Origin of the sequence: Pseudomonas extremorientalis, assembly GCF_024584605.1 — a bacterium.
GTDB classification, from domain to species: domain Bacteria; phylum Pseudomonadota; class Gammaproteobacteria; order Pseudomonadales; family Pseudomonadaceae; genus Aquipseudomonas; species Aquipseudomonas extremorientalis.
Genome location: NZ_CP089519.1, coordinates 2,643,201 through 2,700,871, shown reverse-complemented (window position 1 = coordinate 2,700,871; position 57,671 = coordinate 2,643,201). Strand labels below are relative to the sequence as shown.

Sequence of the window (57,671 nt, the reverse complement as noted above, 5' to 3'; positions counted from 1 at the left end):
TGCTGGCGGATGACGACGGCGTACGCGCAAACATGTCTGCGTCCTGGCTGGCCCAACTGGGCTGGGAAGTGCATGTGCTGGATGACCTGCAAGCGGAGCACTTCAGCGAGCAAGGTACCTGGGTCGCGCCGGTGCCGGCGCCGCCCCAGGCCGAACCGATCAGCCCCTCTACCCTCGCCGACTGGCTGGCCCATGGCGACACGGCGGTACTGGATTTCACCGCCAGCGCCAACTACGTGAAGCGCCATATCCCCGGAGCCTGGTGGGTACTGCGTGCGCAACTGCCCCAGGCCCTGGCCAAGGTGCCCGCCGCCCAGCGCTACGTGCTGACCTGCGGCAGCAGCCAACTGGCGCGCCTGGCGGTGGCTGAAGTCGAGGCCCTTACCGGCAAGCCAGTGTTCCTGCTGCAGGACGGCACCGCCGGCTGGATCAACGCGCAACTGCCGCTGGAAGAAGGCGAAACCCACTTGGCCTCGCCGCGTATCGACCGCTACCGCCGCCCGTACGAAGGCACCGACAACCCCAGGGAAGCCATGCAGGCCTATCTTGACTGGGAATTCGGCCTCGTCGACCAGTTGGCGCGCGACGGCACCCACGGTTTCCATGTGATCTGACCCACCCCGTACATGTAATGGAATCCGACCCCTTCTCCAGGCGGAGGTATCCCTTGAAACACCACAAACGCCTGGAGTTTGCCCCATGCTCTACACCACCCCTTTCAAACGCGTGCTCCTGGGCACCGCCCTCGCCCTTGGCCTGATCGGCAGCGCCGCTGCCGCTGACCTGCAACCGCTGCGGGTGGCCAACCAGAAATCGACGATCAAGGCGCTGCTGGAAGCCTCCGGCGAAACCCGGAACGTGCCTTACACAATCCAGTGGTCGGAATTCCCGTCTGCCTCACCGTTGGGCGAAGCACTCAACGCCGGTGCCGTGGACATCGGCGCCCTCGGTGATGCGCCGTACGTGTTCGCCCTCGGTGCCGGTGCGTCTCTCAAGGTGGTCAGCATCATCCACTCCGAAGGGCGCAACACCACCGCCCTGGTCGTGCCCAAGGACTCACCGATCAAGACCGTTGCCGACCTCAAGGGCAAGAAGATCGTCACCGGGCGTGGTTCCATCGGCCATTACCTGGCGATCAAGGCCCTGGCCACCGCCGGCCTGACCACCCGGGACGTGCAGTTCATTTTCCTGCTGCCCAGCGAATCACGCCTGGTGCTGGATAACGGCACCGCCGACGCCTGGGCCACCTGGGACCCGTACACCACCGTAGTGACCTCGCAAAGCCAGGCACGCGTGCTGGTCAGTGGCAATAAACTGCTGAGCAACCACCTGTACCTTGCCGCCACCAGCCAGGCCATCGCCGACAAGCGCCCGCAGCTCGACGACTTTGTCGCCCGCGTTGACCGCGCCTATGCCTGGGCCAATACCCACCCCGATGAATACGCCGCCGCCCAGGCCAGGATCACCGGCCTGCCGCTGGACGTGCATGTGACGGTGGCCAAGGACACCCGCCTGAACCCGGTCACGATCGACGACGCAGTGATCAGCGGCCTGCAAGCGACCGCCGACACTTATCAACAGGAAGGCCTGCTGCTCAAGCACATCGACGTGTCGCAGGGCTTCGACAAGAGCTTCAACGCCAAGCGTGTCCCCTTCAACCAAGCCTCGCGCTAAAAGGAGCAGCACATGAGCAAGCCACGTCATTTGAAACTGGGAGCCATGGTCCATGGCGTCGGTCACGGCTGGGGCGAATGGCGCCACCCGCAGGCCCAACCAAATGCCAGCACCAGCTTCGGCTTCTACAAGCAGCAGACTGAATTGGCCGAAGCCGCCAAGTTCGACTTCGTGTTCATCGCCGACAGCCTGCATATCCACGCCAAGTCCAGCCCGCATTACCTCAATCGCTTCGAACCACTGACGATCCTGTCGGCACTCGCCGCAATCACCACACATATCGGCCTCGTCGCCACGGTGACCGTCAGCTACACCGAGCCCTACCAGGTGGCGCGCCAGTTCGCGTCCCTGGACCATATCAGCGGCGGTCGAGCCGGTTGGAACGTGGTCACCTCGTGGCTCAGCGGCACCGCCGACAACTTCGGCAAGGCCGAGCACCCGCCCCACGCCGTGCGGTACCGCATCGCCAAGGAGCACCTGGATACCGTCAAGGGCCTGTGGGACTCCTGGGAAGACGACGCCTTCACCTACAACAAACAGTCCGGCGAATTTTTCGCCCCAGGCAAGCTGCATGCACTCAACCACAAGGGCGATTTCTTCTCGGTGAAAGGCCCGCTGAACATCGCGCGTTCGCGCCAGGGCCAGCCGGTGATTTTCCAGGCCGGCACCTCGGAAGACGGGCGCAACTTCGCGGCGCAGAACGCCGATGCGATCTTTGTGCACGTGGACAGCATCGAAGAAGGCCTGGCCTATTCCCAAGACCTGAAACGCCGCGCCAAGGGCTTTGGCCGCGATCCGCAAAGCCTGTCGATCCTGCCGGGCATCCGCCCGATTGTCGGCCGCGACGAGGCCGAAGTGGAAAGCCGCTACCAGCAGGCCGTGGAGCTGGTCACCGTGGAAGATGCCATCGTCGCCCTCGGCCGCCCGTTCAATGACCACGATTTCAGCCAATACCCGCTGGACGCGCCGTTCCCGGAACTGGGGGACCTGGGGTCCAACAGCCAGAAAGGCGGCTCCGACCGCATCAAGCAACTGGCCAGGGACGAAGGCTTGACCCTGCGCGAAGTGGCCCTGCGTTTCTCGCGGCCCAAACGTGATTTTGTCGGCACCCCGGAACAGGTCGCCGATGCGATCCAGACCTGGTTCGAGCGCGGCGCCAGTGACGGTTTCATCATCAACTCGGTGCTGCCGGATGGCTTGCAGTACTTCACCGAACTGGTGGCGCCGGTGTTGCAACAACGCGGCCTGCTGCGCAGCGAATACAGCGGCCAGACCCTGCGCGACAACCTGGGCCTGGAGGTGCCGGTGAACCGCTACAGCGTCGCCGCCGAGGTTGAAGCGCAGCAAGAGGCGCTGGCATGAGCCAATCCTCGCAGCCCTCCTTGCGCTCCGTGGAAGTCGCCCACTTCGACGCCTTGCTCGAACGCCTCACCACCGAGCTGGCCAGCACCGCCCATCTCTACGACGAGAGCGGCGCTTTCCCTCACGCCAACTTCAAGTTGCTGCACGAACACGGCCTGCTCGCCCTCACCGTGCCCAAGACCCTGGGCGGCGGCGGGGCCAGCCTGTCCCAGGCACGCAAGGCGATCAGTGCGATTGCCAAAGGCGAGCCGTCCACTGCGCTGATCCTGGTGATGCAATACCTGCAACACACCCGCCTGCAAGACAGCAAGACCTGGCCCGTGCACCTGCGCAGGCAAGTGGCCGTAGACGCGGTGCGCAATGGCGCCTTGATCAACGCCCTGCGCGTCGAACCCGACCTCGGCACCCCGGCCCGTGGCGGGCTGCCGGCGACCACCGCCGTGCGCACCGCCGAGGGCTGGCGCATCAGCGGGCGCAAGATCTACTCCACCGGCAGCCACGGCCTGAGCTGGTTCAGCGTGTGGGCCCGCAGTGACGACGCCGACCCGCTGGTGGGCGCCTGGCTGGTGCCCAAGGACAGCCCCGGCGTGAGCATCATCGACACCTGGGACCACCTGGGCATGCGCGCCACCTGTAGCCATGAAGTGGTGCTCGACAACGTGCTGGTGCCGCTGGACCACGCTGTCAGCGTCAGCCCCTGGAGTGCGCCGGCGCCAGAGTTGGACCCCGAGGGCTTCCTGTGGATGTCAGTGTTGTTGTCCTCGGTGTACGACGCCGTGGCCCAGGCCGCCCGGGAATGGCTGGTGAACTGGCTGGAGGAGCGCCAACCGTCCAACCTCGGTGCGGCGCTGTCGACCCTGCCACGCTTCCAGGAAACCGTTGGCCATATCGACACCCTGCTGTTTGCCAATCGCAGCCTGCTCGACGCTGCTGCCGAGGGCCACACCCCGGCCGCCAACGCCGCGCAATTGAAGTACCTGGTAACGAACAACGCGATCCGCGCCGTGGAGCTGGCCATCGAAGCCTCGGGCAACCCGGGCCTGTCGCGCCATAGCCCTCTGCAACGGCACTACCGCGACGTGTTGTGCAGCCGCGTGCATACCCCACAGAACGACGCTGTATTACAAGGTGTCGGCAAGGCCGCCTTCGCCCAACGCCACAAGGAGCGCACATGAGCCAGGTGATTATCGCCAGCCAGCTGGACGAGGATTACAACGAGGTGATCCGCCAGCGCCTGGCGTCGATCCATCCCGAAGCCCAGGTGATCGGGGTGCCCGTCGGGGTGCCCAGCGACCTGCCGCCCCAGGCGAATATCCTGCTGCTGCGCCCGATCAACGTGCGCGGCTACACCGCCCCGGACACTCCGCCACCCGGTTGGCCCTACGGCGCACAGTGGGTGCACCTGGTGTCGTCGGGCATCGACTTCTACCCGCAGTGGCTGTTCAACGGCCCTCCGGTGACGACATCGCGTGGCAGCGCCGCCGACAACCTGGCCGAATTCGCCCTGGCGGCGATCTTTGCCGCGTCCAAGCACCTGCCGGCCATCTGGGTCAAGGATGACCAGTGGCACTTCACCCCGCTGCGCCCGCTCAAGGGCACCACACTGGGCATCCTGGGGTTTGGAGCGATTGGCGAACGCCTGGCGCAGAAGGCCCTGGCCCTGGGCATCAGGGTGGTGGCGCTGCGTCAAAGCCCGGCGCCGTTCAGCGCAGGCGTGGAAGCTGCCAGGGACATCCACGACCTGTTCGCCCGCGCCGATCACCTGGTGGTGGCGGCGCCGCTGACCGAGGCCACGCGGCATATCATCAACCGCGACGTCCTCGCCAGCGCCAGGCCGGGGTTGCACCTGATCAACATCGCACGGGGTGGGTTGCTGGATCAGGAGGCGTTGCTGCAAGCGCTGGACAATGGGCAGGTTGGTTTGGCATCGCTGGACGTGACCGAGCCGGAGCCGTTGCCGCTGGGGCATCCGTTGTACACCCATCCGCGGGTAAGGCTGTCGCCGCACACCTCGGCGATTTCCACCCGCAGCAAGGAGGAAATCGCCGATACGTTCCTGGCGAACCTGGCGCGGTATGCTGCCAATGTTGAGCTGTACAACCGTGCCAATTGATCGCCGCTTACTTGATGCGGTAATGAAAGGTATTGCGCACCGCCGGCACCGCAACAGCCTTGCCATCGACGATCCTCGGCTGGTAACGGAAGGTATTCGCCGCCGCCAGTGATGGCCGCATGAACAGCGGGTGGCAGCCGTCCAGCACCCTGGGGTTTTCCACGCGGCCCTGGGTGTTGACGGTGTACTCCACCGAACAATCGCCTTCGATGTTTTTGTCCAGGGCACGCTCGGGGTAGTCCGGCGCTTCCTTGCTCAAGGGCTGGTACTGGCGGCTGTCGAACGCCGGTGCCGCAGCCGGTGTCGCGGCCGGTGTCGCGGCCCGCGCTGTTTCAGCGGCCAGGCGCTGCTGGTCAGCACGCTGTTGTGCCTGCTCACGGTTGTGCTGTTCAGTGGCCCGCCGTTGCTGCTCCTGCTGCTTTTCTTCGACGCGTTTGCGCGCCAGGGCGGCCTTTTCGAGTTTGCGCGCCTGGATCTGCGGATCGAGCGTGGGCTTTACCGGTACGGGAACCGCGACGGGCTCCGGGGGTGTGACGGCCACCGGTTCAGGCGCTGGAGCTGGAGCTGGAGCTGTCGCCGCCGGCAGCATCACCAGTTGGGTATGCATCACCCTGGGGGCCTCCACTGGCGGTACTTCCGTGGACCAGCCAAGCATCAATGCGGCCAACACCCCCACATGCAGCGCCACCGCCAGGCTGGCCGCCAAACTGTTTCGCCAGAATCCGGAAGGCCTCCGGGAAGGCATCGTCAGCATCGGACTGTGCATGATCATCGCCGTCATTGCGGGGCCTCGGTCACCAGCCCCAGGTTGCTCACCCCACCCTTCTGCAACACCGCCATGGCCGCGACCACACGGCCGTAACCGGCGTTATCGTCGGCGCGGATGTACACCTGGGTGTCGCTGCGCGCCGCCACCACCTGCATGACCTTGGCGCCCATTTCGTCGAGGGTCACCGCGCTGTCGGTCCGGTGCCGGGTGTCGAGTTCACCGCCGAGGTTCCAGTAGTAGCCGCCATCGGCCTTCACCGACAGCGTGAGGATCTGCTGGCGGGTGTCGGTGGCCAGTGCCTCGGCGGCGACCTTGGGCAGCTCGATCTTCACGCCCTGGGTGAGCATCGGTGCGGTGACCATGAAGATCACCAGCAGCACCAGCATCACGTCGATATAGGGCACCACGTTCATCTCGGCCTTGGGCCCGTGCTTGCGTTGCGGCCTTGCTAACATGAAATCGCTCCTGTTCAGGCGGCCACGGCCAGGTGGCTCGACGTGCCGCGCAGCGTGCGGTGCAGGCGTACTTGCAGTTCGTTGCCGAAGGCGTAGTAACGGGTGAGCAAGGTCTGGCCGCGTGCCGCAAAGCGGTTGTAGGCGATCACCGCCGGGATGGCCGCGAACAGGCCGATAGCCGTGGCGATCAGCGCTTCGGCGATGCCCGGCGCGACCGTCGACAGCGTGGCCTGCTGCACCTGGGACAGGCCGATGAACGAATTCATGATGCCCCATACGGTGCCGAACAGCCCGATGTAGGGGCTGACCGAACCCACCGTCGCAAGGAATTGCAGACCTTTTTCCAACTCGATTTCCTGCTCGGTGATCGCCACCTGCACGGCGCGCTCGACACCGTCCAGCACCGCCGGATCATGGCTGTGCAGGTGCTGGTATTCCTGAATGCCGGCGATAAAGATCGGCGCAATACCGCCCTCGCCCGCCTGCACGGTGTCGCGGTACAGCGGTTGCAAGTCCGGCGCAGCACGAAAGCGCTGCACAAAGCCATTCAACTGGCGCTCCAGGCGCCGCAGCACACTGCCGCGCTGGATGATCAGGTACCAACTGAGCAAGGAGGCCAGCAGCAAGGTGATCATCACCGCCTTGACCAACAGGCTGGCGTCGCTGATCAAGCCCCAGATCGTCATATGTTCCATCGTCGCGTGCATGGTGAAGCTCCTATTCGATAAAAAAGTGATGACCGGGTGATGACGGCTCAGGGCAACTTCAGCGCGCGAGTCACCTCGGCCCACGGCACCAACTTGAAGTTCTGGGTCTGCTCGGGCATGCGCTTGCGCCCGTCCTGCACCACCAGCATGCCTTGGCTCCACGGCCCGCCGAGGTTGAGGGCGGTGACTTCCAGGCCATCGGTTTCCGAGGCTCCATCGATCCCGGCCGGCGCATTCAGGCCGACGCGGAAGGCACCGTGGGTCGCGAACGGCGGCTCGGCATCCAGCACCAGGTAGCTGTCATTGCCCTGGCTGGAGATCACCAGGTAGTCGCGCTTGTCGCTCTGGTACAACGCCAGGCCCTCGACATCGGCGTGCAGCTGCGGGCCGACCTTGATCACGCTGGTGAGGGTGGCCGGCTGGTCGGCACGGGCATCCACCGCCCAGACACCGACGTCTTCTTCCCCGATAAACAGGCGCTGGCGCTGGTCATCGGCCACGCAACCCTCGGGCTGGCTGTCGACCTTGAACTGGCGCACCAACTCGCCCTGCACACGACCATCCGGTGCGCTGAGGCGGTATTGCAGGAAGGTGCCGTCCTTGCCGTTGGCGATCGCGTAGATCTCGCCACTGGCGGGCTGGTACAGGCAGATACCGTAGATCTCCTTGAGCGGTGTCGGCACTTCACCGGCTTCGCGCAGTTCGCCGCTCTGGCGGTCAATGCTGAACAGGCTCAGGCTGTTGTGATCGCGATTGCTCGCCACGGCCAGGTCGACAGTCTGCGCGCCGAGCTTGAAGTCGGGGCGTACGTCGACATTGTTGAGACGGCCCACCGCCAGCTCCTGCAACAGCTTGCCGTCAAGGTCGTAGGCCAGCAGGCCCTGCTTCTTGTTGGTGCCGAGTACGCGGCTTTTTTCCGGTTGCGCGGGGTGAACCCAGATCGCCGGGTCATCCGCCGCGTCGCCCTGGCGACCGACCGGGTCGGTCTGGCGTACGGCGGCGACTTCCGGCAGTACCGGTCCAGCCGTCACGGGTCTGGCTTTCCAGTCGAGCCTGCCCTGGTAAAGCTTGCCATTGTCGTCATCGCGCACCAGCAGTTGCTGACCGTTGACGCTGAGTTGTTCCGGCTCCTTGAGGCCTGGCAGCGTCAGGCTCGATTGTTCGACCCAGCGCTTGCCGGTGTGCTGGAACAGGTGCAACTGGGCCGTCTTCGGATCGAGGGCGACCATCCCGCCCGGCACCAGCGCCATGGCGCCCGCTTCACGCTTGGGGTTGTCGAACAGCGCTACCGGCGTGCGCTTGACCTCGGCTTCCGGGTGCGCCGGGTAGGCCCACCAGCCGACGTTTTGTTCATTCACCACCAACTGATGGGTTGTGTCATCCACCTGGCAGAACTGCGCCGACGGCGGCAACGGCAGACCGCGTACGCGCTGGGGTTCGCTGAGCAGTGTGGCGCCATTGCCCACCAGCCATTGCTCGCCCTTGCCCTCTTCACCCACCAGGAACACAAACAGGTGGGCGGCGCCGTCGCGGTACAGACACAGGCCGTTCACCGGGTAGTCGCGAGTGGGCAGGTACAGCGGTATGCCAAAGGTTTTGGCGGACGCGTCAAGGTTGATCAGCACGGCTTGCTGGCGGTCGTTGTCGAGGCTGGCGACCAGTACCTGGGTGCCGGCAGCGCGGGTGTCGAGGCTGCTGAAGTTGCCGTTGAAACGGGCGAGTTCGGTACCTTTGGCGTCGAGCAGTTGCAGGCCGTTGCGGGTGCTGGCGGTGAGGCGCTCGGTGCTGCTCAGCACGGCCATGGCCTCGGCATTGAGGCTGGGTGCCCAAGGGGTCAGGGCCAGGTCTGTGGCCATTGCCGGCGCACAGAGGGTCAATGCCATTAGCAGGTACAGCCTGGAAATCTTCATGTACGGCTCAATCCGTCAAAACAATGGAGATCCAATGTGGGAGGGGGCTTGCCCCCCGATAGCAGTGTGTCAGTCAACACAGATGCCAGCTGGGCCACAGCCATCGGGGGCAAGCCCCCTCCCACATTGGAATGGAGGTGTGGGTTAGAAGTGGGTGAAGGTCAGGCCCAGCTTGTAGGTCGGGCCGTACTCTTCGTATTGGCCGTTGTAGCTGCGGTGGCCGGTGTAGACGAAGTACGACTCATCGGTGAGGTTCTGCGCTTCGAAGCTGACTTGCAGGTTCTTGGTCAGCGAGTAGCGCGCGCTGAAGTCGACAAAGGTCTGCGCGTCCACATGCAGGTCGTGGGCCTTGTCGTTGATCGACGCCAGCTCAAAGAGGTAGGCCGATTTGTAGTTGGCCGACAGGCGCAGACTGAGCGTGTCGTCTTCCCAACCGAGCATCAGGTTGCCGACAGTGTCGGACTGGTTGGGCAGGCTGATGTGGCGCTTGCGGTTCGTACCACTGGCACTGTCGAAACCTTCGATGTCGGCGCTGGAGCGGCTGAACGTAGTGTTGGCGCCGATCAACAGGCCGTTCCACGGCGCGGGCAGCCAGTCGAACTTCTGTGAGTAGGCCAGCTCCAGGCCGTAGAGCCTGGCGCTGTCGCCGTTGGCGTAGGTGTGGGCCTCGGCGAAGTTGGTCCAGGCGCCGGTGCCGGCCAGATCGGTGTTGTAGACGAAGTTCTTGATGTCCTTGTAGAACACGAACGCCGAGACGGTGCCGGCGCGGCCCATGAAGTGCTCGATGCCCAGGTCCAGGTTGCTCGATTCCAGGGGCTTGAGGTCCGGGTTGCCGAAGGTGGCTTCGTCATCATCGATCACAAAACCCGGCGCCAACTGGCCAAAGGTCGGGCGGACCACGGACTTGGTCCAGGCCGCGCGCACCTGGGTGTTCTTGTCGATCTGGTAGCGCGCATGCAGGCCCGGCAGCCAATGGTGATAGCGGCGCTGGGTGTCGGTCGGGGTGAACACGCCATCGGTGGCGCCGGTGCCCTTGGCTTCGAACTCGGTGCCTTCGTAGCGCAGGCCAGCGATGAAGCGCCAGTCGTCGATGTCGACGGTGTTCATCAGGTAGCCGGCGTTGATGTCTTCGCGAATGGTGAAGTCGTTGACCCGGGATTCGGTCTCGTCGTAGAAGTCCGCCGGGTTGAGGCCGCCTATCAGCTGCTTGATCGCGCTGGGGCTGATGCCGGGGCCGTAGCTGCCCAGGCGGTAGTCGACAGTGCCCTTCTGGAACTGGCTGAGATTGAGCTGGTCGGCAGTGAAGCCGAGGGTGTCGAAGTCTTTGTAGACCCAGGCCTCCAGGTCGTTGTCCTTGTTGCGGCGGCTGACCTTGCCGCCAAATTTGACCTGGGACGCATAGCCGCTCAGGTCGTAGTCGCGGGCCAGGTCCAGGCGCAGGTTTTTCTCGGTGTCCTGGGTGTTCTGTTTTTCCCAGTCGACTTTGTCGAGGCTGAAGTTGCGCGCGTCGTAGAAGGCGCTGCCGATGATCGGGCGTGGCTTGTCCTTGTCATGGAAACCACTGTTGGCAAAGTCGCCGCCGTCAAAGGTGGCACCAGCGATGTGCGCCGGGCTGTCTTCGCTGGATTGGCTGTAGCCGGCCTGGCCGCTCAGGGTCCACAGGCCGAGCATGCGTTCGCCGCCGAATACGTAGGACTGGATTTCCTGGGTCTCTTCGCGGTTCTTCAGCTTGCGCTTGCCCTCGGCATCGCCCAGTTGGCCGGGGGCCTGCGGGTCGGCGAATTCGAGGCTGGTGGAGTTGCGGGTTTCGGTGTCTTTGTAGCGGCTGTAGAGAGTGCGCAGGTAGTAGCTGCTGAAGTCGTCGGGCTTGTAATCGAAGTTCAGGCCGCCACCGGCCCGTTCGCGGCTGATGTCGTAGTCACGCTGTTCGAACTCGTTGAGCCGGGCGCCGTCGGTGAAGTCCCAGGCGCCGCCGGTCTCGACGTTGTCCGAGCCGAAGTCGCGCTTCTGCCAGCTCAGCGCGGCGGCGACGCCGAAGTTGTCGACGCCGTCGCCGAGGCTGAAACGGTTGCTGGCCGCGCCGGAGAATTTGGGGCTGGTCTGGCTCGTGTTCTTGTCGTAGCTGGCCTCGGTGCTGCCGGTGTAGAACAGGCCCTTGTGGTCGAAGGCCGACAGGCTTTGCACATCGACGGTGCCGCCAAGGGAGTTGGCGTCCATGTCCGGGGTGAGGGTCTTGATCACCGACAGTGACTGCACCAGTTCGGAGGGCAGCACATCGAGGGCCACGGCGCGGCGGGCGCTCTCCGGGGCAGGCACCAGGGTGCCGTTGATGGTCACGCTGTTAAGGTCCGGGCCCAGGCCACGCACGCTGACGAAGCGCCCTTCGCCCTGGTCGCGCTCCACGCTGATACCCGGTAAGCGCTGCGCCGCTTCGGCGACGTTTTCATCCGGTAGCTGGGCCACGCCGTCGGCATGCACCACGCTCTTGATGCTGTCGGAATTGCGTTGCTCCTTGAGCGCCTGGTCGATGGCCGCTGCCTGGCCGACCACTTCGACGTGCTCGGTGTTGGCCGCCTCGGCCGCATTGAGCCGCTCACTGGCAATCGCCAGGGCCAAGGCAGTAAGCGTAAAGCTGACGAGCCCGGTGCGCTTGTACATGCAATCCTCCCCAAGAGTCCGTTGGCGCCAGGCAAGAGGCCCGGCAACTGGGAGGGCACGCTAGGGGTGGGGGATGACGGTTCTGTGACAGGGTGTGGTGGGAAGGCCCGTAAACCGGGGGTTTGAGCAGGATCCTAGGTTGGAATGAGCTGAAATGACCTGTGAAGATCAACTGTGGGAGGGGGCTTGCCCCCGATAGCGGTGGGTCAGCCCCTGGTTTCTCACTGACGCACCGCTATCGGGGGCAAGCCCCCTCCCACATTTTCTGCTTTTCATTGTCGACGGGATGAGCTGATTCGACCCTCCCCCACCGTCATGCAACCGTCACATCCATCTGCTGTGCTGGCGCCCACGACTGAACCTTGCAAGGACTCGCGGCCATGTTTTCCGTGCTCAAACCCCACCGCTGGAAACTCTCCCTGCTGCTGATCGCGGCCAACCTGGGGCTGATCCTGCACCTGGCCTGCGGCGAGTTGAAAAGCGTCAGCGAGTGGGTGTGGCTGGATATCTTCGGTGAAGGCGGCTCCGCCCTGCTCGCCCTGGTCTGGCTGGGGCTGGTGCTGAAAAGCCGTCCGGCCGGGCGCGTGACCAACTACCTGGCGCTGGGCCTGTCATGCATCTTCTTCTCCTGGTGGATCGACAGCCTCGACGAATTCATCCGCCTGCCCGACAGCATCACCTGGGACCACTGGCTGGAGTCCGGGCCGATGCCGGTGGGCATGATCCTGCTGACCATCGGCATCTACCACTGGCACCGCGAACAACTGGCGATCAGCGCACAGATGGAGAAACGCGAACGGTTGTTCCGCGAGCATCGGCTGTTCGACAAACTCACACCCCTGGCCGGCGCCGAATACCTCAAGCGCCAGTTGGCCGACAGCCTGCAAGACAGCCAGACCCAGCAGCAACCACTGTCCCTGCTGGCCCTGGACCTGGACCACTTCGCCGCCATCAACCAGGCCTACGGGCATGCCGAAGGCGATGCGGTGTTGCAGGCCCTCAGCCATTTGCTGTTGCTCAACCTGCGTCGCCAGGACCTGCTGTGCCGCCTGGCCGGCGACCGTTTTGTGGTGCTGCTGCCCAACACCGGTGAGCGCCAGGCCAAGGAGCTGGCGCTGGAGTTGCAGCAGGCGGTGCACGGCCTCGCACACAAGACCCGGCTGCACGGGGAACGCCTGCAACTGGTAGCGACCACCGCCGTGGTCATGGCCTTGGACGAGCCGCCCCAGGACTTGCTCAAACGCCTCAACCTGGCCCTGGCCAGGGCCAAGCAACCCCTGGCGAAAAGCGCCTGAGATGGCCGTGAAAACCAGCTGGTATGAAGCCGACAGCCGCTTCATACCAGGGCACTACCAACCCGCCACGCTGATCGACCTGGCCTTGTCCCGGGACATCGACAGCCATCGCCTGCTGCGCGGCACGGGACTGTTTCACGAGGACATCCTGGCCGGCACGGCGCGGTTGAGCCCGCAGCAGTTTTTCGGGTTGATCGGCAACAGTCGCAAATTGCTCGACGCCGACGACAGCAGCTTTCTGTTCGGCCAGCGACTCCTGCCCGGTTATTACGGCGCGGCCAGCCATGCCCTGGGCCATGCGCAGAACCTGCACCAGGCCCTGGAGATCCTGATCCAGCAACAGGTGCTGCTCAGCCCGCTGGTCACCTTGCACCTGGAACTGGATGCGCACCATGCCTACCTGTACTGGCGGGACAGTTGCGGCGCCGGCGAGCATTGGCGGTTTTTACTGGAAGCCGGCATGACCTCGCTGGTTGCCATGAGCCAGTGGCTCAGTGGCGAGCGCTTGCCGTGGGTGTGCTGTTTCAGTCATGCCGAACCGCGCTACATCGAGCAGTATTGGGTGCACCTGGGCGAAGAGACGCGCTTCGAACGGCCGCTGGATATGCTGAGCATCCCCCGCGAGTACCTCACCCGCGCGTGGCCGGGCGCCTCGGCCACCGCCGGCCAGGTCGCACGCCAGCAGGCCCGCGAACAGATCGAACAGCTGGGCTTTGCCAGCAGCTTTCTCGACTGCCTCTACGACTACCTGCGCGAACAGGTGCGGCAACCGCCCAGCCTGGAACAGGCCGCGCAGGCCTTCGCCATGAGCCCGGCGACCCTCAAGCGCAAGTTGCACAAGCATGACACCGGCTTTCAGCAGCAGGTGGACCGCGTGCGCAAGCAGGTGGCGCTGCACCTGTACCAGGTCAAGGGCTACAGCAATGATGAAGTGGCGGCGTACCTGAACTTCAACGATGCGGCGAACTTTCGCCGTTCGTTCAAGCGCTGGACCGGCAGTACGCCCAACCTGATCCGCCAGCTGTTCAACAGCCGCTAGCCAGGCGTTCGCGCAGGAACTCCACCAGCGCCTGCACCGGCCGCGAGCTTTGCCGGTGCTGGGGGTACACCGCCGACAGTGTCAGGTCTTCGGGGGCGAACTCATCCAGCACCGTGACCAGGCGGCCATCCTTCAACGCCTCGCCGACGATAAAGGTCGGCAGGTAGGTCACGCCCAGGCCGGCGATGGCGGTATCGCGCAGCAAGTCGCCATTGTTCACGCGCATGCGCCCACTCACGCTCAGCGCCTGCAACTTGCCGTTGAAGCGCCACTGCACCTGGCGGCCATGGCCGTAGGGCAGGCAATCGTGGTCGGCGAGGTCATCGGGTTTCTGCGGGGTGCCGCGCAAGGCCAGGTAGTCGGGGCTGGCGCAATACACCCGGGGGATGCTGGCGATACGCCGAGCGATCAGGGTGGAATCTTCCAGGGTGCCGATGCGCAAGACCAGGTCGTAGCCTTCGCCGATCAGGTCCACGGGGCGGTCGCTCAAGTCGACCTCCACCGCCACCTGGGGATGACGCTGCAGGAACAACGGCAACAGGCAACCCAGATGGGCCATGGCAAACGACAACGGCGCGCTGAGGCGAATGGTGCCGCGCGGTTCGCTGTTCTGGCCGGCGATGCCCTGCTCCACTTGCTCGACTTCACTGAGCAGGCGCAAGGCGGATTCGTAGTAACTCTGGCCGAGTGGCGTGACATCCAGGCGGCGGGTGGAGCGATTGAGCAGGCGTACGCCGAGGCGATCTTCCAGCTGGATCAGGCGGCGGCTGACGAATTGCTTGGACAGGCCCAACTGTTCGGCGGCGGCGGTGAAGCTGCCGGATTCCATGACTTGGCAGAACAGGCGCATGTCTTCGAAGGGGTTCATTGTCGCTTCTCGGTGGACATTTGGTGTTTTTTATAACGGGTATGTCGCCACACCACAAATCAAATGTGGGAGGGGCGGTGCGACGATTCGACTTGCCCCCGATGGCAGTGTGACTGACACACCGCTATCGGGGGCAAGTCGAATCGTCGCACCGCCCCTCCCACAGGGATCACCTACAGACTTGAGAGGCAGTTACTTGGTAAACGCCGAGTAGCTGTTCATCAGGTTGCGGTAGTTGGGGATGCGTGGCGACAGCAGGTTGGCCAGGCCTTCCATGTCGTTGCGCCAGTCGCGCTGCAGTTCGCAAGCCACGGCGAACCAGTTCACCAGTTGCGCACCGGCGGCGGTCATGCGCGCCCAGGCGGCTTGTTGCACGGTTTCGTTGAAGGTGCCCGACGCATCAGTGACCACGAACACCTCAAAGCCTTCCTCCAGGGCGCACAAGGTCGGGAACGCGACGCACACGTCCGTCACCACGCCGGCAATGATGATCTGCTTGCGGCCAGTCGCCTTGACGGCCTTCACGAAATCTTCGTTGTCCCAGGCATTGATCTGGCCAGGGCGGGCGATGTACGGCGCGTCCGGGAACAGGGCTTTGAGCTCTGGCACCAGCGGGCCGTTGGGACCGCTTTCGAAGCTGGTGGTGAGGATGGTCGGCAGGTTGAAGAACTTCGCCACATCGGCCAAGGCCAGGACGTTGTTCTTGAATTCGTTGGGGGAGAAATCCTGCACCAGGGAAATCAGGCCAGTCTGGTGGTCGACCAACAGTACAACGGCGTCATCTTTGTTCAAACGAGGGCTAGCCATGGTTCAACTCCTTACGGGGGGATGGGTAATCAAAACGCAAAACACGAGCAGCCGAATGCACCCCAGAAACCCTGGAAGTCGCTGACCGGCACGCTGGAATGGCGGGCTTTTTCGTGGCTGTGGGCATGCACGCCGCACGGGCCGCTGCACTGGTGCACCTGCGCCTGCAACGGCGAGCCTGGGCGCCAGTGCCCTGGCACCTTGACCACCGGCGACCAATCCGGCAGTACCGGCACGCGCGGGGGTGCGAAGTCTTCGAAGTCACCGGCACCGTAGACCACCTTGCCGCCGACCACGGTCAGGACCGACTCGATCCACTTGATGGCTTCCTCATCAACACTGAAGAAGTCCGCCGACAGCGCCGCCACGTCCGCCAACTGCCCGACCTTGATCTGGCCCTTCTTGCCCTGCTCGGACGAGAACCAGGCGCTGCCGTGGGTGAACAATTCCAGCGCGGTCAGGCGCGACAGGCCTTCGGCATGCAGTTCCAGGCCACCGACGGTGCGGCCGCTGACCATCCAGTACAGCGAGGTCCACGGGTTGTAGCTCGACACCCGCGTCGCATCGGTGCCCGCGCCCACCGGCACGCCTTCGGCCAGCATGCGCTTGATCGGTGGCGTGGCTTCGGCGGCTTTGGCGCCGTAGCGCTCGACAAAATATTCGCCCTGGAACGCCATGCGGTCCTGGATCGCAATACCGCCACCCAGGGCACGTACACGCTCGATATTTCTCGGGGTAATGGTTTCGGCGTGGTCAAAAAACCACGGCAGGCCATTGAACGGAATGTCGCGGTTGACCTTCTCGAACACGTCTAGCATGCGCGAGATGGACTCGTCATAGGTGGCGTGCAAACGGAACGGCCAGCGCTGTTCAACCAGGTGGCGCACCACCGGCTCCAGTTCCTGCTCCATGGTCAGCGGCAGGTCGGGACGCGGTTCGAGGAAATCTTCGAAGTCGGCGGCCGAGAACACCAGCATTTCGCCAGCGCCGTTGTGGCGCAGGTAATCGTCGCCCTGGTGCAGGGTGACGCTGCCGGTCCAGTTCTTGAAGTCGCTGAGTTCTTCCTTGGGCTTCTGGGTGAAGAGGTTGTAGGCGATACGCACCGTCAACTGTTGGTCCTTGGCCAGTTGCTCGATCACTGCGTAGTCATCGGGGTAGTTCTGGAAGCCGCCGCCGGCGTCGATGGCACTGGTGAGGCCCAGGCGATTGAGTTCACGCATGAACTGGCGGGTGGAGTTGACCTGGTATTCCAACGGCAGTTTCGGGCCCTTGGCCAGGGTCGAGTACAGAATCATCGCGTTCGGCCGCGCCACCAGCATGCCGGTGGGGTTGCCGTTGCTGTCACGCACGATCTCGCCACCCGGCGGGTTCGGCGTGTCCTTGGTATAGCCGGCCACACGCAGCGCTGCGCGGTTGAGCAAGGCGCGGTCGTACAAGTGCAGCACGAACACCGGCGTATCGGGCGCGGCCTGGTTCAACTCTTCCAGGGTCGGCATGCGTTTTTCGGCGAACTGGAATTCGTTCCAGCCCCCCACCACGCGCACCCATTGCGGGGTCGGCGTGCGGTCGGCCTGGTCCTTGAGCATGCGCAGGGCATCGGCCAGGGACGGCACGCCTTCCCAGCGCAGCTCGAGGTTGTAGTTCAAGCCGCCACGGATCAGGTGCAGGTGCGAGTCATTGAGGCCGGGGATGACGGTGCGGCCCTTGAGGTCGATGACCTGGGTAGCACTGCCGCGCAGGGCCATGGCTTCACCGTCGGTGCCCACGGCGACAAACCGCCCCTCACGGATGGCGACGGCCGTGGCGCGCGGGTTTTCACGGTCCACGGTGTGGAACTGGCCATTGAACAGAATCAGGTCGGCGTTCATAGGGTTTCCTTTACAGAGGCTTCGAGCCAGGGAGCGAACAGGCGGGTGGCCGCCGGCATCAGCAGGTAGACCACCAGCACGACGATGGTCACGGTTACCAGAAACGTGGCGACCACGTAGTTGGAGAGAAACGGGTGCAGGCGCAGCACCGGGCCCCACACGATCGGCACCAGCAGGGTCAGCGGCAGGATCACGCACAGGGTGACCACCGCCTGCTTCCAGCGCGGCGGCTTGGCGGCGTTCGGGGTTTCGGGGTTGAACCAGAACTCGTTCACCGCGCCGATTTCGGTGTTGTCACCGTCGGCAAGCATGGGCGCGGCTTCGGCGATCAGGGTTTTGCGCTCGGGGGAGTCGAGCCAGGTTTGCAGGTCATCGGTGGAACGGTAGCGCAACACACAGGTAAACAGCGCCAGGTTGCCCTGTTTGCCGCGTACCACGTCGACACCGAGGTGGCCAGGGCGGTCGCCGGCGATGCGGACGATGCGGCGCAGCCAGGCTTCGTAGTCAGCCTCCAGGCCGGGTTTGATGAGGTGCTTGACCACCAGGGTGACGACTTCGTCGGGGCCTGGTTTTGTGGTTGGGTCCATGGGGTGTCCCTCTGCCGTGAAGATTCAGCGATGAGGGAGTTTGAGGGGGGATGGGGTGGGGAAAATTGGATGTACGTGCTGTTTGGGGGGGGTTGTGCTGAGTACATATCCGTTATTTGGGTGATGGCGGATATTGGTTTCGCCCTTACGGCGGGTCACTTTTGAAAAGAGCCCAAAAGTAACCAAAAGGCCTTCGCCCCAACACTCGGCACCTCGCCTAGGCTCGGTGTGCCCGTAATCCGACAGTGATTTGGGGGGCCTAACATCAAAATCAAAAGCAGATCAAAAGCCAGAGCCAGAGCAAACCACCCTTCAACTGATACATGAAGATCAAACTGTGGGAGGGGGCTTGCCCCCTCCCACACTTTGACCGAGTACCGCCCATACAATCCGGTCGGCTCTAAGGTACGGATATGTACACAACACGACACCACCCCGCCATCACCCCATCACCCCGGCACCGGAATCACCCGCAACCCCCTCACCGACTTATAGGAAAAACTCGAATAAATCTCCTTGACGCAAGGCAACGTCTGCAACACCTCCCGCGCAAACTCCCCAAACGACTCCAGATCCCTCGCCACCACTTCCAACAAAAAATCATACCGCCCCGACACGTTATGGCACGCCACGATTTCGGGAATCGCCAACAACCGCTGCTCGAATGCCCGGGCAATTTCCTGGGTATGACTCTCCATCATGATGCTGACAAACGCCGTCACCCCATACCCCAGCGCCTTGGGCGAGAGAATCGCCTGGTACCCGCTGATCACCCCGCTCTCCTCCAGGTTGCGCACCCGGCGCCAACAGGGCGAGGTCGTGAGGGAGACGCGGTCGGCCAATTCAGCCACCGTGAGGCGGGCATTGCCTTGCAGCGCGTTTAAAAGCGCTTTATCGGTGCGATCCAGACTAATGGGCATAACATGCCTCTATTCGTTATTTTTATGAGGTTTTCATCCCGGGACGCGGGGATTACCGGCAAATATTGCAAAGTTCATCTCTGGTTATGAGCATAGCATTGTAGGAAATAAGGAGCGTCCGACATGAACAATAAACACAATGCATTCGGCTTTTCCACCCGCGCCATCCACCACGGCTACGACCCCAAGGACCACCACGGCGCGCTTGTCCCGCCGATTTATCTGTCGGCCACCTTTGCCTTCCCCACCGCCGAATACGGTGCCGCCTGTTTTGCCGGCGAAGCCAGCGGCCACTTCTATACGCGTATTTCCAACCCGACCCTGGCGCTGCTGGAGTCGCGCATGGCGACCCTGGAAAACGGCGAGGCGGCGGTGGCCTTCAGTTCCGGGATGGGGGCGATTGCCGCGACGTTCTGGACCCTGCTACGCCCCGGCGACGAGGTGATCGTCAGCCAGACGCTGTACGGTTGCACCTTCGCCCTGCTGCACCACGGCATCGGCGAGTTCGGCATCAAGGTGCGGCATGTCGACCTCACGGACCTGGCGGCCCTGCAAGCCGCGCTCAGCCCCGCAACGCGCATGATCTACTGCGAAACCCCGGCCAATCCCAACCTGCAACTGGTGGATATCGCCGCCGTCGCCACCCTCGCCCACCACCAGCCCAATGTCACCGTGGTGGTCGACAACACCTACTGCACGCCCTACCTGCAACGCCCCCTGGAACTGGGCGCCGATGTGGTGGTGCATTCGGCCACCAAGTACCTCAGCGGCCACGGCGATATCACCGCGGGCATTGCCGTGAGCAGCCAGGCGCTGGCCCAGCGTATTCGCCTGCAAGGCCTCAAGGACCTGACCGGCGCCGTCATGTCGCCCCAGGATGCCTCGCTGTTGATGCGCGGCCTCAAGACCCTGGCCCTGCGCATGGACCGCCACTGCAGCAACGCCCAGGCGGTGGCCGAAGCCTTGCAGGCGCACTCGGCCGTGGAGCGCGTCACTTACCCGGGCCTGCGTTCTTTCCCTCAATACGAACTGGCGACACGCCAGATGAAAATGCCCGGTGGCATGATCGCCTTCGAACTCAAGGGCGGGATCGAAACCGGCCGGCGCTTCATGAATGCACTCAAGCTGTTTACCCGCGCGGTCAGCCTGGGCGACGCCGAATCACTGGCCCAGCACCCGGCGAGCATGACTCACTCCACCTACACCCCGGAAGAGCGGGCCGCACACGGCATCAGCGAGGGGTTGGTGCGCCTGTCGGTGGGGCTTGAAGACATCGCCGACCTGCTGGCGGATGTACAGCAGGCACTGGCCAAATGCACGCGCACGCTGCAACGTCCTTCCAGGCTCGTGAGTCTTTAAATCCGATTTTTTAAGATTGGATCCCCTTCCCGCCGCCAGGCTGTACTAGCATAGGTTCCGGCGGGAAGGACTATCACGGTAGGTTATTCGCATTGGCTTGCATCTTAATCCCCGCTGCTATAAGGCCGAATACCTGCACGCCTCATGGATGAATTGATGAACTCACAGTTGTTTCCGCATATTGGCAAGGTCATCGCCAGCACCGGCAGCCGCCATTTTCCGCGCATGCTGCATGACCTGATCCTCACCCAACTGGCCGTGGACGCCACCCATATCACGCAACTGCAGGTGAGTGCCGAAGGGCAGGTCCGGCGCAAGATCAGCCCGGTCTACACCGACTCGGTAGAAGCCTTGGGCGAAGAGCAACCTGCCGCACAATTGCACCTCACCCGCCGCCGCGACGACGTGCGCTATGTGTTGTCGGTGTATCGCTCACACCAGTCCGAAAATTTCTCGCCGCAGGAGCGCAGCATGCTGCAGGACTTCTCCACCCTGCTGCTGCCCATGGTCGAAAAACACATCGCCGCGATCCAGCCTTGCCGCCAGGACAGCGAGCCGGTGCCCCCGGAAAACCAGGGCCTCGAAACCCTGCGCCGGCGCATCGAGGAACGCCTGGTGCAATCGGGGCTGACCCTCTCCAACCGTGAACTCGAAGTGTGCGTCGGCCTGCTGGCCGGGCGCACGGCGCCGGAGCTGGCGGAGCAATTGGCATTGAAGGTCAACACCATCGAGAGTTACCTCAAACGTGCGGCGATCAAGCTGGGGATCAGCGGGCGGCATTCGTTGTTGCGGTGGATGTATGCCACCGAGGAAAGTACGGGGCTTTAAGCTCACACCGATCAAAATGTGGGAGGGGGCTTGCCCCCGATGGCGGTGGGTCAGCAACCGAATTGTGGCTGATACACAGCAATCGGGGGCAAGCCCCCTCCCACATTGGGTTCTCATTGACAAGCAGGACTCAATCCCTCGCCAAGGCCTCGATCGGGTCCAGCCGCGCCGCATTCCGCGCCGGCACAAAGCCAAACACGATGCCGATCAATGTCGAACAGGCAAACGCGGTCAGAATCGAGCCCAGGGAAAACACCATCTCCCATTCCTTCACGAACACTGAAAACAAAAAGCCCAGGGCATAGGACAACGAGATTCCGATCAGCCCACCGATCAAACACACCATCACCGCCTCCACCAGGAACTGCTGGCGAATGTCCGATTGCCGGGCGCCTACCGCCATGCGAATACCGATCTCGCGGGTACGCTCGGTCACCGACACCAGCATGATGTTCATCACCCCGATACCGCCCACCAGCAGCGAAATCACCGCGATCAACGACAGCAACAGCGCCAGGGAGCGACTGGTTTTCTGCACCGTCTGCATGATGCTGTCGAGGTTGTTGGTGAAGAAATCCTTGGTGCCGTGACGTTGCAGCATCAGCTTGTTGACGTTGTCTTCCACCACCTTGCTTGGCTGACCGTCCTTGATGCGCACGGTGATACTGTCCAGATGGCGCTGACCCAACAGGCGCCCCGCCGCCGTTTCATAGGGCACCCACACATTCAATGCCTTGCTGGCGGCGAACATGTTTTTATTGTCGGCCGTTACGCCGATCACCGTGCACGGCAGGTTGCCCACCAGGATCACCTGGCCCAGCGGGTCGACGTTGGGTCCGAACAGGCGATGGCGGGTGTTGTGGTCGATCACCACCACCTGGGCCTGGCGCCGTGCGTCGCTTTCGCTGAAGGCGATGCCGGCTTCGAGCTTCAGGCCCTTGACCTTGAAATAGCGGTCACTCACACCGTTGACCTGCGCATCCAGGTCGATATTGCCAAAGCGCAGCAACAGGTTGCGGCCCACCACCGGCGTGGCACTGTCGACGTAATACAGCTGGTTCAACGCGTCGACATCCGAGGGCATCAACGTCTCGATGGCCGAGGCGCGGCTGTCACCGAAACTGGTGCCGGAAAAGATATCGATGGTGTTGCTGCCGATCGCTTGAATGTCCTTGAGCACATAACGCTTGGCGCCTTCGCCGATGGCCGAGATCGACACCACCGAGGTAATACCGATGACGATACCGAGCATGGTCAGCAAGGTGCGCATGCGATGGGACACCAGCGCGACCCAGGCCATGTTGAACGCTTCCTTGAACAACCCCAGGCTCGCCACCAGACGCCGGGCGCCACTGCGCCTGGGTTCGATGGGCGCTTCGCCGGGCAGCTCCAGGCCGACACTGTCGTTGGCCTTGTCGCTGACAATCTCGCCATCGCACACCTCGACGATGCGCTGGGCGTTCGCCGCGACCTTGGGGTCGTGCGTCACGATAATCACCGTGTGCCCGGCGGCGTGCAGCTCAGCGAGGATACGCATGACCTCCTTGCCGCTGTGGGTGTCGAGGGCGCCGGTGGGTTCGTCGGCCAGGATCACTTCACCGCCGTTCATCAACGCCCGAGCGATACTCACCCGCTGCTGCTGCCCGCCCGACAGCTGGCTGGGACGATGGGTGGTGTGGCTGGCCAAGCCCAGGCGGGCCAGCAGCTCCCGCGCACGGCTATGGCGCGCGGTCTCCGGCGTACCGGCATAGATCGCCGGCATCTCCACGTTGTGCAACGCGCTCAAGTGCGCCAGCAAGTGGTAGCGCTGGAAGATAAAACCGAAGTAGTCACGGCGCAGTTCGGCCAATTGCTCGTCGCCCAATGAGCGGGTTTCGATGCCATTGATCTTGTAGCTGCCGGCCGTGGCGTAATCCAGGCCGCCGAGGATGTTCATCAGGGTGGACTTACCCGAGCCCGAGGCGCCGATGATCGCGACCATTTCCCCGGCGTGAATCGTCAGGTCGATGCCCTTGAGCGCAATGAACTCACGCTCGCCGGCCATGAAACTGCGGGTGATGCCCTTGAGTTCCAACAGTGGCTGGGTCATCCGTCAGTTCCCCGCCACAGCCGGCGTGGCTTCGCCGATCACCACGTTGTCACCTTCGGCCAGGCCTTCGAGGATCTGCACCTTGACGTTATTGTTGATCCCGGTCTTCACATTCCGCGACACCGCCTTGCCCTTGGCATCCAGCACCCGCAGCGGGTAGCTGCCATCGTTGTTGCGCGCACCGAGCGCCGCCACCGGCACCATCAACGCGGCCTGGGCGGTGTCGAGCACGATACGCACCTGGGCGGTCATGGCGATACGCAGGCGGTGATCGGGGTTGGGCACGTCGAACAGCGCGTTATAGAACACCGCGGTGTTCTGCTTTGGCGTACCGGCGGTCTGGGTTTCCAGGAAATTCTGCGGCGCCGGCTCGGTGCCGCGCAGCTTGGCGTAGTAGCGCTTGTCGGCCTCGCCGAGGATGGTGAAGTACACCTGCTGGCCTGGGCTGATGTGGATCACATCCGCCTCGGAGACCTGGGCCTTGACGGTCATGGTGTCCAGGTCCGCCAATTTGAGCAGTACCGGCGCCAGTTGGCTGGCGATCACGGTCTGGCCTTCCTGGGTGACAATGCCCACCACATCGCCGTCGATGGGCGCGACGATGCGGGTGTAGGCCAGGTTGACCTTGGCGGTGTCGATCTGGATGTGCGCGCTTTTGATCTGCGCATCCAGGGACAGCAGGTTGGCCTGTTGCACCTGGAAGTTGGACTCGGCGTCTTCGAAGTCCTGACGGGATACCGACTCGTCGATCTGCAGGCCTTTATAGCGCTCGTACACGGACTTGGCCTGCTTGAGCTGGGCCGCCGTGGCGCGGCGTTGGGCCTGAAGGTTTTCTTCGTCGACCTGGGCCTTGCGCAGGGTGTTTTGCAGGACCAGTGGGTCGATTTCGGCGAGCCATTGACCCTTTTTCACTTTGTCGCCGACCTTTACTTTCAGGGACTTCAATTGGCCGGAGACTTGGGCGCCCACGTCGACCTGTTTGATGCCTTCAAGCAGGCCGGTGGCCAGCACGGCGTTTTCGATGTCACCGCGTTGAGCGGTGGCTGTGAGGTATTGGGGGGCGTCGGCGGGGGCCTGGACCGTGTAGATGATCAGGCCGATGGCGACTGTGATTACTGTGAGCATTCCTAGTTTGCGTAACTTTGACTTTTCCATGGGTGGCCTTTGATCGAGTACATATCCGTTACTTGGGTAACGGCTGATAGGGGTTCCGCCCTTACGGCGGGTCACTTTTGAAAAGAGCCCAAAAGTGACCAAAAGGCTCTTGCCCCAACACTCGGCACCTCGCTTAGGCGCGGTGTGCCCGAACGCATGCCAGCGTGTTTGACGGGGCGTCTGAGAGCAAAAGCCAGATCACCAGCAGATCAAAAGCAGGCTGATATCTACCTGATGTATGGAGATCAAACTGCGGGAGGGGGCTTGCCCCCGATTGCAGTGGGACAGCCACAGATGCATCAACTGACACACCGCCATCGGGGGCAGGCCCCCTCCCCCATTTGAGCCGCGCTCGACAAACACAATACCGGTCGGCCCTGAGGCCGCCGGGCTAGCCGTTACCGAAGCAACGGATATGTACACCGACAATCCACTCACGAAACCACCTCCCCAACCACCACGCCCCCCAGCCACCACCGTGCCAACCCCGCCACATTCGGTGCCTTGAGCAACGTAAAGTGATTCCCCCCGCCATACCAAACCTGCAACCCACTCCCCTGTCGCCGCCACCCCTCGACCATCATCCCCTGCTCCCGCTGATTCCCCGCCGCATCCAGCGCCGGATCCTCAGCCAACACCAACCGCACCACACCCTTGAACCGCGCACCAGGCCGATACGCCGTACGCAATGCCGCCGCATAAGTGCGCGCCGGCCCCTCCATCGCATCCACCGCAGAACGCCCCGGCAACAACCCCGCCCCGACCATGCCGGCATGTAACCGCTGCCGCTGCGCCCCCTCATCACACGCGGCAAAATCTCCAGGATCAATTTCCAGCGACCTGCCCGCCGACAACTGCATCGCCTCGATCAACCGCAGCAACGCCGCCGTCGTGGTGTACACCTTCGCGGTCCCCCCAGGTGCCTCACTGTCGATCACCGTCAATGACGCCACCTCCCGCCCGGCCGCCTGCAACCGCAGCGCCATCTCCAGCGCGACCCAGCCCCCGAACGAATGCCCCACCAGATGCACCGGCCCGTGCGGACATTCCTGCTCCAAGGCCATCAAGTAACAAGCCGCCGCCGCTTCCACCTGGCTATGGGGCACCGCTTCGCCGTCCAGCCCACGCGGCTGCAAGCCAAACAAAGGCCAGTCACGCCCGAGTGCCTCGCCCAAGCCGACGAACCCGGTGACACTGTCCCCTGCCCCCGGTACGCAGAACACCGGCGCATACCCCGCCCGGCCACTCTGAATGCGCAACAACGGCTGATGCGGCGCCTGGGCCTGCGGCAAACAGGCCGCCAGCACCTCGCTCATCGCTCGCCCCAGTGCCTGGATATGCGGCGTTTGCATCATGCTCTGGTGATCCCCCGGCACCTGTACCTGGCGCAACTGACCTGGCGCCAACACCTCATGCCACCCCAGGGACTCACTGCGCCGCGACAACTCGGTCGGCCGCTCATCCGCGCTGAACAGGTGCACCGCCACGGGCAACGGGAACAGGCTGTAGTGCGCCAGCGCATGCCCGTGTCCTACTTCCCGTTCGATAAAGCTCAAGAGGTCCGCGTCCGCAGCCGCCGCCATTTGCGCGTATAGCAGACCTTGATCGCGACAGCGTTGCAGCAGGCCCGCAAAGTCCAGCTGTTCAATCTGCGACGCCAACTGCCCAACGTTCGCCAGTTCATCCACACCTCCCTGTGCTTTCCAATACGCCGTGCACTGCAGCAACAAATGCCGCTTGAGCGCGTCCGGCCCGCTCCAGCGCGCCTTGCCCTGGTCGGTCATACGCGGCACGTAGCTGTCGATCAAACCGAGGAATGCCACCGGTTCATCCAGCCCCACTAGTTGCATCGCCACTTCATAGGCCAGCACCCCGCCAAACGACCAGCCGGCGACCCGGTAAGGCCCATGGGGTTGAATACCCCGAATCAACCCGACCAGGCGCGCCGCCAGGCCTTCCATGGTATCCAGGTGCGGCTCGCCGAGCGCCAGGCCCGGCAGGCCGTAAATCGGGTAGTCGCCGGGCAGATGCTGGCCCAGCGCCGGGAAATACACATCCATGCCACTGAATTCATGCACAAGGAACAGCGGCGCCTGCGAACCACTGCTGCGCACCGTGATCACCGCAGGATCGCGCACAGGCTCATCAGTGCGCTGACGCAGCATCGCGGCGACGGAGGCCACGCTGGCATGCTGGAACAACTCCGCCAGGGACACGGGCAAACCCGCTTCCTCCATCAGGTTGACCAACCGGATCGCCAGCAGTGAATGCCCCCCCAGTTCGAAAAAGCTGTCGTGACGCCCGACCTGTTCCAGCTTCAATACCTCTGCCCACAGCGCTGCCAGGGTCTGCTCCAGCGCATCCACCGGTGCTTCAAACTCGCGGCGGTGCAAAGCTTCCAGGGCGGGCACCGGCAAGGCTTTGCGGTCGATCTTGCCATTGGCTGTCAACGGCAGGGACTCCAGCGGCACAAAGGCCGACGGCAGCATGTAGTCCGGCAACTGGTCTTGCAGGCAAGCCCGCACGCTGTCGATGCCGACAGGCGTGTCGGCCCAGGTGAAATACGCCACCAGGCGCTTGTCCCCCGGGGCGTCCTCGCGGGCCAGCACCACCACATCCTGGATACCCGCAACGTTGGCCAGGCGCGCTTCGATCTCGCCCAGTTCGATACGGAAACCGCGGATCTTCACCTGGTCGTCATTGCGCCCGATGCACTCCAGCAAGCCCTGCGCCGTCCAGCGGCCAAGGTCGCCGGTGCGGTACATCAAGGCGCCTGGGATAAACGGGTCCTGCACAAACTTTTCAGCGGTCAGTTCAGGACGGTTCAGATACCCCTTGGCCACGCCATCCCCACCGATGCAGATTTCACCGGTCACGCCCACGGGCACCGGCTGCAACTGCGCATCCAGCACATGCACCTGCGTGTTGGAGATCGGCCGGCCGATGGGCACGCTGTCGGCCGTTTCGGCCAGCGACCGCACTTCGTAGGTGGTGGCGTAGGTGGTGGTTTCGGTCGGCCCGTAGCAATGCACCAGGCGCAATGCCGGTGCCTGGGCCAACAGACTGCGGAACGCCGCCGTGTCGGCCCGCTCACCACCGCACAGCAGGATGCGCAGGCCCGCCAGGGCCTGGGGAATCAGCTGCACGTACTGGTTGAACAACGCCGTGGTGACGAACAATACCGTCGCATCCGCCAACGCCATGCCAAACGCAGCCGGATCGAGCAAGGTGGCGTGGTCGATCACCTGCACCTGGCCGCCATTGAGCAACGGCCCCCACACGTCCATGGTACTGGCGTCAAACGCCGGGTTGGAGGCGAAGGCAACGCGGTCACTGGCGTTGAAGTCGGCGTAGCCGTTATTCAGCACCAGGCGCGTGATGCCGCGATGGGGCACCAACACGCCTTTGGGCGTGCCGGTGGAGCCGGAGGTGTACATGATGTACGCCACGCTGTCCGAGGACTGCGACAAGTCCGGGTTGTGGCTCGGTTGCGGATCGAGGGCCAGGGTGTCGAGGTCCAGGCGTTGCACGGCGTAGTCGACGGCACGCTCGCTGCCGGTCAACAACCAGGCCGCGCCGCTGTCCTGCACCATGAACGCCTGGCGCTCCGCCGGGGCGTTGATGTCCAGCGGCACATAGGCGGCGGCGCACTTGAGCACGGCCAACTGGCTGACCAGCAGGTCCAGCGAACGCGGCAACAGGATCGCCACATGATCGCCGGGGCGTACTCCAAGGCCCAGCAAATGGTGGGCCAGGCGATTGGCGCGACTGTTCAGCTCGCCATAACTGAGTGACTGCTCGCCCTGCAGCGCCGCCAGCGCAGCCGGCCGTGCATGGGCCTGGGCTTCGAACAGGCGTTGCACCGTATGTTCACGCGGGAATGCCCGGGTGGTGGCGTTCAGGTCCAGCAATTGCTGGCGTTCGGCGGCGGGCAGGATCGGCACATAGGCGATGGCAAGCGTACCGCCCTGTTCCAACGCCTGTACCAGTTGCTCCACCGCGATGTGCAGGTAGTCGCACACGCGACGGGCGCCCTGCCCCACGACTTTCAAGGAGAAACCCGCGCCCAGGTCATCCACGCTCACCGACAGGCCATAGTTGCTGTGTTCCTCGGCCTTGAGCAACCGGATGCCCTGCCAGGCCTCGCTCGCCACCTGCGGCGCACTGTGGCGATAGTTGAACAGCGTATCGAACAGCGGCGTGGTCACCGGCACGCCACTGCAGCGCTGGGCCAAGGCCAACGGCGCCTGCTCATGGCTGAGCAATTGAGTGAGGCGTGCGTGGGTGGCGCGCAACGCGTCGCGCACGCTGTGCCGACCCAGGTCGACCCGCAGCGGCAGGGTGTTGATGAACACGCCCATGGCCCGCTCGGCGCCTTCGCCGCCTTGCAGCCGGCCAAGCATCACGCTGCCGAACACCACCTGCTCCCGACCCGAGACCTTGCCCAGCACCTGCGCCCAGGCCAGGTGCATCAGGCTGGCGGCGCTCACCCCGGATTGCCGGGCCTGGGTGCGCAGGCGTTGGCTCAGCTCCAGGTCAAGGGGGCAGTGAACCTGCTCATTGCCGCCAAGGGTTTCCAGGCGGGTCGGCTCGTCGATCTCGCCCAGCATCTCACGGAAGAATGCCTCGTGATCATCAACCCCCAAGCGGGTCTGGGCCACATAGTTGCGATACGGCACCGGCGCGCCCAGGGTGTGTGGCGTGCCCGAGAGAAACGCCTGCATTTCGTGCTGCAAAATCTCCAGGGCGATGTGGTCCATCACCAGGTGGTGGAACAGCAAGATGGCACTGCCGTCACACACCACCAGGCGCATCAGCGGTGCCTGGGACAGGTCCAGACGCTCCGGCACCGGCCCGTGTTCGACCCGCAGCGAAGCCTCGCGCCACACCACCTGCACCGGTTCTTCCAGGCCGTCCCAATGGAACGACGAACGCAGGATGTCGTGACGCTGGATCACCGCCTGCAAGGCCAGGGCAAATGCCTCCAGTCGCTGGGCGCTGTCGAATGCAAACTGCGCCCGTAGCACATAGTCGTCACCGCCCTGCGCGGCGCGATGGTGATAGAGCATGCCGGCCTGCAACGGCGCCAGCGGGTAGATGTCCTGCACATTCGCCGCGCCGCCGGGGATACAGGCGACGATACGCTCGATGGCCGGCTGATCCAGTTGGATCAGCGGCAACATGTCCGGGGTGATCGCCGTGCAATCGGCCGTAATGCCATTGACCGGCACCGCCACTTCACGCCCTGCGCCCAAGGCCGCCGCCAGGGCCGACAAAGTCGGCTGGCCAAACAGCACTTTCACATCCGCCGACAACCCGAGGCCGCGCATGCGCCCCATCAGGCTCACCGCAAGCAACGAGTGGCCGCCCAGCTCGAAGAAGTTGTCGTGACGGCCCACGCGCTCCACGTTGAGCAACTCGGCCCACAGGCTGGCCAGGGCGATCTCCGTGTCGCCCTGGGGCGCTTCGTACTCGCGCACCACCACCGAGTCCAGGCCCGGCGCGGGCAGTGCCTTGCGGTCGAGTTTGCCGTTGGGGCTCAAGGGCAAGTTATCCAGGTGCACGAAGATCGCCGGCACCATGAATTCCGGCAGATGCTGCAAAAGATGCGTGCGCAAGGCGTCGATCTCGCTGGACACGCCGGTGTAGTAGGCAATCAAGCGATTGTCGCGGGCGATCACCGCGGCTTCATTGACCTGCGGGTGGTCGGTGAGGCGTGCCTGGATTTCTCCCAGTTCGATGCGCAGGCCACGGATCTTCACCTGATCGTCGTTGCGCCCCAGGTACTCGATCGTCCCGTCCGCCAGGTAGCGACCTACGTCGCCGGTGCGGTACAGGCGCCCCTCGGTGAACGGGTCCTTGAGGAAGCGTTCGGCGGTCAGTTCCGGCCGGTTCAGGTAGCCGCGCGCCACTTGCACGCCACCGATGAACAGCTCGCCGACCACGCCCAATGGCACGGGCTGCATCTGTGCGTCGAGCACGTACATGCGGGTGTTGGCGATCGGTTTGCCGATCGGCGTGTTGTCCGGCGTCACCGGCCCGGCGCAGTTCCATGCGGTCACATCGACAGCGGCTTCGGTCGGGCCGTACAGGTTATGCAATTGGCTACCTGGCAATTGCTGCTTGAAGCGCCGCACCAGGCTGCCCGGCAGGGCTTCGCCGCTGCACATCACACGCACTAACCCTTCGGCCTGGCTCACATCGCCATGGGCCAGGAACACATCCAGCATCGACGGCACGAAGTGCAGCGTGGTGATCTGCTCGGCGGCAATCACCTCGCACAGGTACGCCGGGTCTTTGTGCCCGCCCGGGCGCGCCATCACCAGGCAGGCGCCGGTGAACAGCGGCCAGAAGAACTCCCACACCGACACGTCGAAGCTGAACGGCGTTTTTTGCAGCACCCGGTCATGGGCTTGCAGGCCATAGGCGTCCTGCATCCACAGCAGGCGGTTGACCACGCCGGGGTGGTCGTTGATCACGCCCTTGGGCTGGCCGGTGGAGCCGGAGGTGTAGATCACGTAGGCACTGACGGCTGGCACGTGAGGGTTGTCGACAGGCTGGTGCTGCCAGCTCGGCTGGTCCAGATCGACCACCGGCACCTCCCCCAGCAATGCCCGCGTCGCGCCCTGGGCCAGCACCGCCACCGGTGCGCTGTCCTCCAGCATGTAGGCAATGCGCTCCAACGGATACGCCGGGTCCAGCGGCACATAGGCGGCGCCGGCCTTAAGGATCGCGTACAGGCCGATGACCATGTCCAGGCCGCGCTCCACGCAGATCGCCACCCGTGAATCCGGCTGCACACCCAATTCCAGAAGGTGGCGGGACAGTTGATTGGCTCGCGCATTCAGCTCGGCATAGGTCAACACGCCGTCATCGGCTTTGACGGCAATCGCGTCCGGCGTCCGCGTCGCCTGCGTTTCGAACAGGCCATGCAAGGTCTGCTCGAGGTCATAAGCGACTTCGGTGGCGTTGAAATCAAACAGCAGGTGCTGGCGCTCACGCTCATCCACCAGCGGCAGCTGTTCCAGCACCGCCTGGTCGTTATCCACCATGGCCTGCAACACGCGGGTGAAGTAGCCGACGTAACGCTGCACCGTCGATGCGTCGAACAGCGCCACTGCGTATTCCAGCGCGCCGATGATGGTGCCCTGCACTTCCGACAGGTCCAGGGACAGGTCGAACTTGGCGAAGTGACTGTCCTCGACGATGCCTTCCAAGGCCAGGTCGCCCAGGGCCAGGGTCGGCGCACTGCTGTCCTGCCAGGTCAGCAGGGTCTGGAACAGCGGGCTGTGGGCCAGGCTGCGCGGTGGCCGGGTGATCTCTACCACTTGTTCGAACGGCAGGTCCTGGTGGGCCTGGGCTTCCAGGGCCTGGGCCTTGACCCGCGCCAACAGCGCTTCGGTGCTCAGCTCGCCCGAGGTGTCGATGCGCACCGCCAGGGTGTTCACAAACAGGCCGATCAGCCCTTCCACTTCGCTGCGCGTGCGGTTGGCCACGGGTGAGCCGATCACCACATCGTGCTGCCCGGAGAGCCGTGCCAGCAGTGAGGCCCAGGCGCTCATCAAGGTCATGTACAGCGTGGTGCCGTGGCGTTGGCTCAAGGCCTTGAGCCCGGCGGTGAGGCGTTCGTCCAGGCGCACATCGACGCTACTGCCGGCGTAGTCCTGCTGCGCCGGGCGCGGGCGGTCGGTGGGCAGCGTGAGCAAGGCCGGTGCACCGGCCAGCGCCTGCTGCCAAAAGGTGCTCTGGCGCTGCAGCACTTCACCGCTGAGCCACAGGCGCTGCCATACCGCGAAGTCGCCGTACTGGATCGGCAGCGCCGGCAAGGGGTCGGGCTGGCCGTGGCTGAAGGCCTGGTACAGCGCCATCAGTTCACGGGTGAGCACGCCCATGGACCAGCCATCGGACACGATATGGTGCAGCGTCAGCAACAGCACATGGTGATCGTCGGCCATTACCACCAGACGCCCGCGCAGCAGCGGGCCGCGCTCCAGGTCGAACGGTGCCGAGGCCTCGCCATGGATCAATGCGTCCAGCGCCTGCTGCGGTTGCGGGTGGCGGCGCAGGTCCTGCACTTGCAGGGGCAACACGTCTTCGGCGGGCACGATCACCACCTGGGCCTCGTCGCCGCGCTGGGCAAAGCGGCTGCGCAGGGTTTCGTGGCGTGCGACGATGCGCGCCAGCGCCCGTTGCAGCGCCTCCACATGCAACTGCCCACGCAGACGCAGCCCGATGGGAATGTTGTAAGCGGTGTTGGCGCCTTCCATCAGCGCCAGGAACCACAGGCGCTGCTGGGCGAAGGACAGCGGCGTGGGCTCATCACGATTGGCCGGGAGGATAGCTGGCAAGGTGCTGCGACCGGACTGGGCCAGCACTTCGGCCACCGCGGCCAACTCGGCATTGGCAAACAAGTCGCCGAGCAGCAACTCCACACCCAGGCGCTGGCGGATCTGCGAGACCATGCGCATCGCCAGCAAGGAATGCCCGCCCAGTTCGAAGAAATGATCGCGACGCCCCACCCGCTCCACCTGCAGCACATCGGCCCAGATCTGCGCCAGTACGGTTTCGATTTCACCTTCGGGGGCCACGTACTCGCGGGTAAACACTGCGGCTATGTCCGGCGCCGGCAGGGCCTTGCGGTCGAGCTTGCCGTTGGCGGTCAGGGGCAACGCGTCCAGCTTCACATAGGCGACCGGCACCATGTAGTCCGGCAGGTGCGCCACCAGGTGGGCGCGGAGTTCGGCTACCACCAGCGGGTCGAGCTGGCGGTTTTCGGTGAAATACGCCACCAGCCGCTCTTCACGTACCAGCACCACGGCTTCCTGGATACCCGCCAACTGGTTGAGTTGGGCTTCGATTTCGCCCAGTTCGATGCGCATGCCACGGATCTTCACCTGGTCGTCATTGCGCCCCAGGTACTCGATAGTGCCGTCCGGCAGCCAGCGCGCCAGATCGCCGGTACGGTACATGCGCCCGGCATTGAATGGATCCTGCAGGAAACGTTCGGCCGTCAACTCCGCACGGTTGAGATAACCCCGCGCCACGCCTTTACCGCCCACATACAACTCCCCCGCCACCCCCAGCGGTACCGGCCGCTGCTGCTCATCCAACAGGTACACCGTGGCATTGGCGATGGGTTTGCCGATGTGCAACGGCTGACCGGCCTCGACCTTGCCGGAGGTGGCGACCACCGTGGCTTCGGTCGGCCCGTAGTTGTTGATCAGGTCGAAACGTTGGGCGCGACCGAACTGGCGCAAGCGATCACCACCGATCAGCAGCGTGCGCAGCGTCGGGTGTTCGAGCTGCTGGCTGAACGCGTACTCGGCCACCGGCGTGGGCAGGAAGCACACGTCCAACGGCTGCGCGCACCACCAGGCCAGCAGTGCGTCGACATCCTCGGTGCCGTCATGGGCCGGTGGCAGGTGCAGGGTCGCGCCCACGCACAGCGCCGGCCAGACTTCCCAGGCCATCGCGTCAAAGCCGAACCCGGCGACGCTGGCGGTGTGGCGCCCGGCGCACAGGTCAAAGGCGTGGCAATGCCAGTCAACCAGATTGGCGACGGTGTGGTGCTCCACCATGACGCCCTTGGGCAGACCGGTGGAGCCGGAGGTGTAGATCACATAGGCGAGGTTGGACGGCGTGACCGCAACCTTCGGGTTGCTCGCCGAATGGTGCTGCCAGGTGTAGCGGTCGAGGTTGATCACCGGCACATCAAGGGCCGGCAGGCGCTCCAGCAAGGCGTGCTGGGTCAACACCGCCACCGGGGCGCTGTCGCTGAGCAGGTAGTTGAGGCGCTCGGCCGGGTGGGACGGGTCCACCGGTACATAGCAGGCGCCGGCCTTGAGAATCGCCAGCAGGCCGGCCAGGGTATCCAGCCCGCGACGGGCGACGATGGCAACGCGGTCGTCAGGCCTGACCCCCAGCGCCAGCAGGTGATGGGCCAGCAGGTTGGCTTGCTGGTTGAGTTCGGCATAGGTGAGCTGGCGGCCCTGATGCACGGCGGCAATGGCGTCGGGGCTCAGCGCGGCCTGGGCTTCGATGCGCCCGTGCAGCGTGGTGCCTTGGGGGAAATCCGTGTGGGTGGAGTTGAAATGTTCCAACAACCACTGCTGCTCGGCGAACGGAAGCACTGACACCTGGTTGAGCGCAGTGCCTGGCGCCTGCTCGAGCGCGGTCAGCAGGTTTTCCAAGGCGGTCTGCACGTAGGCACAGACGCGCTGCGGATCCACCAGAGTGCTGGCCAGCAGACTCAGGGCAAAGTCATCGCCAAAGTCGTCGACACTCAGGGTCAAGGGGTAATTGGTACGTTCCTCGGCGCTCAGCGCAGCGATACCCTGCCAGGCCGAGATCGCTTCGTCACTGGCCGCCGAGGCACTGTGGCGATAATTGAGCAAGGCGCTGAACAACGGCGTCGGCGCCACCACGCCGCTGCACCGCTGGGCCAGCGCCAACGGTGCGTGCTCATGCCGCAGCAACGTCGTCAGCCGCGCATGAGTCGCCTTGACCCCGGTGCGCACGTCCTCGCGGCCCACGTCCACGCGAAACGGCAAGGTGTTGATGAAGATACCCAGCGCCCGGTCTGTGTCATGACTGCCCTGCATGCGGCCCATCAATACCGTGCCGAACACCACCTGTTCCTTGCCGGCCAACACCCCCAGCACCTGCGCCCACGCCAAATGAAACAGGCTGGCTGCGCTGACCCCCAGTTGCCGTGCCTGTGCTCGCAACCGTTGCGACAACGCCGCCGGCAGCGCGAGGTGTACCTCGGTAATTCCCCGCGCATCACCCTGCACATCGCTCAAGCCAAACGGCAAGGTGGGTTCGCTGATGTCGCCAAGCATCTGGCGGAAGAAGTGTTCGTGTGCCTGCTCGCTGATCCCCAACCGCGCCTGAGCCACGTAGTTGCGAAACGGCACGGCCTGGCCCAACGTCGCGCCCTGCCCCAACAGGCAGGCCTGCAACTCGTGGCACACGACTTCCAGGGCGCTGTGATCAAGGGCCATATGGTGGAACAGCAGGCTGGCAACGATACGTTGATTGGCCACGTCCTCGGCCCGCACCAGGCGCAGCAACGGCGCCTGGGACACGTCGAGGCGATAGTGGCGAGCATCAAAAAGCGCGCGCAGTTGCGTGGCGATGTCGCCGTCGGCCGGGTCCAGCGCCAAGGCCTGCACCGGCAGGCGGGCGCGGCGCCACACCACTTGCGACGGTTGCTGCACACCCTCCCAGACCACTCCTGTGCGCAGGATGTCGTGGCGGTCCATCACCGCTTGCAGCGCCTGGGCAAACGCCTCGAACCGCTCCAGGCTGTCGAAGGAAAACTGCGATTGCATCACGTACGGGTCGCCCCGCTCGGCACTGACGTGGTGGAACAGAATGCCTTCCTGCAAGGGCGCCAGCGGGTAGATATCCTGGATATTCGCCACGCCGCCATCGACGCTGGCGACGATGCGGTCGACCTCATCCTGGCTCAGCGTCGACAACGTCAACATCGACGGCAGGATGCGCTCGGCGTCCGCCGGTATGCCATTGGCGGGTACGTCGACTACGCCCGCCTTCGTCGCCGAGTATTCACCGGCCTTGATCAGCTCGATCAACGCCGGTTTGTGCTCGCGCAGGGCGGCGAGGATCGCCGGGTCGCTCAAGGCTTGCTTGTTGCCCTGGACCGATAGCTGTTCGCCCTTGAGCGCCAGTTGGATGTCCTTGGTCTTCAGCGTCGCCAGCAGTTGGTTGATGCTCACAGGACGATCTCCATTCGTTCAGTCAATGCGGCGTAGCCAGCCAGGGTCGGCTGTTCGAACAACGCGCGCACGTCGGCTTCCATGCCTTCCTGGCGCAAGCGCCCGATGAGGCTGACGGCGAGCAGCGAGTGCCCGCCCAGTTCAAAGAAATTGTCGTGGCGCCCTACCCGCTCCACGTTGAGCAGTTCTGCCCAGAGCCGGGCCAGCAGGATTTCGGTCTCCCCTTCGGGGGCTTCGAACGCGCGTACCAGCCGTGCTTCCATGCCGGGTGCCGGCAGGGCCTTGCGATCGAGTTTGCCGTTGGGGCTCAAGGGCAACGCATCGAGGTGCACGAACAGCGCGGGCACCATAAAGTCCGGCAGGTGCAGTAGCAGTTGGGCACGCAGGCTTTCGACGGGCGCATGTTCTCCGGTGTAGTAGGCGACCAGGCGCTCGTCGCGGGCCACCACCACGGCGTCCTTGACTGATGTGTGCTCGCTCAATCGCGCCTGGATTTCCCCCAATTCGATACGCAGGCCACGGATTTTTACCTGGTCGTCGTTACGCCCCAGGTACTCGATATTGCCATCGGGCAGGTAACGGCCCACGTCCCCTGTGCGGTACATGCGCCCGCCGGTGAACGGGTCTTCGAGGAAGCGCTCGGCCGTCAGTTGCGCACGGTTCAAGTAACCCCGCGCCACTTGCACCCCGCCGATGAACAACTCGCCCACCACGCCCAATGGCACCGGTTGCAACTGTGCATCCAGTACGTACATGCGGGTATTGGCGATGGGTTTGCCAATCGGTGTGTTGTCCGGCACCTCGGGCCGCGCACAGTTCCAGGCGGTCACGTCCACCGCCGCTTCGGTAGGGCCATACAGGTTGTACAGGCCGATGCCCGGCAATTGCTGCTTGAAGCGCCGCACCAGGCTGCCCAGCAGGGCTTCGCCGCTGCACATCACACGCACTAACCCTTCGGCCTGGCTCACATCGCCATGGGCGAGGAATACGTCGAGCATCGATGGTACGAAGTGCAAGGTGGTGATCCGCTGCGCCTCGATCACTTCGCACAGATAGGCCGGGTCCTTGTGCCCGCCCGGGCGCGCCATCACCAGGCGTGCACCGGTGAACAGCGGCCAGAAGAATTCCCACACCGACACGTCGAAACTGAACGGGGTTTTCTGCAGCACTGCATCCTCAGCATTGAGCCCGTAGGCGTCCTGCATCCAGAGCAAGCGGTTGACCACCCCGGCGTGCTCGTTGATCACCCCCTTGGGCTCGCCGGTGGAGCCGGAGGTGTAGATCACGTAGGCGGCGTGGCGAGCGGTGAGGCCCGGGACCTGGAGGTTGGTTGCGGGCTGGTGCTGCCACGTGACGTGATCAAGCTCGATCACCGGCACGTCGCCCAGCAACGCACGGGTGGTCGCTTGCGCGAGGACCACCACCGGCGCGCTGTCCTGCAGCATGTAGGTGATGCGCTCCTGGGGGTAGGCCGGGTCCAGCGGCACGTAGGCGCCGCCGGCCTTGAGAATGGCGAACAGGCCGACCACCATGTCCAGGCCACGCTCGAGGCAGATCCCCACCCGTGTATCCGGCTGGACGCCGTGCTCATGCAGATGATGGGCCAGGCGATTGGCGCGGTCGTTGAGTGCCCGGTAGGTCAGCCGTTGCTCGGCGGCAATCACTGCCACCGCCTCCGGCGTGCGCTCGACCTGGGCTTCGAACAGCGCCTGCAGGGTCTGATCGAGATCGTACGGCACCTCGGTTGAGTTGAATTCGACCAGCAGCTTATTGCGCTCTTCGGCGCCCAGGATCGGCAAACGATCGAGCGCGTGTTGCGGCGCGTGCTCCAACGCCTCGACCAGGCCCGACAATGCCGTCTGCAGGTACTCGCACACGCGTTGCGCATCGGCGCGTGCCAGGGCGGTGATGTCATAACCGTCGCCCAAGTCGTCCACGTTCAAGGTCAACGGATAGTTGGTACGTCCGTCGTTGGCCAGGGTCTGCATGCCTTCCCAGGCCTGCTGCGCCTCTTGCGAACGAGTGGCGGCGCCACGATGACGGTAATTGAGCATTGAGCTGAACAGCGGGGCCGGGGCAGCGACCCCACTGCAACGCTGGGCCAGCGCCAGGGACGCGTGTTCATGGCCGAGCAAGGCGCTGAGCCGTTCGTGGGTCGCCCGTACGGCGGCACGTGCGCCTTGACCGTCGATATCCAGACGCAGCGGCAAGGTATTGATAAATACCCCCAGGGCGCGGTCGGCGCCCTCGCCACCTTGCAGGCGACCGACCAATACGGTGCCGAACACCACGCTGTGGCGGCCCGATGTCGCCGCCAGCACCTGGCCCCACGCCAGGTGAAACAGGCTCGCCGTGCTCACCCCCATCAGCCGGGCCTGGGCCCGCAAGCGGCGGTTGAGGTCGCTGTGCAGGCGCAGGCTGTGTTCCTCGACGGCGCTGCCGTCGCCGCGCACGTCCTGCCAGCCGAAGGGCAAGGTCGGCTCTTCGATATCGCCGAGCATGGCGCGGAAAAAGCCTTCGTGCTCCTGTTCGCTCACGCCCAACCGCGCCTGCGCCACGTAGTTGCGGTACGGCATCGGTGCAGCCGCGGGCACTTGCCGGCCGAGCAGGAAGCCCTGCATTTCCCGCAGCACGACGTCAAACGCGGTGTGGTCGAGGACGATATGGTGATACAGCAATACTGCGACCACCCGTTGGTGGGCGGGATCCTGGGCGTACATCAGGCGGATCAGCGGAGCCTGGCTGATGTCCAGGCGATAGCGTCGTGCATCGAAACGTTGGTGCAGGCCGGCCAGTACATCGCCTTGCAGGTGCAGCGCCTGCACCTGCAGTTCGGCGGTGCGCCACACCACTTGCAGCGGTTGCGCCAACCCCTCCCAGACCACACCGGTGCGCAGGATGTCGTGACGATCGATCACCTGCTGCAACGCCTGGGCAAAGGCATTCAGGCGGTCGAGGCTGTCGAACGCCAGGTGCGTTTGCAGCAGGTACGGGTCGCCCTGCTCAGCGGTGATGTAATGGTAGAGGATGCCCTCTTGCAACGGCGCCAGAGGGTAGATGTCCTGCACATTGGCCGTGCCGCCGGGCACTTGCGCGACCACTTGATCGATGGTTGCCTGGTCGAGTTCCACCAATGTCAGCAGGTCCGGCGTAATGCGCCGGCAGTTGGCGGGAATGCGATTAACCGGCACCTGCACTTCGCGACCGCTGCCGACAGCGGCGGCCAGTGCGGCCAGGGTCGGCTGGCTGAACAGCACGCGCACATCGGCACTCAGGCCGATCTGGCGCATGCGTTCGATCAGGCTGACGGCCAGCAATGAATGGCCGCCGAGCTCGAAGAAGTGGTCATGGCGCCCCACCCGTTCAACCTGCAGCACTTCGGACCAGATGCGCGCCAGAGTGGTTTCCACGTCGCCCTGGGGGGCTTCGTATTCGCGGGTCAGCAGCGCGGCCTGGTCCGGCTCCGGCAGGGCCTTGCGGTCCAGCTTGCCGTTGGCGGTCAGGGGCAGTGCCTGCACCTGCACATAGGCGACCGGCACCAGGGCCTCGGGCAACCGGGCTTGCAGGTCGGCACGCAGGGTCTCGATAGCCAGCGGTTGCCGTGCGGTGAACCAGGCGATCAGGCGGCCTTCACGCACCAGCACCACCGCTTCGCCGACGCCCTCCACGGCAGCCAGGCAGTTTTCGATCTCCCCCAGCTCAACCCGCACGCCACGCACCTTGACCTGGTCATCGTTACGGCCCAGGTACTCGATATTGCCATCGGGCAACCAGCGCGCCAGGTCGCCGGTGCGGTACATGCGCCCGGCGTTGAACGGGTCTTGCAGGAAACGTTCGGCGGTCAGGTCCGGGCGGTTCAGGTAACCCCGTGCCACGCCGCTGCCGCCCACGTACAACTCGCCTGCCACGCCCACCGGCACCGCACGCAAGTGCGCGTCCAGCAGGTAGACACGGCCGTTGGCGATGGGCCGCCCGATATGCAGCACCTGCCCGGCGCGTACGCGGCCAGAGGTGGCAACCACCGTGGCTTCGGTGGGGCCATAGTTATTGATCACGGCAAAGCGCCGCTCCTGGGTGAACTGGCGCAGGCGATCACCGCCGATCAGCAGGATGCGCAAGGTCGGGTGTTGCAACTGCTGGCTGAACGCGTACTCGGCCACCGGCGTCGGCAGGAAGCTGACGTCCAGTGGTTGTGCCAGCCACCAGGCCAGCAGTTCGTCGATGTTTTCATTGCCGACATCGGCCGGCGGCAGGTGCAAGGTAGCGCCCACACACAGCGCCGGCCAGACTTCCCAGGCCATCGCGTCAAACCCGAAACCGGCGACGCTGCTGGTGTGGCTCGTCGTATCCAGGCCAAAGGCTTCGCAGTGCCAGTGCACCAGGTTTTCCACGCTGCGGTGTTCCACCATCACGCCCTTGGGCTGGCCAGTGGAGCCGGAGGTGTAGATCACGTAGGCCAGGTGCGCAGGGGTCAGGAGGCTGAGCTGCGGATTGCTGACGGCATGCTGCAGCAGACATGGGTCGTGCAGGTCCACCGTGGCGATGTTGCCCAACAGGTCGCGGGTACTGGCTTCGGCCAGCACCGCCACCGGCGCGCTGTCGTGTAGCAAATAAGCGATGCGCTCGGCGGGATACGCCGGGTCGATGGGCACGTAACCGGCACCGGCCTTGAGAATGCCCAGCAAACCCACCAGCATCTGCGGGCCGCGACGACAGCACAGGGCTACTCGGTCGTCGGGCTGTACACCGAGTGCCAACAGGTAATGGGCCAGTTGGTTGGCGCGCCGGTTGAGCTGTTCGTAGGTCAACGCCTCACCGTCTTGCATCACCGCGATAGCCTGGGGTTGGCGTTCGGCCTGCACCTCGAAGGCACCGTGGACGGTGTGCCCCTGCGGGAAATCCTCGGCCGTGGCGTTGAAATCACGCAGCAGGGTTTCACGCTCTGCCGCCGGCAGGATCGTCAGCTGGTTGAGCAGGGTCTTCGGTGCGTTTTCCAGGCAGGCCACCAACTGTTCTACAGCGTTATGCATATAGGCACACAGGCGCTGGGCGCCGATCTGCGGCAGCGCCAGTACCGTGAGGCCAAAGCCTTCACCCAGGTCATCCACGCTCAAGGTCAGCGGGTAGTTGCTGCGTTCCTCGCCGCCGAGCAATTGCACGCCTTCCCAGATGCCGTGGCCGTCGCGAGCCATTTCACCGGGGCTGCTGTGACGGTAGTTGAGCAAGGCGCTGAACAGCGGCGATGCACCTGCCACGCCGCTGCAACGCTGGGCCAGCGCGAGGGACGCGTGTTCATGGCCGAGCAAGGCACTCAAGCGCCCGTGGGTGGCCTTGACCGCAGCGGCGGCAGTGGCTGCCACGTCCACGCGCAAGGGCAAGGTGTTGATGAACATGCCCAGCGCACGGTCCGCGCCGTCACCGGCCTGCATGCGCCCCATCAACACGGTGCCGAACACCACGTCGTCACGCCCGGATACCAGCCCCAGCACCTGCGCCCAGGCCAGGTGCATCAGGCTCGCGGCGCTGACGCCCAGTTGCCGCGCCTGCTCGCGTACCCGTTGGGCCAGCGCGGCATCCACGGCCTGTTCGGCTTCCTCGATATCGCGTCCATCGCCCTGCACGTCCTGCACGCCGAACGGCAAGGTCGGCTCATCCACATCGGCGAGCATGTCGCGGAAGAACGCCTCGTGTTCCTCCGCGCTGACGCCAAGGCGAGCCTGGGCCACGTAGTTGCGAAACGGCGCCGCCTCGGGCAAGTCCCGGGCCTGGTTGAACATGAACGCACGCATTTCCTGGCCCACCACTTCCATGGCGGTGTGATCGAGCGCCAGGTGATGGAACAGCAGGATCGCCGCCACACGGTGATTCGCAATATCCTGGGCATACACCATGCGCAGCAACGGCGCATGGGTGATGTCCAGACGGTAGTGACGGGCATCGAAGCGTGCATGCAACTGCTCGATGATGTCGCCTTCGACCGGGTCCAGGTCGACCTCTTGCACGATCAGTTTCGCCTCGCGCCACACCACTTGCACCGGGCTGTCCAGGCCTTCCCAGACCACGCCGGTACGCAGGATGTCGTGGCGGGCCACCACCTGTTGCAGCGCACCCATGAACCCCTGCAAGCGCTCCAGGCTGTCGAACGCCATGCGCGATTGCAGCAGGTACGGGTCGCCCTGCTCGGCGCTGATGTGGTGATAAAGAATGCCTTCCTGCAACGGCGTCAGCGGGTAGATGTCCTGCACATTCGCCGCGCCGCCCGGCACGTTCGCGACGATACGTTCGATGGCTGCGGGGTCGAGTTGCACCAGCGTCAGCATCGACGGCGTGATCCGGGTGCAACCCTTGGGGATGCCATTGGCCGGCACCACGATTTCCCGGCCACTGCCCACGGCAGCGGCCAGCGCCGCCAGGCTTGGCTGGCTGAACAACACGCGTACGTCGCAGCTCAGGCCGACCTGGCGCATGCGTTCGATCAGGCTGACCGCCAGCAGCGAATGCCCGCCCAGTTCGAAGAAATGATCATGACGGCCAACCCGCTCCAGCTTGAGCACGTCCTGCCAGATCTGCGCCAGCTGGGTTTCCACTTCGCCTTCCGGCGCCTCGAAGCCACGGCTGAGCAGCGCGCTCTGGTCCGGCACCGGCAGGCCCTTGCGGTCGAGTTTGCCGTTGGCGGTGAGCGGCAGCAGCTCCAGCCACACATACGCCGACGGCACCATGTAGTCCGGCAACTGGCCTTGCAGGTGAGCGCGCAGGGCTTCAATCTCCAGCGCCACACTGGCCGTGTAGTAGGCCACCAGGCGCTTGTCGCCGGGCTGGTCTTCGCGGGCCAGCACCACCACGTCCTTCACGCCCGGGAAACTGGCCAGGCAGGTCTCGATCTCGCCGGGTTCGATACGGAAACCACGGATCTTCACCTGCAGGTCATTGCGCCCCTGATACAGCAAGGTGCCGTCGGCCTGCCAGCAGGCCAGGTCACCAGTGCGGTACAACAGGCCCTCGCCGAAGGGGTTCGGGATAAATTTCTCGGCAGTGAGTTGCGCTTGGTTCAAATACCCCGTGGCCACGCCCGCACCGCCGATGTACAGCTCGCCGACCACACCCAACGGCAGTGGTTGCTGGCGCGGGTCCAGCACGTACGCCTGGGCATTGGCGATCGGGCGCCCGATGGGGATGCCGCCCTCGCCGCCCCGGGTGATTTCATGGGTGGTGGAAAACGTGGTGGCTTCGGTGGGCCCGTAGCCATTGAGCAGGTGCCGGGGCTTGCCGTGCCTGAGCACCCGGTCGATCACCTGCGGGTCGAGGACATCGCCGCCGACGATCAGGTAGCGCAACTGCGCGAATACCGGCAACAGCGCGTCAGCGTACTGGTGGAACAGCCCGGCGGTCATCCACAGCACGCTGACGGATTGCTCCTGCAACAACGCGGCGAACGCGGCCTGGGACAACAGCACCGCATGCTCGACCACCACCACACAACCGCCATTGAGCAGGGGCGCCCACACGTCGAGGGTGCTGGCGTCGAATGCCGGGTTGGAGGCGAAGGCCACGCGGTCGCGGGCATTGAAATCGGCATAGCCGTTATTGAGCACCAGGCGCGAGATGGCGCGGTGCGGCACTTGCACGCCTTTGGGTGCGCCGGTGGAGCCGGAGGTGTAGAGGATATAGGCGACGCTTTCGGCAGACTGCGGCAGCTCAGGGTTGCGCGGCGACAACGTGTCCAGGTTCAAGTCGGCCAGGGTCGTGAGCACCCGGTGCGCGCCGCTGTCCTGCACGATGAATGCCTGGCGTTCGACCGGCGCGTTGATGTCCAGCGGTACATACACCGCACCGCACTTGAGGATCGCCAGTTGGCAGATCAGCAGGTCGAGCGAGCGCGGCAGCGCGATCGCCACGCTCTCGCCAGGTTGCACACCCTGGTTGAGCAAGTGATGGGCCAGGCGGTTGGCACGCCGGTTGAGGTCGCGGTAACTCAGGGACAATGCGCCCTGCACTGCCGCGACCGCTTCCGGACGGGCCAGCGCCTGGGCTTCGAACAACTGGTGCACGGTAAGGTGCGCCGGGTACTCACGGGCGGTGGCGTTGAAGTCCACCAGTATCTGATGACGCTCGGCGGCCGGCAGGATCGACACGGCCTGCAACGGCGTGGTCGGCGCCTGTTGCAACGCCGCCACCAGATGGCGCAGCGCGGTGAGCATATAGTCCCCCACGCGCTGTACATCCAGGCTCGCGACGCCTTGTACCGTCAGGGCAAAGCCTGTGCCCAGGTCATCGACGTTGAGCACCAGCGGGTAGTTGCTGCGTTCCTCGGAACTGAGGATCTGAATGCCGGAGGCCGCGAACGGGTTGTCTCCCGGCGCGTCCCCCGGCGCACTGTGGCGATAGTTGAGCAAGGTGCTGAACAGCGGCAGCGAACCCGGCACGCCACTGCAGCGCTGGGCCAGGGACAACGACGCATGTTCATGCCCGAGCAACTGCGCCAGGCGCGCATGGGTGGCGCGCACGCCGGCTTGCACACCCACGGCACCGAGGCTGACCCGCAGCGGCAAGGTATTGATGAACATCCCCAGCGCCCGGTCGGCACCTTCGCCGCCTTGCATGCGCCCCAGCAGCACGGTGCCGAATACCACCGACTGCTGGCCGGACACCTGCCCCAGCACCTGCGCCCAGGCCAGGTGCACCAGGCTCGCGCTGCTCACGCCCAGTTGCCGCGCTTGTTCGCGCAGGCCCAGGCTCAGTGCCGGCTCCAGAGGCAAGTGGGCCTCGATGATGCCGCTGCCATCGCCATTCACGTCCTGCAGGCCGAAGGCCAGGGTCGGCTCGTCGATATCGCCGAGCATCTCGCTGAAGAACGCTTCGTGCTGGGCCTGGCTGACCCCAAGCCGCGCCTGGGCCACGTAGTTGCGGTACTGCACGGCGGCGGGCAGTTGCGCGCTGTTGCCGGCCAGGCTGGCGCTCATTTCTTCCACCAGCACTTGCAAGGCCGTGTGGTCGAGCAGGATATGGTGCAACAGCAGGATGCCGACAAACCGGCCCTGCTCTTCGGCGTAGACAAAGCGCGTCAGCGGCGCACGGCTCAAGTCCAGTCGGAAGTGACGCGGGTCGAAGCGTAGCTGCAACTGCGCCAGCGGTTCGTCGATACGTTCCACGGTCAGCGCCGCCTGGCGCAACACCACCTGCACCGGCTCGTTGAGGCCTTCCCAGAGGATCGCGGTGCGCAGGATGTCATTGCGCTCGATCACGCTGTGCAGCGCCTGGACAAACGCGTCCACCGCCACCTGGTCGTCAAAGCTGAACTGCACCTGCAACACGTAGGGATCGCCCTCGGTGGTTGCCAGGTGGTGATACAGGATGCCGGCCTGCAACGGCGCCAGGCCGTAGATGTCCTGCACATTGCTGATGCCGCCGGGCACGCTCTGGATGATGTGGTCGAGGCCGGCCTGGTCCAGCTCCACCAGAGGCAGCATGTCCGGGGTGATGTGCTGGGTGGCGGTGGTGATCCGGTTGGCCGGTACCAGCACCTCTTGCTGACCACCCACTGCGGCGGCCAGCGCCGCCAGCGTCGGTTGGCCGAACAGCACGCGCACATCGGCGCTGAGATCGACCTGGCGCATGCGCTCGATCAGCTTGACCGCCAACAGGGAGTGGCCGCCGAGTTCGAAGAAGTTGTCGTCACGCCCCACCCGGTCAAGCTTGAGCAGGTCTTGCCAGATCGCCGCGATGGCCGTTTCCACCGCGCCTTGGGGCGCCTGATAACCCCGGCGCGCCAGGGCATCGGCATCGGGTGCGGGCAGCGCCTTGCGGTCGAGCTTGCCGTTGGTGGTGAGCGGCAATTTATCCAGTTGCACAAAAGCACTGGGCACCATGTAGTCGGTCAGGCTCTGCAACAGATGGTCGCGCAGATCGGCCGCACGCAGCTCGCCCTCGCTTATCACGTAGGCCACCAGGCGCTTGTCGCCCGGCTGGTCTTCCCGGGCGATGACTACCGCGTCACGCACGCCCTCCGCGCTGGCCAGGTGCGCTTCGATCTCGCCCAGCTCGATACGGAAACCGCGGATCTTCACCTGGTCATCGTTGCGGCCCAGGTATTCGACGCTGCCGTCGGCCAGCAGGCGGCCAAGGTCGCCGGTCTTGTACAGGCGCTGGCCGGTGGCCGGGTCGACCAGGAAGCGCTCGGCGGTGAGCGCCTCACGGTTGAGGTAACCGCGCGCCACCCCGGCACCGCCCACGTACAGCTCGCCGACTACGCCCAGCGGCAACGGCTCGCGGCGCGCGTCGAGTACATACAACTGCAAATCGGGAATGCGCACGCCAATCGGGCTGACGCCGACCAACTGCGCATCCGCCGCTTCCAGGGCGCGATAGGTCACGTGCACGGTGGTTTCGGTGATGCCGTACATGTTCACCAGTTGCGTGCCGGCGTTGATCGCCCGGGCGTACCACGGCTTCAGCACGCCCGGTTCCAGCGCCTCGCCGCCGAAGATCACCTGGCGCAGGGAATGGGACCGGGGGTTCTGGCCTTGCGCGGCGATCAATTGGCGGAAGGCGCTGGGCGTCTGGTTGAGGATGCTCACGCCCGCTTCGCAGAGCAGCGTGTAGCACTCGTCCGGCGAGCGGCTGACCAGTTGCGGCACGATCAGCAACTGGCCGCCGTGCATCAGCGCGCCCCAGATTTCCCATACCGAGAAGTCGAAGGCAAAGGAATGGAACAACGCCCAGACGTCGTTGCGGTTGAAGCCGAACCAGTGTTCGGTAGCGGTGAACAAGCGCGCGACCTGGCGGTGTTCGATCATCACGCCCTTGGGCTGGCCGGTGGAGCCGGAGGTGTAGATCACATAGGCCAGGTGGGCCGGGCTGAGGTCGACGCGGGGGTTGACGATGGATTCGCCGCGCAAGCCGTTGAGGTCGATCTGCGGCAGGTCGCCGACCAGGTGGCGCGTATTGGCCTGCACCAGCACCGCCAAGGGTGCGCTGTCGGCCAGGGTGTAGGCGATGCGTTCCTGCGGGTAGGCCGGGTCGATCGGCACGTAGCCGGCGCCGGCCTTGAGGATGCCCAGCAGGCCGATGATCATCTCCGGGCCGCGCTCCACGCAGATCGCCACGCGATCATCCGGGCGGATGCCCTGGGCCAGCAGGCGATGGGCGACCTGGTTGGCACGTTCGTTGAGTTGGCGGTAGCTGATGCGCTGATTGTCGAAGCGCAGGGCAATGGCGTCAGGCTGGGCGGCGGCGTGGGCTTCGACTTGAGAGTGGATCAGCGCGGTATCGGCGTAATGCGTGGCGCTGTGGTTGAGGCCGTGCAACAGGGTATGGCGTTCGGCGTCAGGCAGGATGTTCAGGCCGCTGAGCGGCATATCCGGTCGCTGCTCAAGGGCGTCGGCCAGGCTTTCCAGGGCGGTGTGCAGGTAGGTGGCGACACGTTCGGCGCCGATGGAGGCATCGACCATCACCGTCAGCGCGAAATCTTCACCCAGGTCGTCGACGTTGACCGTGAGCGGGTAGTTGGTGCGCTCCTCGGCGCTGAGCACGCGGATGCCCTCGGCCACCTCGATCACCTCGGCCATGTCCGTGGCGGCGCTGTGGCGGTAGTTGAGCATGGCGCTGAACAACGGCGTCGGTGCCGCCACGCCACTGCAGCGCTGGGCCAGCGCGAGGGACGCGTGTTCGTGGTTGAGCAATGCCGTGAGGCGCTCGTGGGTGGCCTTGACCCCGACCCGCACGCCCTGCTCGCCCACATCCACGCGCAATGGCAGGGTGTTGATGAACATGCCCAAGGCCCGTTCACCGCCCTCGCCCGCCCCCATGCGCCCGAGCATCACGGTGCCGAACACCACTGAGTCACGCCCGGCGACCACGCCCAATACGCGGGCCAGCGCCAGGTGCATCATGCTCGCCACGCTCACGCCAAGCGGGCGGGCCAGGGTGCGCAGACGGCGGCTCAGTGCGCTGTCGACGGGGACCCGTGCCTCGTCGATGCCCAGGCCATCGCCCTGCACATCCTGCAAACCGAACGGCAGGGTCGGCCCGTCGATATCCGCCAGCATCTCGCGGAAAAACGCCTCATGGGCCTGCTCGCTGACGCCATGGCGCACCTGGGCAATATAGCTGCGGAACGGCACCGGCTCACCGGCCTGGGCTTGCTCGCCGGCCAGGTACAGCTGGATCTCGTGGCGCACTACGTCAAGGGCGGTGTGGTCGAGGATGGTGTGGTGAAACAGCAACGTTGCCGCCACACGCCCGTCCGCTGGATCTGCGGTATACACCAGGCGCAGCAGCGGTGCCTGGCCCAGGTCCATGCGATCGGTGCGCGCCTCGAAGCCAACGGCCTCGCACGCCAGGGTCGCCTTGCGCCACACCACCTGCAACGGCTCGTCGAGGCGCTCCCAGACCATCGAAGTGCGCAGGATGTCGTGGCGATCGATCACCCACTGCAAGGCTTCGGCAAACGCCTGCAAACGTGCGTGGCTGTCGAACTCGAACTGCGCGTGCAGCACGTAGGGATCGCCCTGTTCCGCCGACAGATGGTGGTAAAGCATGCCCTCCTGGAGCGGCGCCAGCGGGTAGATGTCCTGCACATTCGCCGCGCCACCGGGGATGGCAGCGACGATACGGTCGATGGCCGCCTGGTCGAGGCTGACCAGCGGCAGCATGGCCGGCGTGATGCGGTAGGCCGGGCTCAGCCAGTCACCGCCATGTTCGGCGACCAGCTCCAGCAGGCGCGGCTTGTGGGCGATCAGTTGATCCCACAGCGCATCGTCCAGCGCCTCGTCGTCACCCAGGATGACCAGGTCGCCTTCTTCCCGTTGCAGACGGATCGCATGGGTGGAAATCGCTGCCAATAATTCGCTGAACTGCATGGGGGTAACCTGCCTGATAAGTCACGGTTGAGGAGAAAGTCCGTTTTCAGCTACCGCTTGGATCGGGTCTGCTGGACGCCCGCCATTAAAAAAAGCGGGCGCAGCCGGGGGCCTGGAGAGGCTTCCGGCAGGCTTGGAAAATTAAGGGATTTGGCGGACGGGGGGTGACATGGGAAGCGGGGACAAGGCGGGACGGGGTTGGTTCAATTTAGCTTGCTGTGGCGAGCAGGCTTGCCCTGCGTTGGGCTGCGAAGCGGCCCTAATCCGGCTACCTCGTTTTACCTGAAAGAACACAGCGGTCTTGATGGGGCCGCTTCGCGCCCCAACGCAGGGCAAGCCTGCTCGCCACAGCAAGCCTGCTCACCACAACAGCCCCATTCACCACAGCAAGCCTGCTCACTACAGGTTCAGGCAAGTTTCAGGTGACGGGCATACCACGGTCGTCTTGGCACCCGCTTGAACAGCCCCTGCAGCCTGTTGTCGTCTTCACCGAAAGTGATGCGCAACGCGAGCTTCATGGTCTCCGGGTCCATCTCCATCGACCGGCCCATCTGCAACCCAGGCGTGGTGCTGCAGCCATGGGTATCCGGCCCCAGCCAGGGATCGCCGACTTCCACCCAGCGGCCCGGCGCGAACCAGGCTACGCCGTTGACCTCCATGCGGCGGACTTCCCCCGGATTGAAGCGCTCATGGGCGCGAAACCAGTCTTCGATGCGGTCGTCGATCCAGCCGTGGAAGCGCCAGAACACCGGGTTGACGTGGGAGGAAAACGGATCGCCGAGGAAATCGTTTTCCGCCGCGTACCAGCGCGCAGCAAAGTCGGAGGGGTCACGGGCCATGGGCACCGGTGCACCGTTGGACGGGTCGCGGGGCACCGAGGCCCAGCGCATGTGCAGCCAGTCGTGCAGGCCCAGCTCCATTTCGGAACCGAGCTGCCCCAGGGTGAATCTGGCCAGGTAGCGTGGGTCGCGGTACTGCGACTCCCACACCTGGAAGTTGCTGTGGTAGGTCTCAGCGCTCTTGATGTCGCTGACCCACTGGGTGTAGTCGCTGTCGTCCGGCGCCGACCAGGTTGGCGGCAGCGCAAAGCCGTCGTGGTTGTCGAAGTAGCGCAGAAAGCCCAGGCGATCACGCTCCAGGGCCGGTTGCGGCTCGGGGAATTGCGACCATGAGGGCAGGTCCTGCATGGAGCGCGCGGTGCCGAGCATGTGGCGGTGCATGAAGAAGAAATCGATGCCCGAGCCGTTGCGGTCCTTGCGCTTGCCCCGGGCGTCGCGTTCCTGGCCCCGTGGCCCGGGTTGCCAACCGATGCCGCGCAGGGCGTCGCGCTTTTCTTCGGAGAGTTTGTGCCACTGGTCACGGGTAGCGTGCCACAGTTGGTGGAACAGACGGTGTTCGGGGGAAATCAGCCAGGCCAGCAGGGTCGGGTTGAGGCCGATGCGTTGCCGCGCCTCGGGGAACCACTGTTTGCGGGCGATGAAGCGGTTATCGCGCTCGACCAGCGCCAATGGCCGATCAAGGTCAAGGATCTGCCCGCTGAGTGTGCTGCTGCCGGCATTGGCAAAATCCGCCCAGACTTCGTCAAGGGTCATCTTGAATTCATAGGCGGGGGCGCCGTCAATCGAGTCGCGGTCGATCAGGCGCCAGTAGAGCACGGCGCTCTCGCCTGTCAGCAGATCACCCAGCACGCGGTAACGCGGCTCGCCCTCGGCGCGCAGGTGGGCGGCGGTGTCCAGGTAACCGCGCAAGCCACGTCCACGCGGGGCGATGTCGAGCAGCAGCTCCAGACCTTCCAACGGCAGGCCCTTGAGGCCGGCGTCGCGGCCCTCCAGGCGCAGGCTCCACACCCCACGCAATGTGTTCGCCAGGTGCTGGCCGGCGGTGTCGGCCAGGTCCACCGTGGCTTCGCCGGGAGTGATGGGGAATTCTTCTTCGCGCGTCAACTCGCGATGGGCATAGAAGGCGGCCGGCACAGCGGCGCCGGTCAGCGCCAGGCCTGCGATGAACCCACGTCGAGAGATGGTCATTGTCTACCTTAGGAAACGGCTTTATCAGAGCTAGAACGTTTGCACGCCGGGGAAATTTACCAGCGCGCCCTGCCCGCCTAAATTTCCCCACCTATCACTCGTTCTTCCCTGATAGCGAAGGCCTCAACTGACTGAGATGGCAATGACAAAACCACGTTCGAAAAAGGCGCTGTATATCGGCTTGCCGCTGGCACTGGCCATCGGTGCCGGAGCCGGCTTCCTGGTCTGGGATCACTGGTTCAAGGGCAATGCCGGTTACCCGCTGACGGTGATCAAGCAGGCCAATGAAATGCAGGACCGGTTGCTGTCGTTCGACAGCCATATCACCGTGCCCATCGATTTCGGCACCGCCGGCAACGAGGCGGACAAGGACGGCAGCGGCCAGTTCGACCTGGCCAAGGCGGCACGCGGGCGCCTGTCCGGTGCGGCACTGACGATTTTCGGCTGGCCGGAAATCTGGAACGGCCCCAACGCCCCGCACAAACCCACCGACGGTTTTGTCGAAGCCGCGCGCAACGAGCAGGAAGTGCGCTACAAGATCATCAGCGGCATGGTGCGCGACTACCCCAACCAGGTCGCCATCGCCTACACCCCGGATGATTTCCGGCGTCTGCATGGCGAAGGCAAGTTCGCGATCTTTATCAGCATGCTCAACGCCTACCCGCTGGGCAACGACCTGAACCTGCTGGACCTGTGGGCGGCGCGCGGCATGCGCATGTTCGGCTTCAGCTATGTGGGCAACAACGCCTGGTCGGACTCGTCGCGCCCGCTGCCGTTTTTCAATGACTCCACCGACGCCCTCGACGGTTTGTCGGACATCGGCAAGCAAGCGGTGCACCGCCTCAATGACCTGGGAGTGATCATCGACGTGTCGCAGATGTCGACCAAGGCCCTGGAACAGGTCGCGCAATTGAGCCGCACGCCGATGGTGGCGTCCCACTCGGCGCCGCGCGCGTCGGTGGATATCCCGCGTAACCTGAGCGACAAAGAGCTGCAACTGATCAAGCAGAGTGGCGGCGTGGTGCAGATCGTGGGCTTCTCCGCCTACCTGCGCCCGTTGAGCCAGCCGACCCGGGACAAGCTCAACGCCCTGCGTGCGCGCTTCGACCTGCCGCCCCTGCCCAACCTGGCCGTGGCGTTGATGCCAGGCGACGCGATCATCGCCGCGTGGCCGGAACACAAGTTCGGCGAATACGCCAGCGCGCTGTACGGCATCCTCGATGAAGAACCCAAGGCCACCCTCAAGGACCTGGGGGACGCCATCGACTACACCGTGCGCAAGATCGGCATCGACCATGTCGGCCTCGCCTCGGACTTCAACGATGGCGGCGGCGTGCAGGGCTGGAACAACGTCGGTGAAATCCGCAACGTCACCGCCGAACTGATCCAGCGCGGCTACTCCGAAGCCGATATCGCCAAGCTGTGGGGCGGCAACTTCCTGCGAGTGTGGGACCAGGTACAAAAAGCCGCCAAGCCGTTGGCCAACCGTTAATCATCCAGAAGCCAGTCCATGACCGACCGCCGTACGTTTCTCAAGCAGGCCGGGGTGTTTGCCGCCAGCCTGCCGCTGGGCGCCGCCCTGCTGCCCCAGGCTATCGCCGCCCCTGCATCGAATGACCCATGGACGGGTTTCAAGCAACTGTTCAACCAGGACCCGGACTATCTGCACTTTTCCAACTTCCTGGTGGCCACGCACCCCAAGCCGGTGCGAGAAGCCATCGAGCGCTACCGCGCGCAGATCGACCGCAACCCGGGCCTGGCCATGGACTGGGGTTTGCAGGAAACCTGGAAGCGTGAAGGCCAGGTGCGCGAGTGGGCCGGCCGCTACCTGAAGGCCACGCCGGCGCAGATCGCCCTCACCGGCAGCACCTCCGAGGGGCTGGCGATGATTTATGGCGGAATCAAGGTACGACCCGACCAGGAGATCCTCACTACCGTCCACGAACACTACGCCACCGAGTTCAGCCTGGACTTCCGGGTGCGCAAGGAGCAGACCCAGGTCCGCAAGATCAGCCTGTTCAAAAACGCCAACCAGGTGTCCGTGGACGAGGTGCTGGGAAATATCCAGCGCAATATCCGCCCCAACACCCGCGTACTTGGCATGACCTGGGTGCAGTCCGGCAGCGGCGTGAAACTGCCCATCGGCGAGATCGGCAAGCTGGTGGAAGACCACAACCGCAACCGAGACGACAGGGACCGCATACTCTATGTGGTAGACGGTGTGCACGGCTTCGGCGTGGAGAACCTCGACTTCCCGGACATGCACTGCGACTTTTTCATCGCCGGCACCCACAAGTGGATGTTCGGCCCCCGGGGCACCGGGCTGGTATGCGCCCGCGACCCACAAAACCAGTATGTGACCCCGATGGTGCCGACCTTCTCCGAAGACCAGGACTTCGCCACCACCATGACCCCGGGCGGCTTTCACGCCTTCGAACATCGCTGGGCGGCGGATGAGGCCTTCAAGCTGCATCTGCAACTGGGCAAGGCGCAGGTGCAGGCACGCATCCACGCCCTGAATACCGAACTGAAAGACCACCTGCTGGCGCATCCGCAGATCGAACTGGTCACCCCACGCAGTCCCGAGCTATCGGCCGGCTTCACCTTCTTCCGGGTCAAGGGCCAGGACAGCGAAGCCGTGGCCGACTACATGATGAAAAACCGCGTGGTGATCGACGCGGTGGACCGTGATGTCGGCCCGGTGATCCGCACCTCGCCCGGCCTGCTTAATTCCTCCGATGAGATCCAGCGCTTCATGACGCTGCTGGGCCAACGGCTGTAACGCACCGCTTTTCCACTTTGAATGAGAGGCCCCCATGAACAAACCCCTCACGGCATTGGCACTCACCGCCCTGTGCGGCGCCTTGCTGCCCAACCTGGCCCACGCCGCCACGCCGCAACCTGGCAAAGTGTTCAAGGACTGCAAGGACTGCCCGGAGATGGTGGTGCTGCCCGCCGGCACCTTCACCATGGGCACCCCCGAGGACGAAGTCGGCCGTGAGCCGGATGAAGGCCCGATGCACGAAGTGACTTTCGCCAAGCCGTTCGCCATGAGCCGCTTTCATATCACCGCCGGTGAATGGGACAGCTACATCCGCCAGACCGGCGTGAAGATCGCCGACGGCGACACCCGCCCCGGCCGCGAATGCATCGCCAGCAAGCCGCGCTACCCCCAGGGCCCGCGCCAGCCGGCAGTGTGCATGGACATGGACGACATCAAGCAGTACGTGGCCTGGCTGTCGAAGAAAACCGGCCAGCAGTACCACATGGTCAGCGAAGCCCAACGCGAATACGCCGCACGCGCCGGCTCCACCGGGCCGTTCCCCTTCCCGTTCGATGAGGGCAAGGGCTACAGCATCGCCAAGCACGCCAACACCTATGGCCCGGCCGATGGCTACAGCTATTCGTCGCCGGTGGGCAGCTACCCGCCGAATGCCTTCGGCATGTACGACATGCATGGCAATGTCTACGAGCGCGTGGCCGACTGCGAACACCCCAACTACATCGGCGCGCCCACCGACGGCAGTGTGTGGATGGAGCCGAACTGCGAGGGCTACATGATTCGCGGCAATGACTGGGGCGAGGCGCCGGTGTTCTCGCGCTCGGGCAACCGCAACACCATCTACCCGCAGACGCGAGGGGATTGGATTGGGTTTCGCGTGGTGCGCGACCTCTAACCGCACTGGAAATCCATTTGTGGGAGGGGGGCTTGCCCCCTCCCACATTTTTAACCGTGCCTGCTTTAGGTTGCCTTCTGTGCCAACAACGCCAACCCTTCATGCAACGCCGGGAACAGGCTGTTATTGAAGTTGTTCCAGCGCAGCTCAAGGATGGTGTCGTCCGGCGCGATCTCGGTCTTGAGCACGTCGTGGAACACTTCGCCAGAGTCGATGCCGTTGTCCACGTAGTGGAACGACGCGCCGGTGAGGTACAGCGGCTCGGAGGGCGTGGTGGCCTTGGTCGCCCAATCCGTGACTGTCAGCCCGCGCGCACCGTACAGCGCGTTCCAGGTGGCATAGGCACCACGGCGCTCGTACGGCGATTCGAGGCGGGTAATGCCGGGGTGGATGTTCATGATGCGGCGCGCAAACGGCGCACCCGGACGTACCAGTTCATCGAGGATCACCAGCAGGCCGTCGAGCACCACGATGTCCGCGTTCAATTCCACCAGCGTGTCGTGCAGGCGGCGCTCGAAGTCCTGCTTGCCGGCAATGTGTTCTGCGCTGCCCCGTGGCAAGCGCCGGTAGGTGGACGGCACACTCAGCAGCAGGTCATTGACCAGCCGCCCCTGCACGCGCAGGTCGGCCGGGTACAGCCATTGGCGGCCCGGCTGGTAGGCAAAGCCGTAGTCGCGGACCAGCTGCTGGTCACGCGGGTTCTGCTCGTCATCGTCGTACACCACGCCCACCAGGTGGTAAGCCTCGCCCAGGGGCGTGTCATTCAGTGCCCCTACGAGGGATTCCAGCACTGACATCATGTAGCGTTCGTGGTCCTTGTAGGCCACTGGCTGCCCGGCCTTGTCGGCGGCGGCATTGCGCAGTGACCACACGTACACCAGATTCCTTTTCGTCATTGTTTCGCTCTCGCTGGATAAATCAGGCACGCGCCAAAACGCGTGCGGCTACTCCACAAGAACGAACCAGCCCCCGCCTGATTTATCCATCAACGCCACCGCCGGGCACGCCGCGCTAAATAGTCGCGCCAATCCTTCGTTTGTCATGGGTAAGGGTCTGTGTGCCCAGCCCCCTCTTTTTCATTTTCCGGGAAGTATTTATGACCGACCCCAAGCGCGGCGCCTTCAAAGGTTTGCTCGCATTGCTCAGGCCCTTTCGCACCATCGTGACCGTCTCCGTCGCCCTGGGCATGGCCGGCGGCCTGGCCATCACGTTGTTGCTGGCGACGATCAATAACGCGCTGCATTCGTCCACCGGGATGACGCAGGGGGTGATTCTGACGTTTGCGGCGTTGTGTGTGCTGGCACTGACCAGTTCGATCGTCTCCGATATCGGCACCAACTACGTGGGCCAGCGGATCATCGCCGCCCTGCGCAAGGACCTCGGCGAGAAGGTGCTGTCGGCGCCCATCGAGCAGATCGAACAATTTCGCTCTCACCGCCTGATCCCGGTGCTGACCCATGACGTCGACACCATCAGCGACTTTTCCTTTGCGTTCACGCCGCTGGCCATCGCGACTACCGTGACCCTGGGTTGCCTTGGCTACCTGGCCTACCTGTCGGTGCCGATGTTCCTGATGATGATCGTCGCCATCGTGATTGGCAGCAGCGTGCAATTCATCGCCGGGCACAAGGGTATCCGTGGCTTCGACGAAGCCCGCGACCAGGAAGACGAGCTGCAACGCTACTACTCCGCGATTGCCTCGGGCGCCAAGGAACTGCGCATCCACCGCCCACGTCGCTACCGCATGAACACCCACCGCATCCAGGAAACCGCCGACCGCATCAGCGATATCCAGGTGCGCTCGGTGAACATCTATATCGTCGCCAAGACCTTCGGCTCGATGTTGTTCTTCGTGGTCATCGGCCTGGCCCTGGCGATGCAGGCCTACAACCCCAACCCGGACCCCGCGGTGATCACCGGCTTCGTGCTGGTGTTGCTGTACATGAAAGGCCCGCTGGAGCATGTGGTGGGCTACTTGCCGATCATCGGCAAGGCGCGGATTGCCTTTGCGCGCATCACCGAGCTGTCCGACCGCTTCTCGTCACCCGAGCCGCACTTGCTCATGGATGGCAGCGAAGCCCCCACGCCGGTGGTCAACAGCCTGGAATTGCGCGGCGTGACCTACAGCCCGCCGCCGGTGGAAGGCAGCCAGCCGTTCCACCTGGGGCCGATCAACCTGAGCATCCAGCAAGGCGAAATCGTATTTATCGTGGGCGAGAACGGCTGCGGCAAGACCACCCTGATCAAGCTGTTGCTCGGTTTGTATCAACCCCACGCCGGCGAAATCCGCCTCAACGGCGAAACCGTGACCGACCCGGCGCGCGACGACTACCGCCAGCTGTTCACCACGGTATTCGCCGACTACTACCTGTTCGATGACCTGGTACAGGGCAGTGCCACACAATCCCTGGACAGCGCCGCCAAGTACCTGGAACGCCTGGAAATCGCGCACAAGGTCAGCGTCAAGGACGGCGTGTTCAGTACCACCGACCTCTCCACCGGGCAGCGCAAGCGCCTGGCGCTGGTGAATGCCTGGCTGGAAGAGCGCCCGGTACTGGTGTTCGACGAATGGGCCGCCGACCAGGACCCGGCCTTCCGCCGCATCTTCTACACCGAGCTGCTGCCGGACCTCAAGCGCCTGGGCAAGACGATCATCGTGATCAGTCATGACGACCGCTATTTCGATATTGCCGACCAGTTGGTGCGCCTGAGTGCAGGCCAGGTCGTTTACGAAATGGAACCGGCGTGAATTTCTTTTCCGGTTTTCGCAGGTAGGGACGTCTCACTAGTGGTAATGAGAATTGACCTCAATAAACACCTATAACTGCCCACCTAAAACATAGAAGAGAACGCATTCATGTCAGTACGACTCGGTCTCAGCCCCCTGAGCAAAGCGCTATCGATGC

General features: G+C 64.4%; 30 protein-coding genes (2 of these 30 cut by a window edge). 14 read left to right on the top strand and 16 right to left on the bottom strand.

What is annotated here, in order from left to right; genetic code table 11:
* The 5 genes from LUU92_RS12030 to LUU92_RS12010 form a co-directional block, all read left to right on the top strand.
* A protein-coding gene (locus tag LUU92_RS12030; RefSeq protein WP_071490096.1) for a rhodanese-related sulfurtransferase crosses the window boundary here: on the top strand, positions 1-614 show its end. Its footprint begins 970 nt before the window's first position; the window shows 614 of its 1,584 coding nt (coding positions 971-1,584); its start codon lies off the left edge, out of view; its stop codon occupies positions 612-614.
* Between the two features lie 85 nt (positions 615-699).
* The gene (locus tag LUU92_RS12025; protein ID WP_071490097.1) at positions 700-1,674 is read left to right on the top strand and encodes an ABC transporter substrate-binding protein; all 975 of its coding nucleotides are present in this window, start codon (positions 700-702) and stop codon (positions 1,672-1,674) included.
* Between the two features lie 12 nt (positions 1,675-1,686).
* Positions 1,687-3,036, top strand: coding sequence for an LLM class flavin-dependent oxidoreductase (locus tag LUU92_RS12020; protein ID WP_071490098.1), 1,350 nt, complete (start codon positions 1,687-1,689; stop codon positions 3,034-3,036).
* Entirely contained in the window at positions 3,033-4,211 is a 1,179-nt protein-coding gene (locus tag LUU92_RS12015; protein WP_257103683.1) for an acyl-CoA dehydrogenase family protein, read from the top strand. The genes LUU92_RS12020 and LUU92_RS12015 overlap by 4 nt, the downstream gene beginning before the upstream one ends.
* Positions 4,208-5,149 carry a D-isomer specific 2-hydroxyacid dehydrogenase family protein gene (locus LUU92_RS12010; protein WP_071490100.1) on the top strand — a complete coding sequence of 314 codons (942 nt, stop codon included), beginning with the start codon at positions 4,208-4,210 and terminating at the stop codon, positions 5,147-5,149. Before LUU92_RS12015 ends, LUU92_RS12010 begins: the two co-directional genes overlap by 4 nt.
* A 7-nt stretch (positions 5,150-5,156) precedes the next feature.
* Here the strand turns inward: LUU92_RS12010 and LUU92_RS12005 are convergent, their stop codons facing one another.
* The 5 genes from LUU92_RS12005 to LUU92_RS11985 form a co-directional block, all read right to left on the bottom strand.
* Positions 5,157-5,930 (bottom strand): energy transducer TonB, encoded by a 774-nt coding sequence (locus LUU92_RS12005; protein ID WP_257103682.1) that lies wholly within the window; start codon positions 5,928-5,930, stop codon positions 5,157-5,159.
* Entirely contained in the window at positions 5,927-6,373 is a 447-nt protein-coding gene (gene tolR / locus LUU92_RS12000) for a protein TolR (RefSeq protein ID WP_257103681.1), read from the bottom strand. The genes LUU92_RS12005 and tolR overlap by 4 nt, the downstream gene beginning before the upstream one ends.
* A gap of 14 nt (positions 6,374-6,387) precedes the next feature.
* On the bottom strand, positions 6,388-7,080 hold the full coding sequence (gene tolQ, locus LUU92_RS11995; RefSeq protein ID WP_071490103.1) for a protein TolQ: 693 nt from the start codon (positions 7,078-7,080) through the stop codon (positions 6,388-6,390).
* 47 nt (positions 7,081-7,127) lie between these two features.
* Positions 7,128-8,990, bottom strand: a complete 1,863-nt coding sequence (locus tag LUU92_RS11990; RefSeq protein ID WP_071490104.1) for a phytase — start codon at positions 8,988-8,990, stop codon at positions 7,128-7,130.
* A 144-nt stretch (positions 8,991-9,134) separates the two neighbouring features.
* Positions 9,135-11,648: a TonB-dependent receptor gene (locus tag LUU92_RS11985; RefSeq protein ID WP_257103680.1), complete on the bottom strand. Its 2,514-nt coding sequence runs from the start codon at positions 11,646-11,648 to the stop codon at positions 9,135-9,137.
* Positions 11,649-12,028: 380 nt separating this feature from the next.
* On the opposite strand from LUU92_RS11985, the gene LUU92_RS11980 reads away from it, so the two are divergent.
* A complete protein-coding gene (locus LUU92_RS11980) occupies positions 12,029-12,943 on the top strand; it encodes a GGDEF domain-containing protein (RefSeq protein WP_257103679.1) in 915 nt (304 codons plus the stop codon).
* 1 nt (position 12,944) lies between these two features.
* Positions 12,945-13,982 carry an AraC family transcriptional regulator gene (locus LUU92_RS11975; protein ID WP_071490107.1) on the top strand — a complete coding sequence of 346 codons (1,038 nt, stop codon included), beginning with the start codon at positions 12,945-12,947 and terminating at the stop codon, positions 13,980-13,982.
* On the opposite strand, the gene LUU92_RS11970 is transcribed toward LUU92_RS11975, so the two are convergent.
* The 5 genes from LUU92_RS11970 to LUU92_RS11950 all read right to left on the bottom strand — a co-directional run bounded on the left by LUU92_RS11970 (position 13,969) and on the right by LUU92_RS11950 (position 19,032).
* The gene (locus LUU92_RS11970; RefSeq protein WP_257103678.1) at positions 13,969-14,850 is read right to left on the bottom strand and encodes a LysR family transcriptional regulator; all 882 of its coding nucleotides are present in this window, start codon (positions 14,848-14,850) and stop codon (positions 13,969-13,971) included. The two genes, LUU92_RS11975 and LUU92_RS11970, sit on opposite strands and share 14 nt — an antisense overlap.
* Positions 14,851-15,042: 192 nt before the next feature.
* Positions 15,043-15,657 (bottom strand): isochorismate family cysteine hydrolase YcaC, encoded by a 615-nt coding sequence (ycaC, locus tag LUU92_RS11965; protein ID WP_071490108.1) that lies wholly within the window; start codon positions 15,655-15,657, stop codon positions 15,043-15,045.
* 29 nt (positions 15,658-15,686) lie between these two features.
* Positions 15,687-17,525 (bottom strand): amidohydrolase, encoded by a 1,839-nt coding sequence (locus LUU92_RS11960; protein WP_257103677.1) that lies wholly within the window; start codon positions 17,523-17,525, stop codon positions 15,687-15,689.
* The gene (locus LUU92_RS11955) at positions 17,522-18,112 is read right to left on the bottom strand and encodes an antibiotic biosynthesis monooxygenase (RefSeq protein WP_071490110.1); all 591 of its coding nucleotides are present in this window, start codon (positions 18,110-18,112) and stop codon (positions 17,522-17,524) included. Before LUU92_RS11955 ends, LUU92_RS11960 begins: the two co-directional genes overlap by 4 nt.
* Positions 18,113-18,561: 449 nt before the next feature.
* On the bottom strand, positions 18,562-19,032 hold the full coding sequence (locus tag LUU92_RS11950; RefSeq protein WP_071490032.1) for an Lrp/AsnC family transcriptional regulator: 471 nt from the start codon (positions 19,030-19,032) through the stop codon (positions 18,562-18,564).
* A 123-nt stretch (positions 19,033-19,155) separates the two neighbouring features.
* On the opposite strand from LUU92_RS11950, the gene LUU92_RS11945 reads away from it, so the two are divergent.
* Together LUU92_RS11945 and LUU92_RS11940 are read left to right on the top strand one after the other, a co-directional pair.
* Entirely contained in the window at positions 19,156-20,391 is a 1,236-nt protein-coding gene (locus LUU92_RS11945) for a methionine gamma-lyase (RefSeq protein ID WP_257103676.1), read from the top strand.
* A gap of 156 nt (positions 20,392-20,547) precedes the next feature.
* Entirely contained in the window at positions 20,548-21,219 is a 672-nt protein-coding gene (locus tag LUU92_RS11940; RefSeq protein WP_257103675.1) for a response regulator transcription factor, read from the top strand.
* A gap of 130 nt (positions 21,220-21,349) precedes the next feature.
* On the opposite strand, the gene LUU92_RS11935 is transcribed toward LUU92_RS11940, so the two are convergent.
* The 5 genes from LUU92_RS11935 to pvdP form a co-directional block, all read right to left on the bottom strand.
* On the bottom strand, positions 21,350-23,308 hold the full coding sequence (locus tag LUU92_RS11935; protein ID WP_092245708.1) for a MacB family efflux pump subunit: 1,959 nt from the start codon (positions 23,306-23,308) through the stop codon (positions 21,350-21,352).
* 3 nt (positions 23,309-23,311) lie between these two features.
* A complete protein-coding gene (macA, locus tag LUU92_RS11930) occupies positions 23,312-24,463 on the bottom strand; it encodes a macrolide transporter subunit MacA (protein WP_071490036.1) in 1,152 nt (383 codons plus the stop codon).
* Positions 24,464-24,897: 434 nt separating this feature from the next.
* Entirely contained in the window at positions 24,898-36,204 is an 11,307-nt protein-coding gene (locus LUU92_RS11925; RefSeq protein ID WP_257103674.1) for a non-ribosomal peptide synthetase, read from the bottom strand.
* Positions 36,201-49,061 carry a non-ribosomal peptide synthetase gene (locus tag LUU92_RS11920; protein WP_257103673.1) on the bottom strand — a complete coding sequence of 4,287 codons (12,861 nt, stop codon included), beginning with the start codon at positions 49,059-49,061 and terminating at the stop codon, positions 36,201-36,203. Before LUU92_RS11920 ends, LUU92_RS11925 begins: the two co-directional genes overlap by 4 nt.
* Before the next feature lie 407 nt (positions 49,062-49,468).
* A complete protein-coding gene (pvdP, locus tag LUU92_RS11915; protein WP_257103672.1) occupies positions 49,469-51,088 on the bottom strand; it encodes a pyoverdine maturation tyrosinase PvdP in 1,620 nt (539 codons plus the stop codon).
* Between the two features lie 142 nt (positions 51,089-51,230).
* Here pvdP and pvdM point away from each other — a divergent pair, with 142 nt between their 5' ends.
* Genes pvdM through pvdO form a run of 3 tightly spaced genes read left to right on the top strand, consistent with a single transcriptional unit; the run spans position 51,231 to position 54,765 of the window.
* Complete coding sequence (gene pvdM, locus LUU92_RS11910; RefSeq protein ID WP_257103671.1) at positions 51,231-52,580, top strand: pyoverdine-tailoring dipeptidase-like protein PvdM; 1,350 nt, start codon at positions 51,231-51,233, stop codon at positions 52,578-52,580.
* Between the two features lie 18 nt (positions 52,581-52,598).
* Positions 52,599-53,870 carry a pyoverdine-tailoring periplasmic protein PvdN gene (gene pvdN / locus LUU92_RS11905; protein ID WP_257103670.1) on the top strand — a complete coding sequence of 424 codons (1,272 nt, stop codon included), beginning with the start codon at positions 52,599-52,601 and terminating at the stop codon, positions 53,868-53,870.
* Positions 53,871-53,904: 34 nt separating this feature from the next.
* Positions 53,905-54,765 carry a dihydropyoverdine dehydrogenase gene (gene pvdO / locus LUU92_RS11900; protein ID WP_071490808.1) on the top strand — a complete coding sequence of 287 codons (861 nt, stop codon included), beginning with the start codon at positions 53,905-53,907 and terminating at the stop codon, positions 54,763-54,765.
* Between the two features lie 65 nt (positions 54,766-54,830).
* Here pvdO and LUU92_RS11895 read toward each other — a convergent pair whose 3' ends face one another.
* Positions 54,831-55,661: a formyl transferase gene (locus LUU92_RS11895; protein ID WP_071490807.1), complete on the bottom strand. Its 831-nt coding sequence runs from the start codon at positions 55,659-55,661 to the stop codon at positions 54,831-54,833.
* A gap of 200 nt (positions 55,662-55,861) precedes the next feature.
* On the opposite strand from LUU92_RS11895, the gene LUU92_RS11890 reads away from it, so the two are divergent.
* Together LUU92_RS11890 and LUU92_RS11885 are read left to right on the top strand one after the other, a co-directional pair.
* Entirely contained in the window at positions 55,862-57,514 is a 1,653-nt protein-coding gene (locus LUU92_RS11890; protein WP_257103669.1) for a cyclic peptide export ABC transporter, read from the top strand.
* A gap of 108 nt (positions 57,515-57,622) precedes the next feature.
* On the top strand, positions 57,623-57,671 hold the 5' end (the start) of the coding sequence (locus LUU92_RS11885; protein ID WP_257103668.1) for a TonB-dependent siderophore receptor. Its footprint extends 2,369 nt past the window's final position; only the first 49 of its 2,418 coding nucleotides appear in the window; its start codon is at positions 57,623-57,625; its stop codon lies off the right edge, out of view.

Coding starts and splice junctions, on each gene's coding strand:
- LUU92_RS11945 (WP_257103676.1), top strand. CDS start 19,156: ATGAACAATAAACACAATGCATTCGGCTTTTCCACCCGCGCCATCCAC.
- LUU92_RS11970 (WP_257103678.1), bottom strand. CDS start 14,850: ATGAACCCCTTCGAAGACATGCGCCTGTTCTGCCAAGTCATGGAATCC.
- LUU92_RS11975 (WP_071490107.1), top strand. CDS start 12,945: ATGGCCGTGAAAACCAGCTGGTATGAAGCCGACAGCCGCTTCATACCA.
- LUU92_RS12025 (WP_071490097.1), top strand. CDS start 700: ATGCTCTACACCACCCCTTTCAAACGCGTGCTCCTGGGCACCGCCCTC.
- LUU92_RS11980 (WP_257103679.1), top strand. CDS start 12,029: ATGTTTTCCGTGCTCAAACCCCACCGCTGGAAACTCTCCCTGCTGCTG.
- LUU92_RS11895 (WP_071490807.1), bottom strand. CDS start 55,661: ATGACGAAAAGGAATCTGGTGTACGTGTGGTCACTGCGCAATGCCGCC.
- LUU92_RS11940 (WP_257103675.1), top strand. CDS start 20,548: ATGAACTCACAGTTGTTTCCGCATATTGGCAAGGTCATCGCCAGCACC.
- LUU92_RS11920 (WP_257103673.1), bottom strand. CDS start 49,061: ATGCAGTTCAGCGAATTATTGGCAGCGATTTCCACCCATGCGATCCGT.
- LUU92_RS11955 (WP_071490110.1), bottom strand. CDS start 18,112: ATGGACCCAACCACAAAACCAGGCCCCGACGAAGTCGTCACCCTGGTG.
- LUU92_RS11985 (WP_257103680.1), bottom strand. CDS start 11,648: ATGTACAAGCGCACCGGGCTCGTCAGCTTTACGCTTACTGCCTTGGCC.
- LUU92_RS11990 (WP_071490104.1), bottom strand. CDS start 8,990: ATGAAGATTTCCAGGCTGTACCTGCTAATGGCATTGACCCTCTGTGCG.
- pvdM (WP_257103671.1), top strand. CDS start 51,231: ATGACAAAACCACGTTCGAAAAAGGCGCTGTATATCGGCTTGCCGCTG.
- LUU92_RS12005 (WP_257103682.1), bottom strand. CDS start 5,930: ATGACGGCGATGATCATGCACAGTCCGATGCTGACGATGCCTTCCCGG.
- LUU92_RS12010 (WP_071490100.1), top strand. CDS start 4,208: ATGAGCCAGGTGATTATCGCCAGCCAGCTGGACGAGGATTACAACGAG.
- macA (WP_071490036.1), bottom strand. CDS start 24,463: ATGGAAAAGTCAAAGTTACGCAAACTAGGAATGCTCACAGTAATCACA.
- LUU92_RS12020 (WP_071490098.1), top strand. CDS start 1,687: ATGAGCAAGCCACGTCATTTGAAACTGGGAGCCATGGTCCATGGCGTC.
- LUU92_RS11890 (WP_257103669.1), top strand. CDS start 55,862: ATGACCGACCCCAAGCGCGGCGCCTTCAAAGGTTTGCTCGCATTGCTC.
- pvdP (WP_257103672.1), bottom strand. CDS start 51,088: ATGACCATCTCTCGACGTGGGTTCATCGCAGGCCTGGCGCTGACCGGC.
- pvdO (WP_071490808.1), top strand. CDS start 53,905: ATGAACAAACCCCTCACGGCATTGGCACTCACCGCCCTGTGCGGCGCC.
- LUU92_RS11950 (WP_071490032.1), bottom strand. CDS start 19,032: ATGCCCATTAGTCTGGATCGCACCGATAAAGCGCTTTTAAACGCGCTG.
- LUU92_RS12015 (WP_257103683.1), top strand. CDS start 3,033: ATGAGCCAATCCTCGCAGCCCTCCTTGCGCTCCGTGGAAGTCGCCCAC.
- ycaC (WP_071490108.1), bottom strand. CDS start 15,657: ATGGCTAGCCCTCGTTTGAACAAAGATGACGCCGTTGTACTGTTGGTC.
- tolR (WP_257103681.1), bottom strand. CDS start 6,373: ATGTTAGCAAGGCCGCAACGCAAGCACGGGCCCAAGGCCGAGATGAAC.
- LUU92_RS11960 (WP_257103677.1), bottom strand. CDS start 17,525: ATGAACGCCGACCTGATTCTGTTCAATGGCCAGTTCCACACCGTGGAC.
- pvdN (WP_257103670.1), top strand. CDS start 52,599: ATGACCGACCGCCGTACGTTTCTCAAGCAGGCCGGGGTGTTTGCCGCC.
- LUU92_RS11935 (WP_092245708.1), bottom strand. CDS start 23,308: ATGACCCAGCCACTGTTGGAACTCAAGGGCATCACCCGCAGTTTCATG.
- tolQ (WP_071490103.1), bottom strand. CDS start 7,080: ATGCACGCGACGATGGAACATATGACGATCTGGGGCTTGATCAGCGAC.